This is a genomic window from Pseudomonas sp. FG98 (assembly GCF_057808595.1).
In genome coordinates, this window is sequence record NZ_JBMDIJ010000014.1 from 53,542 (window position 1) to 107,203 (window position 53,662).

The 53,662-nt window shown below is 64.6% G+C and carries 37 protein-coding genes (1 of these 37 cut by a window edge); 14 read left to right on the forward strand and 23 right to left on the reverse strand.

The window, feature by feature from the left end:
* The 7 genes from ACODSK_RS12200 to ACODSK_RS12230 all read left to right on the forward strand — a co-directional run.
* Positions 1–171: the 3' portion of a phage baseplate assembly protein V gene (locus ACODSK_RS12200; RefSeq protein WP_489016283.1), read on the forward strand. The gene continues 363 nt to the left of window position 1, outside the view; the window shows 171 of its 534 coding nt (coding positions 364–534); its start codon lies beyond the left edge, outside the window; it ends in the stop codon at positions 169–171.
* Positions 172–232: 61 nt separating this feature from the next.
* On the forward strand, positions 233–610 hold the full coding sequence (locus tag ACODSK_RS12205; RefSeq protein ID WP_489016284.1) for a GPW/gp25 family protein: 378 nt from the start codon (positions 233–235) through the stop codon (positions 608–610).
* Positions 594–1,715, forward strand: a complete 1,122-nt coding sequence (locus ACODSK_RS12210; protein WP_489016285.1) for a baseplate assembly protein — start codon at positions 594–596, stop codon at positions 1,713–1,715. Before ACODSK_RS12205 ends, ACODSK_RS12210 begins: the two co-directional genes overlap by 17 nt.
* The gene (locus ACODSK_RS12215) at positions 1,708–2,289 is read left to right on the forward strand and encodes a phage tail protein (protein WP_489016287.1); all 582 of its coding nucleotides are present in this window, start codon (positions 1,708–1,710) and stop codon (positions 2,287–2,289) included. Before ACODSK_RS12210 ends, ACODSK_RS12215 begins: the two co-directional genes overlap by 8 nt.
* On the forward strand, positions 2,289–4,295 hold the full coding sequence (locus ACODSK_RS12220) for a hypothetical protein (protein WP_489016289.1): 2,007 nt from the start codon (positions 2,289–2,291) through the stop codon (positions 4,293–4,295). The genes ACODSK_RS12215 and ACODSK_RS12220 overlap by 1 nt, the downstream gene beginning before the upstream one ends.
* A 9-nt stretch (positions 4,296–4,304) precedes the next feature.
* A complete protein-coding gene (locus ACODSK_RS12225) occupies positions 4,305–4,727 on the forward strand; it encodes a phage tail assembly chaperone (protein WP_489016291.1) in 423 nt (140 codons plus the stop codon).
* A 199-nt stretch (positions 4,728–4,926) separates the two neighbouring features.
* Positions 4,927–5,397 carry an Lrp/AsnC family transcriptional regulator gene (locus tag ACODSK_RS12230; RefSeq protein WP_489016292.1) on the forward strand — a complete coding sequence of 157 codons (471 nt, stop codon included), beginning with the start codon at positions 4,927–4,929 and terminating at the stop codon, positions 5,395–5,397.
* 195 nt (positions 5,398–5,592) lie between these two features.
* Here ACODSK_RS12230 and ACODSK_RS12235 read toward each other — a convergent pair whose 3' ends face one another.
* From ACODSK_RS12235 to ACODSK_RS12265, 7 genes are all read right to left on the reverse strand, one after another.
* Positions 5,593–6,615, reverse strand: coding sequence for an HlyD family secretion protein (locus ACODSK_RS12235; RefSeq protein ID WP_489016294.1), 1,023 nt, complete (start codon positions 6,613–6,615; stop codon positions 5,593–5,595).
* Entirely contained in the window at positions 6,612–8,690 is a 2,079-nt protein-coding gene (locus ACODSK_RS12240; protein ID WP_489016295.1) for a TolC family protein, read from the reverse strand. Before ACODSK_RS12240 ends, ACODSK_RS12235 begins: the two co-directional genes overlap by 4 nt.
* 14 nt (positions 8,691–8,704) lie before the next feature.
* A complete protein-coding gene (locus tag ACODSK_RS12245; RefSeq protein ID WP_489016297.1) occupies positions 8,705–10,033 on the reverse strand; it encodes a glycosyltransferase family 2 protein in 1,329 nt (442 codons plus the stop codon).
* Positions 10,033–11,400 carry a TackOD1 domain-containing metal-binding protein gene (locus ACODSK_RS12250; protein WP_489016299.1) on the reverse strand — a complete coding sequence of 456 codons (1,368 nt, stop codon included), beginning with the start codon at positions 11,398–11,400 and terminating at the stop codon, positions 10,033–10,035. The genes ACODSK_RS12245 and ACODSK_RS12250 overlap by 1 nt, the downstream gene beginning before the upstream one ends.
* 94 nt (positions 11,401–11,494) lie before the next feature.
* Positions 11,495–12,145, reverse strand: coding sequence for a cupin domain-containing protein (locus ACODSK_RS12255; protein ID WP_489016300.1), 651 nt, complete (start codon positions 12,143–12,145; stop codon positions 11,495–11,497).
* A gap of 318 nt (positions 12,146–12,463) precedes the next feature.
* Positions 12,464–12,946 carry a GNAT family N-acetyltransferase gene (locus tag ACODSK_RS12260; protein WP_489016302.1) on the reverse strand — a complete coding sequence of 161 codons (483 nt, stop codon included), beginning with the start codon at positions 12,944–12,946 and terminating at the stop codon, positions 12,464–12,466.
* Positions 12,947–13,133: 187 nt separating this feature from the next.
* The gene (locus ACODSK_RS12265; RefSeq protein ID WP_489016304.1) at positions 13,134–13,727 is read right to left on the reverse strand and encodes a nucleotidyltransferase family protein; all 594 of its coding nucleotides are present in this window, start codon (positions 13,725–13,727) and stop codon (positions 13,134–13,136) included.
* 288 nt (positions 13,728–14,015) lie between these two features.
* Here ACODSK_RS12265 and ACODSK_RS12270 point away from each other — a divergent pair, with 288 nt between their 5' ends.
* A complete protein-coding gene (locus ACODSK_RS12270; protein WP_489016305.1) occupies positions 14,016–14,684 on the forward strand; it encodes a class I SAM-dependent methyltransferase in 669 nt (222 codons plus the stop codon).
* A 3-nt stretch (positions 14,685–14,687) separates the two neighbouring features.
* Here ACODSK_RS12270 and ACODSK_RS12275 read toward each other — a convergent pair whose 3' ends face one another.
* The 9 genes from ACODSK_RS12275 to ACODSK_RS12315 form a co-directional block, all read right to left on the reverse strand.
* Positions 14,688–15,716, reverse strand: coding sequence for an XdhC family protein (locus ACODSK_RS12275; RefSeq protein ID WP_489016307.1), 1,029 nt, complete (start codon positions 15,714–15,716; stop codon positions 14,688–14,690).
* 169 nt (positions 15,717–15,885) lie between these two features.
* The gene (locus ACODSK_RS12280) at positions 15,886–17,196 is read right to left on the reverse strand and encodes a c-type cytochrome (RefSeq protein ID WP_489016309.1); all 1,311 of its coding nucleotides are present in this window, start codon (positions 17,194–17,196) and stop codon (positions 15,886–15,888) included.
* A gap of 10 nt (positions 17,197–17,206) precedes the next feature.
* Positions 17,207–19,438: a xanthine dehydrogenase family protein molybdopterin-binding subunit gene (locus ACODSK_RS12285; RefSeq protein WP_489016311.1), complete on the reverse strand. Its 2,232-nt coding sequence runs from the start codon at positions 19,436–19,438 to the stop codon at positions 17,207–17,209.
* Positions 19,438–19,896: a (2Fe-2S)-binding protein gene (locus ACODSK_RS12290; RefSeq protein ID WP_489016313.1), complete on the reverse strand. Its 459-nt coding sequence runs from the start codon at positions 19,894–19,896 to the stop codon at positions 19,438–19,440. The genes ACODSK_RS12285 and ACODSK_RS12290 overlap by 1 nt, the downstream gene beginning before the upstream one ends.
* Positions 19,897–20,221: 325 nt before the next feature.
* Positions 20,222–21,112 (reverse strand): LysR substrate-binding domain-containing protein, encoded by an 891-nt coding sequence (locus tag ACODSK_RS12295; protein ID WP_489016315.1) that lies wholly within the window; start codon positions 21,110–21,112, stop codon positions 20,222–20,224.
* Positions 21,112–22,020, reverse strand: coding sequence for a LysR family transcriptional regulator (locus ACODSK_RS12300; RefSeq protein ID WP_489016317.1), 909 nt, complete (start codon positions 22,018–22,020; stop codon positions 21,112–21,114). The genes ACODSK_RS12295 and ACODSK_RS12300 overlap by 1 nt, the downstream gene beginning before the upstream one ends.
* Complete coding sequence (locus tag ACODSK_RS12305) at positions 22,020–22,577, reverse strand: GNAT family N-acetyltransferase (protein ID WP_489016319.1); 558 nt, start codon at positions 22,575–22,577, stop codon at positions 22,020–22,022. Before ACODSK_RS12305 ends, ACODSK_RS12300 begins: the two co-directional genes overlap by 1 nt.
* Positions 22,578–22,808: 231 nt before the next feature.
* Entirely contained in the window at positions 22,809–23,153 is a 345-nt protein-coding gene (locus ACODSK_RS12310; RefSeq protein WP_075801701.1) for a carboxymuconolactone decarboxylase family protein, read from the reverse strand.
* A gap of 96 nt (positions 23,154–23,249) precedes the next feature.
* On the reverse strand, positions 23,250–24,650 hold the full coding sequence (locus tag ACODSK_RS12315; RefSeq protein WP_489016320.1) for an L-lactate permease: 1,401 nt from the start codon (positions 24,648–24,650) through the stop codon (positions 23,250–23,252).
* 74 nt (positions 24,651–24,724) lie between these two features.
* Between ACODSK_RS12315 and ACODSK_RS12320 the strand changes: the two genes are divergently transcribed.
* Positions 24,725–25,279, forward strand: a complete 555-nt coding sequence (locus ACODSK_RS12320; protein ID WP_489016322.1) for a helix-turn-helix domain-containing protein — start codon at positions 24,725–24,727, stop codon at positions 25,277–25,279.
* Positions 25,280–25,403: 124 nt separating this feature from the next.
* Here the strand turns inward: ACODSK_RS12320 and lpxO are convergent, their stop codons facing one another.
* Positions 25,404–26,303 (reverse strand): lipid A hydroxylase LpxO, encoded by a 900-nt coding sequence (gene lpxO / locus ACODSK_RS12325; RefSeq protein WP_489016345.1) that lies wholly within the window; start codon positions 26,301–26,303, stop codon positions 25,404–25,406.
* A gap of 158 nt (positions 26,304–26,461) precedes the next feature.
* The gene (locus ACODSK_RS12330; protein WP_489016324.1) at positions 26,462–26,986 is read right to left on the reverse strand and encodes an AidA/PixA family protein; all 525 of its coding nucleotides are present in this window, start codon (positions 26,984–26,986) and stop codon (positions 26,462–26,464) included.
* Positions 26,987–27,349: 363 nt separating this feature from the next.
* Between ACODSK_RS12330 and ACODSK_RS12335 the strand changes: the two genes are divergently transcribed.
* The 5 genes from ACODSK_RS12335 to ACODSK_RS12355 all read left to right on the forward strand — a co-directional run bounded on the left by ACODSK_RS12335 (position 27,350) and on the right by ACODSK_RS12355 (position 44,380).
* Entirely contained in the window at positions 27,350–28,909 is a 1,560-nt protein-coding gene (locus tag ACODSK_RS12335) for a sensor domain-containing diguanylate cyclase (protein ID WP_489016326.1), read from the forward strand.
* Between the two features lie 129 nt (positions 28,910–29,038).
* Positions 29,039–34,609: a Tc toxin subunit A gene (locus ACODSK_RS12340; protein WP_489016328.1), complete on the forward strand. Its 5,571-nt coding sequence runs from the start codon at positions 29,039–29,041 to the stop codon at positions 34,607–34,609.
* A 108-nt stretch (positions 34,610–34,717) separates the two neighbouring features.
* Entirely contained in the window at positions 34,718–38,173 is a 3,456-nt protein-coding gene (locus tag ACODSK_RS12345; RefSeq protein WP_489016329.1) for a Tc toxin subunit A, read from the forward strand.
* Positions 38,115–40,310: an Ig-like domain-containing protein gene (locus tag ACODSK_RS12350; RefSeq protein WP_489016331.1), complete on the forward strand. Its 2,196-nt coding sequence runs from the start codon at positions 38,115–38,117 to the stop codon at positions 40,308–40,310. The genes ACODSK_RS12345 and ACODSK_RS12350 overlap by 59 nt, the downstream gene beginning before the upstream one ends.
* Positions 40,307–44,380: a Tc toxin subunit A-related protein gene (locus tag ACODSK_RS12355; protein ID WP_489016333.1), complete on the forward strand. Its 4,074-nt coding sequence runs from the start codon at positions 40,307–40,309 to the stop codon at positions 44,378–44,380. Before ACODSK_RS12350 ends, ACODSK_RS12355 begins: the two co-directional genes overlap by 4 nt.
* 69 nt (positions 44,381–44,449) lie before the next feature.
* Here ACODSK_RS12355 and ACODSK_RS12360 read toward each other — a convergent pair whose 3' ends face one another.
* From ACODSK_RS12360 to ACODSK_RS12380, 5 genes are all read right to left on the reverse strand, one after another.
* Positions 44,450–47,257 carry an RHS repeat domain-containing protein gene (locus ACODSK_RS12360; RefSeq protein WP_489016335.1) on the reverse strand — a complete coding sequence of 936 codons (2,808 nt, stop codon included), beginning with the start codon at positions 47,255–47,257 and terminating at the stop codon, positions 44,450–44,452.
* Positions 47,244–51,569, reverse strand: coding sequence for a SpvB/TcaC N-terminal domain-containing protein (locus tag ACODSK_RS12365; RefSeq protein WP_489016337.1), 4,326 nt, complete (start codon positions 51,567–51,569; stop codon positions 47,244–47,246). The genes ACODSK_RS12360 and ACODSK_RS12365 overlap by 14 nt, the downstream gene beginning before the upstream one ends.
* A 99-nt stretch (positions 51,570–51,668) precedes the next feature.
* Complete coding sequence (locus ACODSK_RS12370; protein ID WP_489016339.1) at positions 51,669–52,520, reverse strand: CAP domain-containing protein; 852 nt, start codon at positions 52,518–52,520, stop codon at positions 51,669–51,671.
* Between the two features lie 210 nt (positions 52,521–52,730).
* Complete coding sequence (locus ACODSK_RS12375) at positions 52,731–53,333, reverse strand: cell wall hydrolase (RefSeq protein ID WP_489016341.1); 603 nt, start codon at positions 53,331–53,333, stop codon at positions 52,731–52,733.
* 35 nt (positions 53,334–53,368) lie between these two features.
* On the reverse strand, positions 53,369–53,662 hold a 294-nt coding region (locus tag ACODSK_RS12380), incomplete at its 5' end, for a hypothetical protein (RefSeq protein WP_489016343.1).

The window sequence follows — 53,662 nt, forward strand, 5'->3', positions numbered from 1 at the left end:
GCTCGCGGCGTGACGTTGGAGGCTGACCAGCCTGTTCTCGTGAAAGCCCCCTCTGCAACGCTGCAGATCCCCCAGGTCACGCTGGATGGCAACCTGCGCGTCAATGGCGATATCAATGCCACGGGCACCATCATGGATACGGGTGGAAACTCGAACCACCACTCTCATTAACAACATGCTCTTTAAACCCGATTAAAAGCCGGGGGAAACCGGACTTTCTCATTATTGGCGCATGACTACGCCAACTCCTTACACCGATATCACAGCCGCCCACTGGCAACCCGCCCTCGGTACGTCCGGTGAGGTTGTCGAGGGCCTGCGCGACATCGACCAAGCTATCCGCATCATTCTGACCACGCCCAAGGGCAGCGACGCCCATCGGCCGGAATTCGGTAGCGATCTTCACCTTTACATCGACTGGCCCACCGACCAGGTCACGCCGTATCTGGTACGTGAAACTATCGAAGCCATACGCGGTTGGGAAACCCGCGTGTCCGTCGTACGTGTGGAAGTTCAGCTCAACGGGTCGGACATCACCCTCAGGGTCGTGTGGCGTGTTGCTGATGGTGTGGCCCAGCTCACCGAGGTGCCCTATGCGCGAGCTGCCTAGGCCCGAGTTCGTCAAGATCGACCCGGCAGGTATAGAGGCCGACCTGATCGCACGCTACGAAGCGAAGTCAGGCAAAACACTGTACCCGGCCCAGATCGAGCGCCTCTTCATTGACCTAATTGCCTACACCCGGTCGCGGCTGGACATGTCGATCCAGAACGCTGGCGAGCAACTCTTGGTGCGCTTTTCCACCGGGCCGATTCTCGACTACCTGGGCGAACTGGTGGCAACGCCACGGCTGCTGGCACAGCCTGCCCGTTGCCAATTGCGCTTCACCCTGCCTTCGGTTCGCTCCGTTGCATTGCTCATCAGTGCCGGCACCCGTGTCAGTACCCAGGACGGAAAGCTGACCTTTACCACCGACCAGGACGTGCAGATCGCCGCTGGCCAGCTATCGGTCACCGTGAATGCCACCTGCTTGACGGCAGGCATACAAGGCAACGGCTGGGCGGCGGGTCAGATCAGCGTGATCAGCAACAGCTCCTTGGCGGGTCTGGTGGCCACAAACATCACCGAGTCGGCTGACGGCATCGAGGACGAAGGTGATGATCGCTACCGCGAGCGCATCATCCTGGCCCCCGAGGCGTTCAGCAACGCAGGCAGTCGGGGTGCATACCGCTACCACGCGCTTGCAGTACACCAGTCAATCATTGACGTAGTTGTACATGGCCCCGATGAAGGCCAGATAGATGGCCATGTCGCGCTCTATCCACTGACCATCACCGGCTTGCCATCCGATTCCATTCTTGACCAGGTGAAAGCGCGGCTGAGCGCGGAAAAGGTCCGCCCCCTGTGCGATACCGTGCATGTCTTGGCACCCACCGAAGTTCCTTATGCCATCAAAGCCCGGCTGACCTTCTACGCCACGGCTGAGCAGGTTGACACCTTGGCGGCGGCACAGCAGGCAGCCGAGGCCTACGCCGCTGATCGGCGATCAAAGCTTGGTCTCGACCTTGTACGGGAGCAGTTGACAGCCGCGCTGCAAGTCGCGGGGGTGTACCGAGCAGACCTGGAACTGCCTAGTGAACTGCGTGAGCTCCAAGGAAACGAGTGGGCCAATTGCACAGCGATAGAGCTAATTCCGAATGGGGTTGCCTATGGCTGAACAGCAGCTACCACCAGTTCTTGCAGGGGACGAGCGTTTTGTGATCCTGCGTGAGCTGCTAGACGAGAGCATGGCCGAACTCGATCTCAACGCCATGCTCATGTACCTCGTTGACCTCGTGAAGCCCAGGCTGCTACCGCATCTTGCCGACCAGTTTTCCATGCTCGATGAAGCCGCCTGGCTGCTCGCAGAGTCCGCAGATGCAAGACGCGAGCTGATCAAGAACGCCGCATATCTACATCGTTACAAGGGAACGCCTTGGGCGATACGCGAGGTTCTAAGGCTGCTCGGCTTCGGTGAGATCACCCTCCAGGAGGGCCTGGCGAACAACATCCATGACGGCTCGATTCGGCGCAACGGTGAGCACGTTCACGGAGACCCAAGTGCTTGGGCTCGTTACCGGGTCTTTCTCAAGCGCCCTATCACAAATGACCAGGCCACGCTGATCCGCAGACTGCTCTTGTCTGTTGCTCCGGCCCGCTGTCGTCTGGTGTCCCTCGACTACACAGCGGTCGCGATCCGGCATAACGGTGCCGCCAGGCGCGATGGCCAATACAACCATGGGAGCAACTAATGGCCGACTTACCTGAACGCGACGAATGGGCGCCCGGGATCTACCAGATCGAAACCTCCGACCCGGTACTCGGCGGCCCGGATGGGATCGACAACGAGCAAGCGAAACAGCTTGCGAACCGGACGCGGTGGCTGCGTAGCCTGCTTCAGAAGCTGATTGATGGTGCGACAGCCGTTGGCAAAGCTGTGCGTTTGGAAACGGCGCGCACATTCCGATTCAAAGGTGCTGCGAGCGGGAGCGCGGTCTTCGACGGCAGCACAGATGTAGAGATTTCGCTAACGCTAGCGGACAGCGGTGTTGCAGCAGGAGGCTACACGCGTGTCCAGGTCAACGCGAAAGGGATCGTAACCTCTGGCAGCACACCGACCACACTCGCGGGATACGGCATCACTGACGCACTAAAAGTCGGTGTACTGACGTATCAGCGGCCACTGCTTGCAGCAGCGCAGCCGGGTACCGCCGTCGGCGAAGGTGGAGCACTGGAGATCCGAGAAGCCCAGGCGGTGGCAGCATCGAACAAGAGTTTCACTTACGCACCAGCGCTATTGTTCAACTGGTTCAGCGTAATCACTGGTTCACTTGCGATGGACCAGTACGGGCAGCTCCGCTGGGGTGGGAGTTTGCTGCTTCATGACGGCAACTTTAACCCTGCCCTGAAAGCCAATCTTGCTGGACCGACGACGTTCACCGGAACAATCAGTGTTCCTGACCTTGCCGTCGGTACGTCGAACTCTCAGGTTGCGAACACGAAATTTGTGGCCCAGGCGATTGCTGCTCTGGTTGGGTCATCGCCTGCTGCTCTGGACACCCTGAACGAGCTGGCTGCAGCGCTGGGCAACGATCCGAATTTTGCTACGACAGTGACCAATGCACTGGCTGGAAAGGCTGCCAGGTCCACGACGCTCGCCGGGTACGGCATTTTAGATGCAATGCCGAAGGGGGCTGGCGGTCTGTTGGCGGCATCGGACTGGGTACGCGGGAAAATCGCTGATCTGGATTCGACGCAATTCTTCACTTTCGCAAACCTTGCGACAGACAAACCAGCTTTGATTGACTACGGCACCGGTGTTCACATCAAGTACCCCGAGAGTCAGTATGCGGTCGATTTCGCCGGCAGCATTATGAGTAACGTTTTCGGAGCCCGGTATGTGCTCGGCGACGGCAGGACAGGCGGGTGGTGTTACTTCTGGCATGACGGCAACTTTAACCCTGCCCTAAAAGCCAATCTTGCCGGACCGACGACGTTCACCGGAACAATCAGTGTTCCTGACCTTGCCGTAGGTACGTCGAACAGTCAGGTTGCGAACACGAAATTTGTGGCCCAGGCAATCGCAGCTCTGGTCGGGTCATCGCCTGCTGCTCTGGACACTCTGAACGAACTGGCCGCTGCGCTCGGCAACGACCCAAACTTCGCGACGACGATGACCAACGCGCTGGCTGCAAAGGCAGCGAAGTCCACAACCCTCGCCGGATACGGCATTGGTGACGGCGTATCGACAGCGATGCTGGCGACCGATGCCGAGTTGGATGCCGGTACTGCACCTGCAAAATGGACCAGTGTTGCTGGCGTTACAAGAATGCTCGGCCGCTGGGTGAAGTCCGCGACAGAGGCCGTTGCGGGTGTAAGTCGATACGCCTCGCTTTCCGAAGTTGTGGCCGGGACGGCCGGCGCAATTGCTGTGTGTCCTTCGTACCTGCTTTCAGGTTTTGCGTACAGCTTCACCGCCGCTGGTTACATCAGACTCCCGACGTTCCTGGGCGGTTTCATGATTCAGTGGGCTGCGAGCGATGAAGCAACGAATTCGTCGGACTATCGCTATTACCCAGTGCCGTTTACGTCGAGTGTTTTCGGAGGGTGGATTCAGCTGACCGACGCAACGCCGGGTGGATTCGGTGGTACCAGCAGCACGGTGTTCCAGCCGACCGACTTGACAAAATACATCTGGACTGCGGGCGGCACTTGGGCCGGTGGCGGGAAGGGTTTTCTGCTGGCCATTGGCCGATAAAGGGGCGCTATGAAATTCAGTTTGTTGACCAGTTGTTTTTACGACCCGCGTATTCATTCCGACATTCCCGAAGACGCGATTGACGTTACCGCCGACGAGTTTGACGCGCTTACGGCGGGCCGGAACGCCGGCAATCAGATCACCTTGGTCGAGGGTGTGTTGGTTCTCGTCGAGCCCGAGCCACTGCCAGTTGACCCGCTTGAGGTCGAGGCCCAAGAGCGCGCCTGGCGCGATGCCCAGCTCGCTAGCATCCAGTGGTTGCGCGATCGCCATCGCGACGAAGTTGAGCTGGGTATCAGCACCACCTTGGTCGCTGAGCAATTCGCAGAGTTGCTGGGTTACATGCAAGCGCTGCGTGAGTGGCCCCAATCAGGCACATTCCCACTGGTCGAGCACCGCCCAGTCGCTCCGACATGGATTCCATCTAAATAGGAAGGCAACGGCAGTTTGGCAATTCTGTTGCAGATGGTGCAATTTTATCGTGCGAGAATTATCTCGCCAAACGACCCGTATTTTTCGCGCGCGGCATCAGAATGGCCCGGACAGTGTCGCTGCGCCGCCTGAAAAGATCCGATCATGTTTTTCATGGCCGGGTTTAAACTGAAATCCTCAGTTCATCAGGTGTCACTTCATGGATCAGGCAATTCATCTGGACAATCTCGACCGCCGTATCCTCCGCGCCTTGCAGTCCGACGCGACCTTGAGCGGCACGGCCCTCGCCGAAGCCGTCGACAGCTCCCCGGCCTCGTGCTGGCGCCGGGTGCGTGCCCTGGAGGAGAAAGGGGTGCTACAAGCCACGGTGCGCCTGGTCGATCGCCGGGCGCTGAACCGCGATGTCGATGTCATGTGCTCGCTGCGCCTGAAGAGCCACGGCGAGAAGGATGCCGAGGCGTTCGAGCGGTTTGTCGCCACCCAGGACAACATCCTCGAATGCTTCACCGTGTCCGGCGAGTGGGACTACCTGCTGAGGATCGTCGCGGCGGATATCCGCGACTACGAAACCTTCCTGATGAAGACCCTGCTCAGGCACCCGGCGGTGGCGGCGGCCAGTTCGCAGTTCGCGTTGTCGCGGATCAAGTATTCGACTGTTGTGCCGGTGTGAAAGGGTATGGGGTGATTGGCTGTGGATTCAGGTGGTGCTTGATGGCCTCATCGTTGGCAAGCCAGCTGCCACAAGGATCTGAGCCGCACCGCCAACCCTGTGGGAGCGGGTTTACCCGCGATGGCGGCAATGAATTCACCGACGTCATCGCGGGTGAACCCGCTCCCACAGGGGCCGCGTCGCTCTGACACCTGCTCATATCGCCCAGCCAAAGATCCGCCAATGCTGATTGGCAAAACGCACCCGCACCGGCAGCGAGTCGATCCGCCATTCGCTGGCCAGCGGTTCGTCGAAGCGTGCCGGAACCATCAACCCACGGGTCGGGCTGCTGAACGGCTTGCGCAGGTCGCTGGGCAGGGGGTTAGCGCTTTCGGCGGGGCTGATGACCCGGGCGCCGACCCATTGGCCATTGGGCAGGCGCACATCCAGCGCCGAGCCCGGGGTCGAGTGCTCGACATCCTTGGGATCCAGGTACACCCACAGTTGCGCCGGTCCTTCACGTTCCAGGCGCATCAGCAAGGTCCCCGGACCGACATTCTCGCCCGGCGCGGCAATCACTTCGGCGACCCGGCCCGCCTCGCTGGCGTGCACGTCCATGCGTGACAGCTGTTCCTTCAGCCACTGCCCCTCGCGCTCCTGCTGGCGCTGGTAATCCTGCGTCGCGCCCGCCGTCAGGCTGCGTTCGAAGGCCAGTAATTCCGACTCGCGACTGTCCAGGGCATTCTGCGCTTCAAGCAGTTCGCCGCGTGTCGCAGCCCCTTGCCGCAGCAGTCGCCCGACCTCGCTGACATGGCCTGCCGCGCGCTGTACCAGGCTGCGTAGCACCGCGCGATTCTGCTCATTGACGCTGGCACTGGCTGCGGGTGCCGCTCCCGCCTGCAACAAGCTCAGGCGCAGGCGCCATTCGGGATTGTCCAGGTCCACCAGGGGCATGCCGGCTTGCACATGATCCCCGGCCTGGACCCGCAGCGCGCGGATTTCGCCGGGCTGCATGGCGCGTACTTCCAGGGTCGGCAGACGCACCAGCGCCGGAGCCTCGATGCGCAACAGGGCGAGTCCGTAGCGCCCGACCAGCCACAGCGCAGGCAGCAGGATCAGAAAGAGGATCAGGTACCAGCGCACCTTGAACGCCAGGCGCTTGCCCGGCGCATATAGCACCTGCATGCCGTTGTCTTCGGTGGGGCGGTGTTCCTTGGCACTGCTGAATTTGATCTTCATCGGCTTCTCGGGTACTCGGTCCAGGATTGCCAGTCGATGCCGCTGATGCCGGCCGGCAACAGCGCCTGTTTCCAGTGGGTGGTCTGCTCCTGCAATTGCCGCTGGCCTGTGTCGGCCCAGCTGATGTCCCTGGGTTGGTCGGTTTCCACGCTCTGCGCCAGGCGCAGCTTCAAGCCCGGCCAGCGTTTGGCGATCTGCAGCGCGCGGCTGGCACTGCTGCTCGGGTTGCGCGTGTAGATCATCAGGCTGATCGGGCCGATATCCATCTTCTGCACTTCGCAGGGCACGCACGGGGTGCGCCGGGCTTCTTCGAGGAACCAGCGCGGATGGCTGGACAGGTGCAGCGGCCAGGGACTGGCGGCCTTGGCCGCGCGCAAGGTGGCGAGCCAGTCATGCAGGCGCTGGTCGGGTACCGGCCAACCCAGTTGCTCGACTTCCAGGTCCAGGTGCAGGCCATCGAAGGGCAGGGCGCGCAATTGCTCGATCAGAGCAAGCAACTGCCCGCGCTCCCGAGGCCTGATCCAGGCCGGATCGCCCAGCAGCAGGTTGACCTTGAAGCCCTGGGCATGAGCGCTGCGCAACAGTTCGTCGAGTGCCGGACGGGTGCTCGCCATATTGGCGACTTGCACGGCGTCCAGGCCAAGATTCAGCTCCTGCATGCCGGCCTGTTTCAGCGCCTGCAATTCGCCGTCACGTTTGCGCGGATCGAGCAGCGCCTGGCTGTGCCAGAGATAAACGCCCTGGCGCCAGTCTGTCGCGGCGACCTCTGCCGGTGCTTCGTCGACCGCCTGCCAGCGCAGGCGCTGATCGCCAAGCAGCGCGTCGAAGTCTGCGCTGTCGTCGCCGAACAGGCGCAGCGCCGCATCCTGCAACCAGGCGGCATGCCAGGCGGCGATCTGGGCGAAGCCGGCGTTGTAGCGATCCACCTCGGCCTGCATCAGGCGCAGGCTGGCCTCGCCGGCATCCAGGCCGGTGCGCTGGCGGCGTTCGGCAACGATGCGCTCCAGCGCGGTACGCCGCTCGCTGCGCCAGACGTACTCGTTGGCGTTGCGCCGTTGTTGCTCCAGCACCTTGCCCAGCTCGCGCAGCAGCGCGCCATGTTCCTGTTCCCGCGCCTGTATCGCCGCCTGGTAGCGTGCCTCGCCTTCGCGGTTGCGCGCGGTGCCGTAGTCGAGCAGGTCGACCGGCGCACTGAAGGTCACCCCGGCGCTCAGGCCGCTGCCGTTATCGCCGGCACCGCTGCGCTGTTCCACGGTCTGGGTGACGTTGAAGTAGGCATCGATAGCGCTGTACCAGGGCCGCTGGCGGTTCTGCTCGGCCAGGCTCAGCTCGGCGTCGCGGCGGGCCATGCGCGGGTTGCTGTCCAGTTGCGTGCGCCAGGCCTCCAGCGGCCGTGGCTGGCCGGCGAGGGGCATGGCCACTGGCGTGGAGCTGTCATCCAGGGTCAAGCCGAGGCTGCGCAGGCTGGTGCGGATATCGACGAGCAGGTCGTCCTGCAATTGGCAGCGGCGGGTCACGGCGGTCCATTCGCTGCGCATCAGTTCGGCATCCGACGGCAGGATCCACTGGCCGGCCAGGCGCGTGCGCAGTTGCTCTTCGGCGTTGCGCGCTGCGCCTTGCACGTCGCGGCACAGTTGCTGCTCCTGGCTGGCACGCCACCAGTCGGCGTAGCTGCTGCGGATCGCCAGGCGCTGACGGGCGCGCTGGTAGCCCTGCTGGATCTGGCCGACGCGCACATCACGCTCGCTGGCCCGCAGTGCTTCCATGCGCCGGGCCAGGCTGCCGAGCAGCGGATAGCGCACGCCGATGGCGGCGTTGCGGCCGTAGTAGTCGTCGCGCAGGTCCTCGGTGACCAGTTCGCGGTAATGGCCGACGTTGGCGCTGCCGAACATCTCCCAGCCGCTTTCGCTGTCGCGCTGGTCGCGGGCGGCATAGCGGGCTTCCAGGGCAGCATTGCTGGCCCCGTTGCCATCGCCGGCCTGGCGCAGGGCCTGATCGAGGGTCAAGGGAGCGGCCTGGGCCAAAAGCGGCGCGCACAAGGCCAGCGGCAGCAGCCGCAGTGCTGTTTTCGTCATGGGTTGGAAATGCCTTAGAACCGGTTGGCCCGCTTGAGAACCCACCACGGCGCCATGCTCGATTCCTCGTGCCCGCGCCGCAGGGTTTCATTGAGAATGGCGACTACGCTCCAGCAGCGCAGGGCGTACATCGCCAGGGGGTAGAAGGGCAGCACCCAGGCCAGGGCCAGGTCCTCCCGCGGGCGTTCGCTGACCAGCAGCAACTGCCCCAGGTACAGCAGGCCGCTCATGGCCAGGTACAGGGTGTAGATCAGCAGCGAATAGAACAGGAAGGCGGTCGGCGGCAGGATGAACAGCGCCACCAGGCTGTAGCCGAGGATGATGAACGGCAGCACCAGCTGAAAGAACAGCCCGCTGACCAGCAGCATCAGGAAGTTCGGCCAGCCCAGCAGACGTGGGGTGAAGGCATGGCGGTGCTTGCGCAGGTAGACGAAGAACAGGTCGCCGTCCCAGCGCAGTCGCTGGTCGAGAAAACCGCGCAGGGTTGCCGGGGCATCGGTATGGCCGATGGCGCGGGGCTCGAAGGGAATGCGCAGGCCGTAGCGGCGGAAATAGCTCTTGATGCGCAGGGTCAGGTCGAGGTCTTCGGCGGTGTGGGTGTCCCAGCCGCCGATCTGTTCGAGGAAGTCGCGGCGGAATGCACCAAAGGCACCGGACACGTTGTTCACCAGGTTCCACTCGGCCAGGCCGATCTTGCACATCTGGATCGACAGCAGGTACTCCAGCGCCTGGATCCGCGCGATCCACGACTGCCGCGCATTGCGCACCCGCAGGCTGCCGGCCACTGCGGGCACCTTGGGATCGCTGAAGTGGCGGACCATGCGCAGCACCATGTCGTTGTCGAAGGAGGTGTCGCCGTCGACGTTGATCAGGATCTCGCCGCTGCTGAAGGCCAGCCCGGCATTCAATGACGACACCCGGCCGCCGCGTTGCCATTTGGCAATGGGCCGCAGCACGCGGTTGCCGGGGAGCCGCTGGCTGGCCTTGAAGCGCCGCACCACCTCGGTGGTCTCGCGGTTGGCGCTGGCGCCGTCGACGATCGGGATGATCTCGATCAGCCCCGGGTAGGTCTGCTCCGCCAGGCTGCGCAGGGTCAGTTCGACGTCCTTGCCTTCGCTATAGCAGGTGATGATGCACGACACCCGCGGGTACCAGGCGTCATGGCGCGGCAGCGCGGTGTGCTGGCGCTTGAACCAGCGCAGGGTGCCAAGCAGTACCAGCAGGTTCAACGGCACCTCCAGCAGCAGGAAGTATGGAAACACCATCAGGAACAGCCGCCAGTGACCATCCGGCCCCTGGATCTCGCCAAGCCAGGCGTCGAGGTGAGCGAGCAGGGCATCCATCAGAGCGCTCCCGCCAGGCGCGCCATCAGCAGTTCGGCGTCTTCCTTGTCGACCAGATCGGCCGGGGCCACGCAGCCGCTGGTGGTGAGCACGATGTCCTGCAGGTCCTGACCGACGAACAGTTCGCTGATCAGATTGAGACGCTCGGTCACCCGTTCCAGGCCGACCTTGTCGGTGCACATCAGCAGCAGCCACAGCTGTTCTTCGCTGGTGCGGGTGCATCGGTCGGTATCGCGGATGGCTACCTGGATGCGTTCGATCAGGGTATCGAGCAGGGCATGGCCGCGTTGCGGGCCGAGGCGTTCGAGGGCACTGCCGAGGTTTTTGAAGCGCACGCCGAGCAGGGCGAAGGTCGGCGCGCTGTGCCGGGCGAGCAGCTCCAGTTGCCAGTCGAGCAGGGTCTTGAAGGCGTTCACCCCGACCAACGACAGGCCGCCGAAATACTGGTCGAAATCCCGCTCCAGGCCCTGGCGGGCGCTGATCAGGCCGGTCTCGGAGAGCTGCAGGTCATGGATCTGCCGCACCAGCAACTCGTCCGGCGCGTGCTGCTCGCCGCAGTCCAGGCAGCGCGCCTGGATATCGCCATCGACGAAGAACGCCGAGCAGTCCTGGCAGCGGTAGTTTTCCAGTGGCCGGTCGTAATCGGTGCCGATATGGCGCAGGCGGGTCAGGCAATTGGGGCAGACCAGCACGCCGTCCTTGAGGTACTCGGCCTGGGCTCCAACGTGTCCGCAAGTAAAGCAATGCAGGGATGGTTCGCGGACGATCTGTAGCGACGAGCACTCGACGCACACATCGACGTAATTCAAATGCCCGCTGCCGCAACGGCGGCACAGGCGGATACGGTCGACCAAGGCGACCGGAGCCAACAGATTGCGTTGCGCCAGGCTCTGTACCAGAGCGTGGCCGTTGAGCTGGTCGTCGCCCAATGCATCGATCAGTGGGTAGTGGTACAGCGCCGGGGATTCCGGTTTGCGCAGGGCCTTGAGTTGACCGGGTGCACGTAGCCACAGGAAGGCCAGCAACTGCGCTTCCGGGCCTTCCGGTGCGCGACCGCGATTGAACAGGGCCAGACGCTCGCGCCATTGGTGGAAGGCTGGTATCGGGTCGGCGGGTGGGACGCCGTCGCACAGGGCCTGGGTCAGCGGGTGGTCGCCGAGGCAGTAGATCAGGCTCAGGCTGTAGGCCGGGTGACGGCGCAGTTTCAGTGCTGATTCGGCGTTCTGTTCGGGGCTGCCGGTGAGGAGCAGCACATCGAAAGCTGGCTGCTCCAGCAGGTCGTCAACGGTGGTGAAACAGCGGGTGGAAGTTGCAAGGGAGAGGTGGCCGGGGCCTATCGCGGCAATGCGGATGGTCGTGACGGTCATCAGGCTTTTCCAGGATTCAGGTCTGTTTGGTCCGAGCCTGATACCGCGAAAAAGTTCTACAAATGTTTGGCCTGTACAAGTTTCATGTACAAATTTACGGGGTGTTCATGCCCAGGTCCAAAGGGGCGTCCTTGAGCCAGAAACGAGCACCATTCCGGCCGGATCTTGCGTGGAAAAGGTGGCCTGGAGGCAGTCGCAGCCAGCTCAGTCTTTCCAGTTTCGAATCCTCGGTGCGGAGATCGCCGTCGAGCAGCAAAAGCTCAAGTCCGCGCGGGTTTTCCACGGTGAATTGCGTGTTTTTCGCCAACGTTCGCAGCCAGACGCGCTCGTGGATGTTTTCGAATAGCAGCTCGTCGGTTTGGGTTGGTAATGGACGGGCGAGATGGACGGAATCCAGGGGATGAAACTGGCGCAGGCGGACGAAGATCATGCAGCCGTCGGTCGAGCCCGGTGCGTGCTTGCTGCCGGGTGGATTGCGTACATAGCTGCCTGTCGGGTACTGGCCGTGCTCGTCCTCGAACACTCCTTCCAGCACCACGAACTCCTCCCCGGCACCGTGCAGGTGCGGGCTGAAATGGCTGCCCGGCGCATAGCGCACCAGGGTCGTGGCGCGGGCCTGTTCGCCGCCGAGACGGTACAGCGGGCGGCGCTCCACGCCGGGGAGGGGGCTGGGTAGCCAGGGTAGGGTCGCGCCGTGCATCAGGGCGGGGAGGGTCAGGTCGGCGTTGAGGTGTTCGTCCAGCATGGGCGGTTCCTGGGGGAGGGGAGCCTGCATTATCGATGCGGGCCGGGAGGTGGGGCGAACGAGGAATTCTAGTGGGGTGAGAAACGGATGCTTTGCCGGTTGCCGGGATTGCGTCGTACCTCAGGCCCCTGTGGGAGCTGGCATCGCCAGCGATAGGGTCCGAAAGAACAACCGAATCAGCAAGATCGATGTCGAGGCTGATGGCCTCATCGCCGGCAATGCCGGCTCCCACAGAGTTGAGTGCCGGTCGCATGACCTGGGTCAGTCAAAAAAACATGTGCAGATACCCATGCAGCGATGGCGCCAGCCCTGACAACATCAAACCTCCGGTAGGACTGATGAGCCCGCAGGCGCCGCAACCTCCATGGTCATGATCTGATAGTCGGACGAACCAAAGCCGTTCTTCCGATAAGCCCGGATGGCCGCCGAATTGTCTTTGTGGACATACAGCCGCAGTTCCAGCGCCCGGGCCTTCCCGGCCTGTTCCTGAACTGCACCGATCAGCAGCTTGATCAGGCCCTTGCCGCGATGGCCGGGCTCGATATACATGCTCTGGATCCACCAGTAGTAGCCTGCGTTCCAGTCGCTCCACTCCTTGACCACGGAGACATTGCCGATCACCTCGCCGGCGCACTCCAGCACCCAGTAGGTGGCAAAGCTATTGTCCTCCAGCGCGGTCAGCACCCCCTCGCGGACATTGGCACCGATCTCCGAGCCCTCGGCATCCACGGCTTCGGCAATGGTGAACTGCACCAGCTTGTCCAGATCGCTGACGGTGGCGGGGCGGACGGAGTAAGTCATCTGGGGTTTCTCTTTTGGCAGGTTGAACGACGGGCCAGTTTACCCATGCCTGTCGCTGGCTGGCTGCCCGTCAGGGTGAAAAACACGGGGAGTGGGCCGCATCGGCGGCCCTTGCAGCGATCCGTTGCCTATCCGACAACCTCGACATCACCTGCTGCCAACAGGGTTGAATTGTAAGTTTCCATGCTCAGTTCACGAGGCCGGGCGAATCCAGATCCGCTGTTACCCCGTGATCCTTGATCGCCACGACCAGGCACGCCTGCCTGTTCCCTTCGATCACCCGCTTGCCTCCCAGATCTCCTTCCAGTTCCGTCAGTGCCCCCCAGAATGTCTTGCCAAACACCACGGGATGACCCTGCCGCCCTTCGAACTCCGGCAGCACAATCCGCTCTGTCTTCGCCAATCCCTTCAACCTCACCAACGTCCCCACCTCAACCCAAGGCATATCCCCCAGCATCACCGCCAGCGCTTGAACCCCTGTTCCCGATTCCGCAATCGCCCGAACACCTGCCGCCAGACTCGCTCCCATTCCGTCATCCGCCCGCTCGGCCCGCACCACCTTCACCTGGGCAACATCGACCCCCAGAGCCACAGGATCATCTTCCGGCCGCAACACCACCCATACCTCCTCGAACGCCTCCAGCACCCGCCCGAGGGTGGTCGCCAGCAGCATCTCTCCCGAGGGCAAGCGGGCGATGCGTTTGTCGCTGCCGAAGCGGCGTCCGCGGCCGGCGGCGAGGACCAGAGCGGCGCAGGGGGTGGTTGGTTGATTGAAGGACATGGGAATACCTGTGCAATGTCTGGGGGGTATTGAAGCAGTGCGGTCTAGCCGGTGCCATGGCCAGCTACCTATGCTGGCCGGGCTGACGCTATCGCTGGCAAGCCAGCTCCCACAGGGTCTGCGTTGCTCTTGACATGTTCAGACACAAATCCCCGCGCCAGCGGGAATACTTCTTGCTGCCACTCAACAAGCGTCAAAAAACAGTGCAGGAAGCACAAGCGGCCCAAACCTGAATGCCAGAGTGCCTTGCATTACACGTCCCCCAAGCCGACCACCACAGAGAACACCATGCTGACCATCCACGACCTCAACACCTTCACCAGCAACCCTGACATGACCCAGTGCATCGACCAGGTCTGGGCATTGATCGGCCAGCATTTCGAGCAGGCCCAGGCTTGCCTGCCCCCCGAGCACGCGATGCTGCGTCGCGAGTTGTCGTTCCATGACCATGTCCGCCTGCTGGGCTACCTGTCCGCATTGATCGCCGATCTGCCGGGCGATGTAGTGGAGATCGGCGTGTGGAAGGGCAAGTCGTTGATGCTGATGAACGAGGTGTGCAACCGCGAGCGACGGGTCATCGGCATCGATCCGTTCGCCTTGCCCAATCAGTTCGAGGAGTTCAGCCATTACCACGAGCTGCTGCTGCCCAACGCCACGGTGATCCGCAGTTTCTCCGAGGTGGCGGCCGAGCGCTTCTATGACCTCGCTCCCCAGGTCGCGCTGCTGCATATCGATGGCGGCCACGCCGCGCGCAATGTGGTGCTGGACTTCCTGCTGTATTCGCCGAGCGTGGTGCCGGGCGGTTTGATCGTGTTCGACGATTACGGCGACTTCGAACATTCGCCCGAGGTCGGGCCGACCGTGGATCTGTTGCGGGCGACCGGGTTCTTCAAGGGCTTCAATGTGCTGGGGCGGGTGCATGGGTTCGAGGCGAGCTATGTCATTCAGCGTGTGTGAGGGCTAGCGTCCGGCTGCCAGCAGGCCGCGCTCGCGCGCCTGCTTGGCCCTGACCACCGACATCTCCCCCGGCAACACCACCGCATTCTTCTCCGCCAGCACTTCTGCCATCACGCTCACTGCAATCTCCGCCGGGGTTTTGCTGCCGATATAGATGCCGATCGGCCCGTGCAGCCGCTGCAATGATTGCTCCGTTTCGCCGAAATGCTCGATCAAGCGCTCGCGCCGGTGCTGGCTGTTGCGTCGCGAGCCAATCGCGCCGATGTAGAACGCCGGGCTGTGCAGCGCCTCCAGCAGCGCCAGGTCATCGAGCTTGGGGTCATGGCTGAGGGCGATGATGCAGGTGCGCTGGTCCGGGGCGAAGGCGCGGACGATGTCGTCGGGCATGCCGACCAGCTTGTCGACGCCGTCCAGCTTCCAGGCGTCCATGTATTCCGGACGCGGGTCGCAGACGCTGACGCGGAAGCCGTTGAAACTGGCCATGGTGGCGAGGTACTCGGCAAGGGCGCCGGCGCCGATCAGGAGCATGCGGTAGTCGGGGCCGAGGGTGTTGAGCATGCGCTCGCCATCGAAGCTGAATTGCTCCGGGGCGAGGGTGGGCGTCAGCGATACCCGGCCACTGGCGAGGTCGAGGCTGCGGCGCATCAGGTGGCCGGCACCGAGTTGCTGGAGCAACTGGCCGAGGCTGTCGGCGCAGGGGGCGAATTCGAGGACGATTTCCAGGGTGCCGCCGCAGGGCAGGCCGAAGCGGTGGGCTTCGTCGGCATTGATGCCGTAGCGCACGACGCGCGGCAGGCCGTCGGGCAGGCCCGGGCCTTCATAGGCGCTGGTGTAGCGGTGGATCAGGTCGTCTTCGATGCAGCCGCCGGAGACACTGCCGATGACCCGGCCGTCAGCGCGCAAGGCCATCATCGAGCCGACCGGTCGCGGCGACGAGCCCCAGGTGCGCACCACCGTGGCCAGCAGGGTACGCTGGCCAGAGACGAGCCAGTCGTGGGCGGTGCGCAGGACCAGGAGGTCGATGCTTTCCATGGTGGGTGATCCTCTGTTTGGTGGTTGGGGGAGGCTGCTGGCCTGGCACCCACAGTGTTTTGTGATGCACACGGTCCTGTGGGAGCTGGCTTGCCAGCGATGAGGCCAGGTCGAACAACCTCTTTGTTCCTGCTGGCCAAATCGCTGGCAAGCCAGCTCCCACAAAGGCTCAGCGCATGCGCAGGACTATCGGGCTGGTACTGGCCGGATCGGTCCGCTCACGCAACTGCGCGACATCCTTGACCTCGACCGCACCACCCCGATTACCCCACTCGGTCCTGATAAAGCTCAGCACCTCGGCAATCTCCCGATCCGACAGCTGCTCGCGAAACGCCGGCATGCGATAGGCATCCGGCACCCCGGCGGCCACCACCCGTTGCGCGCCATTGAGGGTGATGTTGATGCTCGATGCGTTCTCCTGGGCCATGGACGACGAGGCTCCGGCCAGCGGCGGCATCCATTCGCCCTGGCCGCGACCGTCGCTGCCGTGGCAGGAGGCGCAACGAGTGGCGTAGGTGTGCGCACCCGGTGCATCGGCGCGGGCCTGCTGGTATTGCCAGGGCGGACCGTCACGCTGCGGATCACCCGGCAGCGATTTGAGATAGCGGGCAATCGCCGCCAGGTCGTCGTCGCTCATGAACTGCGTGGAGTTGTTGAACGCCTCGGTCATCGAGCCGAACACCACCGCGTGCTGGTTGCGCCCGGTCTTGAGGAAGCGGGCGATGTCCGCTTCGTTCCAGCGCCCCAGGCCGGTGTTCGGGTCGTTGCGCAGGCTCGGGGCGTACCAGCCGTCCAGCAGGGCACCGGAGAGGAACGCGGGCTTGCTGCCATCCAGGGCCTTTTCGTTGAAGGCCAGGCCGCGCGGGGTGTGGCAGCTGCCGCAGTGGCCGGGACCTTCGACGATATAGGCGCCGCGATTCCACAGGGCATCCTTGTCGGGGTGATCGGCACGCGGGCTTGAGACACTGAACAGCCCGTTCCACAGTGCGATCGGCCAGCGTAGGTTCAGCGGCCAGGGAATCTCGCCGGGCTTGTTCGGCTCGGCCACCGGCGTCACGCCCTTGCTGAAGAAGGCGTACAGCGCGCGGATATCCTCGTCGCTGAGCTTGGCGTAGGAGGGGTAGGGCATCGCCGGGTAAAGACGCCCGCCATCCGGGCGCACGCCATGGCGCACGGCGCGGTCGAAGTCGGCCAGGCTGTAGGCGCCGATGCCGTGCTCGCGGTCCGGGGTGATGTTGGTGGCGTGGATCGCCCCCAGCGGCGTGTCCATCTTCAGCCCGCCTGCGAAGGGCTTGCCTTCCGGCAGGCTGTGGCACGCCACGCAGTCGGCGAGGCGGGCGACGTATTCGCCACGTTGCACCAGCTGCGCGTCGGTCTCGATCGCCTGCGCGGCAAAGGGCGAGGCCGGCGTGCGGGTGACGTACCAGGCAAGCACGGCGGCGCACAGCAAGACCAACAGGCCAAGTCGTTTTGCAGTCATCGGCCGCCCCTTAGCTGAAGGTGTAGCGCGACAGCGGCATGCTGCGGATGCGCTGGCCGGTGAGATGCGCCACGGCATTGGCCACCGCCGGCGCTGTGGCCGGCAGCGGCGGCTCGCCGATACCGCCCATCTTGGCGCCGCTTTCGATGATCTTCACATGCACCCTGGCCATGCTTGCCGCCGGCAGGATCGGATAGAGGTCGTAGTTGCGCGCCCGCGGCTTGCCGTCGATGAACACGGCTTCTTCCACCAGTGCCTGTGACAGCCCCAGGGCCACCGCGCCATTGACCTGGGCGTCGATGATCGCCGGGTTGACGATGCTGCCGGGGTCGATGGCCTGCCAGATATCGTGGACCTTGACCTTGCCGTTTTCGATGGAGACTTCGGCGATCACCGCTGCCTCCGAGCCGAACGGCGAGGCCATGGCCACGCCGCGGGCGCGACGGGTGCCGTCTTCGGCGATGTACGGCCCGCGCTTCCAGCCACCGGACAGATCCCCCACGGCCTTGAGCAGGGTGGTCAGGCGCGGGTTGTCGCGCAGCAGTTTCAGGCGCAGTTCGAAGGGGTCGTGCTTGCCCTGGTCGGCCAGTTCGTCGAGGAAGGCTTCGTAGAAGAAGTCGTTCAGCGAGTTGCCCACCGAGCGCCAGTAGCCGAGCATCATCGGGCCTTTCACGTAGTTCTGCGCAATGCGCCGGTTGGCGATGGCGTAGGCCTTGCCCGCCAAGCCTTCGATGGCGGTGGGGTCGACTTTCTCGGCTTGCTTGCCGGCCAGCGCTTCGCTCGGGCCTTCGGTGGCGCTGACCGCTTCCAGCGCGACGGGCAGGCCGTCCTTGTCCAGGGCGGCACGGAACTTGACCACGGCCATGGGCCTCAGCACATCGCGGACGAACTCTTCCTCACGGCTCCAGATCAGCTTGACCGGCCGCCCGACCGCCTTGGCCAGCTCGATGGCCTGGGGGTAGGGGTTGGCGCTGTCATAGAGAAAATGCCGGCCGAAGAAGCCGCCGAGCAGCGGCGAGTGCAGGGTGATCCTTTGCGGATCGAGGCCGGTGCGCTTGGCGATATCGGCGCGGAACATGTCCGGCGCCTGGTTCGGCAGCCACACCTCGAGGCTGCCATCGGCGTTGAAGCGAGCGGTGGCCGACGGCGGCTCGAGCTGGGCGTGGTTGAGGTACTGGTTGTGGTAGGTGGCTTCGACCTTGGTGGTGGCGTTGTTCCAGGCACTGGCGAAGTCGCCTTCTTTCTCGGCCTCGCGACCCGGACCGGTTTCGCCGGCCAGGCGCTCGCGGTGGGCATCGCTGGAGAAGTCCGCCGGCATGGCGCGCACTTTCGAGTCGGAACCGGCCTCCAGCCAGTCCACCTGCAGCGCTTCGGCAGCGCGTTTGGCGTGCCACCAGCGCTCGGCGACCACCGCCATGGCGCCCGGCAGGCGATGCACCGAATGCACGCCCTTCATGGCCTTGACCTGGTCTTCATTGCGCACGCTGCCCACGGTCATGCCCAGGCGCGGCGCGTGCTGCACGGCGGCGTGGAGCATGCCGTCGACCTTGATGTCGATGCTGTAGATGGCCTTGCCGGTGGACTTGTCGTAGGCATCGACCCGTTGCACCGGCTTGCCGATCCAGCGGAACTGGCTGGGGTCGCGCAGCTGCACGCGCTCTGCATCCGGCACCGGCAGGTCCATGGCCCGCTCGGCCAGTTCGCCATAGCCGATGCTGCGACCGGAAGAGGCGTGGATCACCTTGCCGGGCTCGGTGGTCAGTTCGCCGACCGGTACTTGCAGGCGCTCGCTGGCGGCCTGCAGCAACATGGCCCGGGCCAGGGCGCCGAGCTTGCGCATGGTCGGGTAGCTGGTGCGCACCGACATGCTGCCGCCTGTGATGCGCATGCCGTTGTCCATCACCACGAAGGGCGGGCCAGCCGGTGCGGCTTCGACCAGGAAGCTGGCCGGATCGACATCCAGTTCCTCGCCGACGATCTGCGCCATGGCGGTGAAGATGCCCTGGCCGCCTTCCATGAACGAGCAGAGCAGGCGCACCCGGCCGTCGGGGCGGATCTCCAGCAGGGCCGGGACCTGGATGGTCGGTGTTGCAGCGCCGTTGGCGGCTTCCACGCGGCTGATGCCCAGGGGCAGGCCGCAGCCGAGGACCAGGGCGCCGACGGCGGCCCCGGCACTGGCCAGCAAAAAGCGCCGGCGCGACAGGTTGACCGGTGCGCCGAGGGGCAGGTTTTCGCTGTTCATCAGGCGGCCCCCCCGTTGTTGGCAACGTCGTGGACCGCGGTGCGGATGGCGTTGTAGGTGCCGCAGCGGCACAGATTGACCATGGCCGCCTCGATCTCGCCGTCGTTGGGGCGCGGGTTGTGCTTGAGCAGGGCGGTGGCGGCCATGACCTGGCCGGACTGGCAGTAGCCGCATTGGGCCACCTGGTGCTTGACCCAGGCGTCGACCATGCGCTTGCCGACCTCATCGGCCTCGACCGCCTCGATGGTGGTGATCTCGCGTCCGGCCACTGCCGCTACCGGGGTGACGCACGAGCGCAGCACATTGCCGTCCACCAGCACCGAACAGGCGCCGCACTGGGCCAGGCCGCAGCCGTACTTGGTCCCGGTCAGGCCGAGATCGTCGCGCAGCACCCAGAGCAGGGGCGTGTCCGCGTCGGCGTCGACCTGGTAGGTCTGTTGGTTGATTCGCAGGTCCATGAGGGGTCACCAGTCTTCGGTCGGTTGTCTGATCGGGCTTTTTCTAGGCAGCAGTGCGCGGCGTGGCGCGCGAACCCGTCGGGAAACGCTAGCACAGGGACTGGAGGCGGATGGGTGGTCTGGATTGCTAGGTGCTAGTGGTGGGATTGATAAATCGGTTCAGGTGCAGGCTTTTGTTGTGATGCTGTTGGCCCGATCGCTGGTCTGTCAGCTAAAAGCAGAACGCGAACGCTGTGGGAGCGGGTTCACCCGCGATTGCGGTGCTGAGCCCGCCGACGTCATCGCGGGTAAACCCGCTCCCACAGGGTCGACTCAAGGCCTGGGTTCACTCGAATCTCAGCTCATCGATCACCAGCTGCATCGCCCGCGACACCTCGCGCTGGCTGGAGTAGTACAGGTGGAACCCTGGAAATTCGCGCCACCAGTCCTCCAGCACCGCCACCAGCCGGCCGCTGTCGAGGTGCGGCCGGGCCATGTCTTCCGGCACGTAGGCCAGCCCGTGTCCGTCGAGGACGGCAGTCATGATCTGGTAGATGCCGTTGAACACCAGGCGTCCGTTGACCCGCACGTTCAACTCCCGTTCGCCGCACTTCAGCTCCCAGGCATACAGGTTGCCCAGGGTCGGCAGGCGCAGGTTGATGCAGTCGTGGTTGACCAGCTCTTCCGGCGCCAGCGGCACCCCATGCGCCGCCAGGTACTGCGGGGTGGCGACGATCGCCAGGCGCATGTCCGGGCCGATGCGCACCGCCTGGATATCCTTGGCCAGGCCGTCGCCCAGGCGCACGCCGAAGTCGTAGCGGCCCTGGACGATATCGGTGAAGGCGTAGTCCGAGTGCATCTCCACCTGCAAGCGCGGATAGCGTTGCAGCAAGGGCGCCAGCCTGGGCCAGAGCAGGCTGTCGATGGCGTGGTCGCTGGCGGTAAAGCGCAGGGTGCCGCCAGGGCTGTCGCCCAGTTCGATCACCGCCTCCAGCTCGCTTTCGATCGCCGCCAGGCGCGGGCCCACCGCCTCCAGCAGGCGTTCGCCGGCTTCGGTCAGGGACACGCTGCGGGTGCTGCGGGTGAGCAGACGGATCTCCAGGCGCTTTTCCATTTCGCGGATGGTGTAGCTGAGCATCGACTGCGACATGCCCAGTTGCGCCGCCGCGCGGGTGAAGTTGCGTTCGCGGGCTACCGCCTGCAGGGCGAGCAGTTCGCCGTAGGGTTCGCGGGCCATCAGTCCTGCTCCAGGCGCAGCGCGGCGATCAGCAGGTTCATCGCGCCCGACGGCTGGCGCCGACTCGGGTAGTACAGGTGCAGGCCCGGCCAGACCGGGCAGTAGTCCTGCAGCAGGCGCACCAGGTGGCCGGAGCGCAGCCAGGGATCGGCCAGTTCCTCTGGCACATAGGCCAGGCCCAGCCCGGCGATCGCCGCGTCCAGGCAGTCGAGGATGCTGTTGAAGGTCAGTTGTCCGTCCACGCGCACGTGCAGTGGGCGACCGTCACGGGCGAATTCCCAGGGCCAGAGGTTGCCGTGGGTGGTGAAGCGGATATTGATGCAGTTGTGCTGCGCCAGGTCTTCCGGGCGGTCGAGCTGAGGGTAGCGGGCAAGGTAGGCGCGGGTGGCGACCAGGGCAAAACCCGCGTCCGCGCCGATGCGGACCGCGATCATGTCCTGGGCCAGGGCTTCGCCGAGGCGCACGCCGGCGTCGAAGCGCTCGGCGACGATGTCCACCAGGCCGTTGTTGGAGGAAATCTCGACGTTGATCCCGGGGTACTGCGGAAGGAAGCGCTTGAGCTTGCCCATCAGCACCGACTGTACGGCGTGGTTCGAGGCGGTGATGCGAATCGTCCCGGTGGGGCTGTCGCGCAGGTCGTTGAGTGCTTCCAGCTCGGCGTCGATCTGCGCCATCTGCGGAGCGACGCTGCGCAGCAGGCGCTCGCCGGCATCGGTCGGCACCACTCCCCGCGAGTTGCGCGACAGCAGGCGTACGCCCAGGCGCGCTTCGAGGTTGCGGATGGCATGGCTGACGGCGGTCTGCGACAGGCCCAGGCGCGCGGCGGCCTTGGTGAAGCTGCGTTCCTCGGCAACGGCGAAGAACAGCGGCAGGCCGGCGAAGGCGTCGCGCAGATGGCGGTGTTCCATCAGCGGCCGCGACGCCGGGAAACCACGGCTTCGATGTTCTTGCGGCCGATCAGCTTCGGTTGCTCGGGTTCGCCCAGCCACTTGTACATCACCAGGCAATCGACCAGGCCCAGGCGGCCGTGGCGGTAGGCCTTGGGCAGGCGGCCGACGGTGTCGAAACCGAGTTTGGTCCAGAGCGCGACGGCGACTTCGTTGGTGGCCACCACCGAGTTGAATTGCAGTGCCAGGAAGCCGGACGCGCGGGCCAGTTGCTGGGAGTGTTCGCACATCTGCCGGGCGATACCACGGCCGCGGGCGGCTTCGCTGACCATGTAGCCGCAATTGCCGACATGGCTGCCGGGGCCGGCGGCGTTGGCCTTGAGGAAGTAGGCGCCGAGCAGTTCGCCGTCGTCTTCGGCGACCAGGGTGTGCAGCGGTACGTCGAGCCACAGCTGGCGTGCCTGTTCCTGAGTCATGGCCGGGTCGTAGGCGTAGGTTTCCCGGGCCGCGATGATGGCCTGGAAAGTGGGCCAGAAACGGTCGAAATCGGCGGCGGTCATCGGGCGGATCTGCAGCATGCGGAGGGCCTTGGGTCGGGGAGGGCAGCGGGGCATTCTAGGGGATTTGCATTGCCTGTGCCGGACTCATCGCTGCATGGATATCTACACATTTTTTCAGACTGATCTGTCGAAGCGGGTGGCCTCATCGCCGGCAACGCCGGCTCCCACAGGTTCCGTGTCAGCCGCATGGTCCAGCCCCGACACAAAAACCTGTGGGAGCTGGCGTTGCCAGCGATGGGCCGTCGTGACTTACTCGGTCGCTTTGCCCACCGCATCCAGCGCCCGCGCCGAGTACACCAGCGCCGCTCCGGCATTCATCGCCACCGCCACGCCCAGCGCCTCGGCGATCTCCTCGCGGGTGGCGCCATGCTTCACCGCCTGTTGCGAATGCACGGCGATGCAACCATCGCAACGGGTGGTGACGGCCACGGCCAGGGAGATCAGCTCGCGGGTCTTGGCATCCAGGTGATTGGTCTTGGCCCCGGCCGCGCTGGCGGTCGCATAGCCGGCCACGGTATCCGGAGAGAGCTGCTTGAGGTCGCCGATGCCCGCCATCAACTGCTTACGGTAACCATCCCAGTCCATCATGCTCATCGTGTTTCACCTTGTTGGTTTGGATCGATCGAACAGAGAAGCTAGCCGCTGGAAGGGTACCTTGCCAATGGTCGTTGGGCCTGAGCGGGTAATGCTTTAGAACCAGTCGCCCGCCAGCACATTCAGCAGCGCCATCAGGATCGTGCTGCACAGCACCACGGCGATCGCCAGGCGCTGCACCCAGCGCCTGTGGCTGCCGTTGTCGCCGGCCAGTTGCAGGGCCATTTCGATCTTGCCCGGCGAGGCGAGAATGGAGATCGCCGCCGCGACATTGTGGGTGGCCATGAACAGCAGCAGGTTGGCCCCGAGGGACTTGCCGATCTCCGCCTGGGTGGCGGCGAACATGGCGTTGGAGCCGCTGCTCGAACCGGTGACGAAACCGCCCAGGGCGCCCACGAACGGCGCGATCGCCAGGTAGCCCGGGCCCATTTCCGCCAATAGCCGGGCCAGGTACGCCGCCGTGCCGCTGACGGCCATGAGGATGCCCATGACGATGAACAGCCCGGTCACCGGCGCCACCTGCATCCACGATTTCCACGCCCGTGCCAGTGGCTCGGCAGGCGGACGCCCGGCGCAGAACCACAGGGCGGCGAAAAACAGCCACAAGGCCGGGGAGGCGAGGTAGTGCCATTGCTCGGGTAGATCGAGAATGCGGACCAGACTGCCCGTCACCAGTACGCCGCCGAGCAGCAGGCCATAGGCCCTCAAGGCCCGCTGACCGATGGGCAGCAGCGGCTCTCTGGCGGTGCGGGCACCGCGCAGCAGGTGCAGGCAGATGATCGCCACGCTGCCCAGGGCACCGGCCGGGGCGGTGCCGAAGACCCGGTTCGCCAGACTCACCGCAATCGTCAGCAGCAACGCCGACGCGAGGGCCAGCAACAGCGCCTGCGGCCGTTCTCCCGGTGTACTGACCAACCAGGCAGCCAGCGCGCCATTGATGGCGAAAGGCAGGAAGCTCAGGGTCGCGGAGGCGATGCCCAGCTCATCGAAGCCCAATCCGGCAAGACTCGCGGCGATCATCGTGCCGGGCCCCATCGAGCCCCACGGCACGGCGCACAGCCCGAGCAGGCCGACCAGCGCTGCCAGGCGCGGGGCCAGGCCCATGAACACCAGCAGCGGAATGCCGATGGTCACGCCAATGCCGAAGCCGGTTACCGATTCGGCAAAAGGTGTAATGCCATGTACCACGAGCAGTACGGCAGCCACGCCTGTACCGGCACGCCCCTTGATCCAGTTGGCCAGGGCCGCCTGGGCGCCGGCGTGGCGCAGCACTTCCGACATCAGCAGGCCGCCGCCGACGATCAGTAGCACCTCCAGCACCAGTGGCAACCACTTCAAGGAGGCCACGCCGATTTCCGCTGTGCCCAGCGGAAAGGCAATAATGGCCGCCATCACGGCGGCCAGCACGCCAAGCAGCGCCGCGTGCAGTGAACGGATACCCAGGCCGAGGGCCAGGATCGAGGCAAGCACCGGGGATGCTGCAAGCAGGGCATTCATGGCTACAGTACTCATATTTGCTTTTGCGCAATTATATTTGCGGATAAGCAATTGGCAAGCACGAAAGGATCGGGATGAAAGACACAGACGAACGCACGGAACAGGACCTGTTCGGCCTGGCGGTACGCCAGCGCCGTCTGCAACTGGGGGTGACCCTGGATCAACTGGCGGAAAACAGCGGGGTATCGGCGGCGGCCCTGTCACGCCTGGAGCGCGGCATGCTCAGCCCGAGCCTGCGCAATGCCCTGGCGATTGCCCGGGGCCTGGGTTGCGAGTTGTCGGAACTGATCGAGCAGGCGCCTACCGAAGTCACCCGGGCCGGGGACAACCTGCGGTTCGTCGACGAAGAGACCGGCATCGTGCGCCTGGCCCTGGCGCGGCCGGGGCCGGATCTGGAGCTGCTGTCCTACAGCGTGCCGCCGGGAGCGTCATCGGCCAGGTTTTCGGCGCACAAGAGCGGCTCGCGGGAGATCTTCCACATCATCAGCGGCACGCTGGAGGTGCATGCCGGGGATCAGGTGGTGGTGTTGAACGAAGGGGATACCGCGACCGTGCGTGGCGACTGCGAGCACTGGTTCAGGAATGTGGGGGAGGGGGATGTGCGGATCTTGCTGACGATTTTCAAGTAGGCGGGATTTGTGCCGGGGCTGATGGCCTCATCGCCGGCAACGCCGGCTCCCACAGGGTTTCGGGCCAGCCACATAATCCAGGCCTGACACAGAAACCTGTGGGAGCTGGCTTGCCAGCGATAGCTCAGATATAGATGAACACCAAGGCAATCGCCGCCACCACCGCCCATTTCTCGGCGTAGTAACGCGCGCGGTTGCGCTTCTTCAGCGCCTTGCCGCGCTCGCGGATCTTGTAGATGCGGGTGAACAGCCGGTTGATCCCGCCGGTCTTGTCCCCGGCATCGTTCGGTGCGGCGGCCGCAGCCATGACATTGGCACTGAACCAGCGGTTGAACGCCGTCGCCCAGCGGTACTTCAGCGGCCGCTCGACGTCGCAGAACAGGATCACCCGGTTGTGTTCGGTCTGGTTGGCGGCGTAGTGGATGTAGGTTTCGTCGAACATCACCGCCTCGCCGTCACGCCAGTGGTAGTTCTCGCCATCGACGCAGATGTAGCAGGCTTCGTCGTTCGGCGTGTCCAGACCCAGGTGATAGCGGTAGGAACCGGCATAGGGGTCGCGGTGGCGCACCAGCTTCGAACCCGGTGGCAGGGTGGCGAACATCGCCGCCTTGACCGTGCCGATGCCTTGCAGCAGTTCGGTGGTGCGCGGGCACAGCTTCATCGCCGAAGGGTGACTTTCGCCGTACCACTTCAGGTAAAAGCGCTTCCAGCCACTCTTGAAGAACGAGTTGAAACCGACGTCGTCGTAGTTCTGCGAGCTCTTGATCTCGCCGCCATGCAGCAGTTGCAGGGCTTCTGCGCGGATCTCCTGCCAGTTGTCCTGCAGCGGCTTGAGCTCGGGGAAGGACTCGGTGGGCAGGTACGGCTTGGCCGGCAGTTTCGAGAACAGGTAAAGGAAGGCGTTGACCGGGGCCAGGAAGCTGGAGTGGTCACCCAACTGGCGGGTGAGCTTGTGCCGCACGCGGCCGCGCAGGTGCACGTAGGCGATGGAGACGACGAACAGCAGGACGATGAAGATTTTCATGGGCGGGTACTTGTCGATGTGGCGATGCGCCATGGCATAAGCCCGCCAGCATAATCAATTGGCCCGTGGGTTTGTACAAAATGTTGCGGGGGTGGGGGGAGACCTTGGTGCAATGGCCCACCCCGCTGGGGGCGCGGGGTGAGCCGTTTCAGCAGGGCTTACTGGGTGATGGTGATGAAGGGGTCCCAACTGAACGGGTTCTGGTTGAGGTTCTTGCCGGTCGAGTCGAGCAGGTAGAACTCGATCTGGTAGTTGAGCTTGCCGGGGATCGCGGCGTTGGCCTGCCAGTAGCTGACGGTGACTTCGGTGTAACCGAACTGGGTATTGCCTTGTTCCTTCATGTACGGCACGAGCATTTCAGACGGCGTCACCAGTTCGATGTTGGACAGCTTGCCGGTTTCGTTCTGGGCCGGGTTGCCCTGGTAGACGCTGCTGATCACTGCGGAGATATCGGCGTTGCGCGACAGGGTGGTGGCGCGCCAGCGGATGATGTCGTTCTTCTTGACGTCGATCCACAGCTCGTTGCCGCCGTCCTGGTAGGCCGGGCCCTGGCCTGCGGCGTTCGGGTCCACCTGACTGCGCTGGGCCAGAAGGAACACCGCGTTGCTTGTATTACCGGTTTTCAGCAGGTAATCGGCGTCGACGACCAGCAGCACGTCGATGGTATTGGTTGTTCCGGACATGCATCACGCTCCATGAGTGTTGGGTTGACAAGGCGACCTCACCCCGATGGGTGCATCCCGGCCCCCGGTCCTTGGGTGCGGTCGCGGTCTCAAGCATGGTTGATGGCCATATGCTGTCAATTTTCCCGAGGTGACGGGCGCCTGACGGTGGTGTCGTGCTGCTCGTGCATCTTGTTGAATTGTCTGACGATGGGCTGAACTCTCCCGTCAGGACAGGCTGTTATCCGACAGTATCCCTGGCTGAAGGCTCACGACATCCGACGGCAACTCCCTGGGGTTTTTGCTGTCGTAGGCCGGCTCGCGGCAACTGCCTACAGCAATTGTTCTATCGTTCTGAGGACCGTCGGACCGGACAAGGACCCAATGACTTTCAAGCACATCGACCTGCGCAAGATCATCCTGCTGTTTGCCCTGGTCACTGCCGGGGTGACCCTGGCCAACAGCTTCTATGCGGCGCGTCAGGTGCAGCACCAGGTCCTGGTGGACAATGCCCTGGAAGCCAACCGCGCCTACGCCGCCAAGGTGGCGTCGAGCATCGAGGCGTTTCTGCTTTCCGCCCAGCAGCAACTGGCCTACAGCGTCGGCCAGATGAGTCGTGATTTCGGTGATCCGCGCCTGCTGCATGCCGAGGCGAAACGCATCCAGGAGCAGGACCAGGGCTTCAACGCCATCACCGTCGTCGACGCCACCGGCCATGTGCTCGCCGCCTGGCCGCCGTCGTTGCTGCATGACGGCCAGGCCCTGACCTCCAGTGGCGCCGAGCACGCGCTCAACAGCCGAGTGCCGTTGATCAGCGATGCCTACACCTCCAGCACCGGCAACCTGGTGGTATTCATCTCCCACCCGCTGTTCGACGAGAACAAGCGCTACCTCGGCTTTGTCGGCGGCGCCGTGTACCTGCGGGAAAAGGGCATCCTGCACACCCTGATCAGCAACCATTTCTACCGCGACGGCACCCTCAGCTACGTCGTCGACAACAACCGGCGCCTGCTCTATCACCCGCAGTTCGACCGGGTCGGCAGCGTGGTGGGAGAGAACCGTGTGGTGGATCAACTGCTGGCCGGGGAGAGCGGTGCCATGCCGGTCACCAATACCCAGGGCGTGGACATGCTCGCCGGTTTCGCCAGCATTCCCCTGACCCACTGGGGCGTGGTTTCGCAAAAGCCCTACCGCGACACCGTGGCCCCCCTGGACCGGCTGATGTGGCAGATGCTCTGGGGCACCGCGCCGGTAGGCGTACTCGGCCTGATCGGGATCTGGTGGATGACCCTGCTGATCACCCGGCCGCTGCGCCAACTGGCGGACAACGCCAACGCGATGAACGCCAGCAGCTCGCCGCAGCGTATCCGCGATGTCCGCGCCTGGTACTTCGAGGCCGACCACATCAAGCGCGCGCTGCTGCGCGGGATCGATGTCATGCAGGAACGCATGGGCCGCCTCAATCTGCAGGCGCAGACCGACCCGCTGACCGGGCTGTTCAACCGCCGGGCGCTGGGCGAAGCGCTGGAGGTCATGGACGGGCGCCAGCAGGGCTTCGCGGTGATTGCCCTGGATGTCGACCACTTCAAGGCGATCAACGACGGCCATGGGCACGATGTTGGCGATGAAGTGCTGGCCCGCTTGGCCGGTGTCCTGCGCGAATGTTCGCGGCAGGGCGACCTGGCGTTTCGCTTGGGTGGCGAGGAGTTTCTCCTGCTGTTGCCGGACACCGCGCTCGGTGTGGCGGGGGAGATCGCCGAGCGCTTGCGCCGGCAGGTGGAAATGACCCGGATCGAGCCGGTGGGACGGGTCACCGTGTCCCTGGGCGTGGCCTGCCGAACTCCCGGCGCCGAGGGCGGCGACGTGCTGAAACGCGCGGATGAACTGATGTATATGGCCAAGCAAGGCGGGCGCAATCGCGTGACCACGGATGTGACGGGCTGAGACAGACGCTCTGTTCCGGGGCTTGCGCCGCTACCTGATATTTCTGTCAGTAGCGGGAAATCCAGCGACTGATTAGCTTCATCGAATCCGTGGCCGCCAAGGCTGCGCAACGCGATGGAGACCCTGCCCATGGCCCGGCGCAAGGCAGCACCGTTCAGTGATTCCCTGACCCGTATCGCCAACCGTCCGGAGCAGGCCGAGCAGTTGTTGCAGGCCGGCTTCGGCTCTGCGCTCGCCATCGCCCGCGGCAGCGTGGACAGCCTGATGAAGCTGGCGCCCGGCCTGTCCGGTGACGAGGCCCGGCGCCTGCACCAGCGCGCCAGCGCCCTCGCGGTACTGGCTGCACGGCACTACCGCGAGCAACGCCTGACTGCCAGCGCCGCTACCCGCCAACCCTGGCAGACCGGCCTGCGTGCGCTGGTCGATGGGCCGACCTTCGAAAACCAGTTCAGCCCCAGCTGGGAAGAAAACTGTCCGCCCGGTTCGATCGAGGCCACCACCTCGCCGGCGGCCTACCTGACCGCATTGTTCCAGTGGGCGACCCAGGTGATCGAGCCCATGGCCAACACCGAGGAGGATCAGCCGATCCTGCTCGCCGAACGGCGCCCCGACCTGGCGGCGCTGGTTCTCGACAACCACAGCCTGGAGCGGGTCGAACCGACCATCGGCATCGTTAACGAGATCCTCGAGAACGCGGCGCGCAAGCATCTTGACGACCATAACCTCAAGGATCGCAGCGTCGACGACGCGCTGCTGGAGACGCGCTATCCGCTGGGCCTGCCGTTCGAACGCTACATATCGCAGATCAACCGCATCCTTCAGGAAAACAGCTACGGCCTGGGCGATCTGGTGCGCCAGCTTGATCCCGAGTTCCCCTACTTCTGCCGTGGCGGCCTGCATTCGTTGCGCTCCGACGACGCTTTGCAACTGGACACGGCGCTGGGGCCGGAGCAGCGCGCCTTGCTCCTTGAGGCTGCGTACTTTCCCCGTGGCGCACGACGGGTGAGCGCTCGCTCGGTACAGACCCGGATCAGCCCGCGCACGGGGCTGCGCGAGTCGTTGCATGCCTTGCAGGCCAGCTTCTTCATGCGCCATTACGGTGTGGAGAAGGCCGAAGACCTGTTGCCGCTGAGTGCTTTCTGCTTGCGCACCGGCCTCAACCAGGATGGCATCGAGTCGCTGCTGTCGATCCAGCTCCATGCCCCGGTGGCCTCACCGAATGTGCCCGGCCTGGAAGCGCCGAGCCCGGCCCGGTTCGGCTCGGTGTATATCAACGCCGGGAGCGAGCCGACGCTTGGCGTGACCAGCAGTACTGGCGAGCACAGCTTGAGCGACTGGAGCAACGATCACTTCGATCGCATGCAGCGCATGATTCGCTTGTCACACTGGCTGGAGCTGCCGTTTGGCGAAGCCGACCAGTTGCTCGATGCGGCCCTGCAAGCGGAATACGGCAGTGGCGTGCGTGACCGGGAAATCAGCGAGAACACCTTGCGCGCCCTGGGCCTGTTCCGGCGCCTGCGCCGCGATTTCAAGGTCAGTGCCGAGGACTTTGCCGCGCTGCTGCAAGGGATTGCCTTGTATGCCCGGGGCAGCGAGATTCCCCAGTTCGACCGGGTGTTCAACGACCCGGCGCTGTTCAGCGAGCCGCTGGTGCTGGACGGCAGCCCGTTCAATATCGTGCCGAGCAACCAGACCGAGTACCACAAGGTCCAGCATCTGTGCACGGCGCTGGGCATCGACTACGAGACCTATCTGTACCTGGCCCGTTGCATCGCCCAGGCCCGGGGCGAAGAACGGATGCGGGAAAATCGCCAGGACGAAACCCTGTACTGGTCGCATGCCGTGGTATCCGCCTTCTACCGGCTGGCCCGGCTGCCGGCGTGGCTGGGCCTGAGCAGCATCGAGGCATTGGCCTTGCTGCAACTGCTCGGCGAGCGTGGCCACCAGTATGTCTCGCGGCTGGTACGCACCCGGCTGGCGATCCATCAGCACAGCGACCTGAGCGATACCCTCAGCGTGATCCAGTCGCTGGCCGATGCCGTGCAATGGTGCCGTGAGCACGAGCTGAGCGTGAGCTGGCTGTACCAGCACCTGATGCCGCTGGCGCCGGTGGCTGCGGCCAGCGACCGCGAGCTGGACCTGCTGCGCCAGATCAACGGGCGCATGCTCCCGGCGATCCTCGACGAGGCAGTGTTCCGCGAGGCCGGTATTCCCATGCAGTCCGGTGTCGACATCCCCACGCCCATCGACTGGTTGCAGCAGTTGCAGGCCTTCGTCTCGGCACAGGGGCTGATCCTCGAGCTGGAGGGTTATCCGAGCAACGACGACTACGAAGCGGCGCTGAAGCAGCGTCTGCAAGCGATAGTCAATGACCTTGAGCTGCCTGACGGCCCGCATGTGCTGGTGCGGGTGTTCCAGCTGGTGATGGACGCTCGTTCGGCGCAGCAGAGCCTGGTCTGGGAGTCGTTGGCCAGTACCTTCGGCGGCAGTGCCGAGTTGAACCAGGAGGTGCTGGCCTGGGCAGGTGGCAGCAGCTATCAGTTGCTGGGTGAGGTATTGCGCCTGTTCGATGGGCAGACCGAGCCGCAACCGATTCCCATCGGTGACGATGTGCTGGCGTTGTTCGCCCGCCTCAACCAGCGCATGGGCATCGTCGAGCAGCTCAGTCTCAGTCCGCTGGCGTTGCGCAGCTGGCGCCTGCACCCTGCCTGGTTCGAGGGACCAGGTGGTGCCGACAGTGGCGAGATCAGTTTCGCCCGTGTGCATTTGCTGGTGCAGTACCGCTACCTGCTGGCCTTTATCGGCCAGGCCGAACAGGCATTGCTGGACTACCTCAAGCTGGTCGACAACCTGCCGCCGGATCTGACCGAGCAGGACCTGCAACTGATCCGCGAGGATGCTGCGGGCAAGGTCGCAGCGTTCACCGGCTTTGGCATTCGCGACATTCTCGAGACTGCCCTGGAGATCACCGAGCACGGCTTCGTGGCCACGTTGCGCCAGCTCGATCACCTGGTGCGTGTACGTCAGGTCTGCACCACGCTGAAGCTGGGCAGCGACGCGGCGCTGGAGCTGAGCCGACTGCGCAGCGACAGCCCGCGCACGGAGTATCGCAGTGCCGCAGAAAAGGCCCTGGGCAGCCTGCAGCAGGACGTCGGCCAGGCACCGCCGATGCATGGCGAACTGGGCCAGAGCGAGGCGTCGTGGATCGTTGTCGATACCGTGACCCTGGTGGCGAAATCCGGCGGCAAGGCACGTTGCCGGTTGACCGTGAAGAACTTTCTCGGGCAGCCACTGGAGGGCATTACGGTCACCTGGGAAACCAATCTGTCGAGCATGGATCTGTCGCTGCCCTTGGTCACCGACGAGAACGGCCAGGTGGAAAACGACCTGCTCGCCGGCCAGGAGATGGGGGCTGCCCAGGTCATCGCCCGCTATGGCCTTGATCGGCAGATTCTCGCGCCGTTGATCGTGATCGACTGCGATGAAATCGAGCTGCACTTCAAGGACCCGGTTCATGCGCCGGAGGAGGCCATGGCGGGCAACCTGGAAGTGATCGAATACCGCGTCCAGGTGCTCGACAAGCTGGGCAATGCGGGGCGTGACCGGGTGGTGGAATGGAGCACCGACCTGGGAACCCTTGAACGTCCGCAGACCCGTACCGATGCCGATGGTTTTGCCAGCGCGCGGTTGCGCAGCCTGTCTTCCGGGCCAGCCCTGGTGATCGCCGGGCTGCCGGTTAACGGCGAGCAGCACAAGTACCCGGCGGTGACCTTCCTGGAGCAGGAATACTTCCAGTACGTGCGCTTCAGCGGTCCGGTGGCGGCTACCCAGGAGACCGTGGCAACGGCACGGGTGGTCAACCTCGATGGCACCCCGGAACGTCGGGTGACGGTGCTGTGGTCGGCGGACACCGGAGGCTTCGTCGAGGAGCCCGCCAAGAGCATCACAGCTGATGACGGAATTGCCGTGATCCACTACCTCAGCCCGGAGGCGGGGGAGGTCACGCTGACCGTCAATGCGATCTACAACCATCAACCCTTGTTGCCACTGTCGTCCAAGCGCACCACCATCCACGAGTTGCCGAGGCTGGTGGAAATGGAACCGGCGCAGCAGTTCTACTCCGCCTACCAGGTGCTGCCGGCCATGTTCCGGGTGCGCCTGGAGCCCGCAGCGGCGGGCTACCCGGTGACCTGGTGGGACGGTGAGGAGCTGCTGGCGACCACCTACACCAGTGCCGACGGTTCGGCCGGGTACCAGACCCGCTACACCGAGGAGCAACTCGGCGAGCACACCATCACCGTGCGCTCGGTGCGCGCGGGCGATCAGTTCGACTTCAAGGTCAACGTCGTGGTGCCACATACGCGCCTGGTTGCGCAGCCCGGACCGGACAGCCCGGGCATTGTGCTTGCCGAAGCAGAGCGCTGGGTCTTTGCCGTCGACCCCGGGCTGTCGTCCGAGCTGCAGGTCTTCGCCGAGCGTATCGATGGAGTCGGTGATGACGAGGCACGGCTGACCTTCAGCCTGGAAAACTATGCGGATCCGGTGGCGTTGGGCGTAGTGTTCGACCCACCCCTGGGTGAAACGATCTTCTGCGACATCGATGGCAAGGTCTCGCTGAAGATCGACTGCACCAATGCCGCCTTCCTGGCCAACAGCGACCCGCATAACAACCACATAAGGCTGATCGTTACGTCCAACCTCGGGGTTACGCTCGGCATCTGGGTCGGCTTGCGCTATCTGCTGGACCTGGAAAAAAGTGCGCTGCATTTCTTCCGTGCAGAGAACAAGGCCGGGCTGTCAGGTTATCTGCGCCGACATAACGGCACGGTGCCGCCGGTCTTGCGCGAGGGGCAAAAAACACTTCGGCTGACGCTGGATGGGGCGAACGATCCGCTGGATGTGCAGCTGTTTACCCATGGCGAGGACGTGCTCGGGGTCTTTGCGCCCTTGTTTACCGGTGCGACAGAGCAGCTTGGATCGAGTTGCAGTTTCACCGCGCTGGGGGATTTGGTGAAGCGCGTGCATTTCGTTGGGGCGAATGTCTTCGAGGCGGATCGGATCATCAGCGATGCCACGATGAGCCTGGTAGTGGATGAAGGTTCGGGTCTGTTCCCAAACGGCGATGGTTTCGTTGTGGATCAAGGAGGAATCACGCGCCTCACCCTACAACTGAGCGATGCCGAAGAGCCGCTCGCCGGAGTGACGCTCGCCGCTGATATGACGCTAAATGGCATCGAATGCCGCAGTAGCGGACCTACCGACGAGCAAGGGCGGACCTCCATCGAGATCGATACCCGAAGTGCCGCTGTGAAAGCGTCGCTCACCCTGCCTATGGGGCTTGCTGACTTTTACCAGGCGTCGGAGATGAGAGTCTGGGAAGTGGCTGTCACCACCATGAGCGTCAGCCTGGCGGAAGAAGACCGAGTCCAGGCACCTACCCGCTTCGTTCGCCGGGAGGGGCGGCTGTTCAGTTATTTGGAATATGGCTGGAGCATGGTCCACCGATGTGGTGAAAACGGTTATCAGGCGTCGTACCACGCGACGCCTGAGGAGTTGGCCATAGCACCTTCGGTAGTGAGACCGAGGCTGCCGGCTGTCATGAGCGTTACGTTGTTGTATGAGATCAGCGAAATCGTCTGGCTTATCGGCGAGACCCACGTCGATGTCACCGAAGATACGCCACGGGCAGATGAGTCATGAACTCGCTGCGCTACCTGTCATTTCTGCTAGTAGCGCAATCCCCCGTGACTGATTAGCGTCATCCAACAGCCGGCCCGATCGGCTCGCGCAACGATGGAGACCCTGCCCATGGCCCGGCGCAAGGCGACACCTTTCAGTGATTCCCTGACCCGTATCGCCAACCGTCCGGATCAGGCCGAGCAGTTGTTGCAGGCCGGCCTCGGCTCTGCGCTCGCCATCGCCCGCAGCAGCGTGGACAGCCTGATGAAGCTGGCGCCCGGCCTGTCCGGTGACGAGGCCCGGCGCCTGCACCAGCGCGCCAGCGCCCTCGCGGTATTGGCGGCGCGGCACTACCGCGAGCAACGCCTGATTGCCAGCGCCGCTACCCGCCAACCCTGGCAGACCGGCCTGCGCGCGCTGGTCGATGGGCCGACCTTCGAAAACCAGTTCAGCCCCAGCTGGGAAGAAAACTGTCCGCCCGCTTCGATCGAGGCCACCACCTCGCCGGCGGCCTACCTGACCGCGTTGTTCCAGTGGGCGACCCAGGTCATCGAGCCCATGGCCAATACCGAGGAGGACCAGCCGATCTTGCTCGCCGACCGGCGCCCCGACCTGGCGGCGCTGGTCCTCGACAACCACAGCCTGGAGCGGGTCGAACCGACCATCGGCATCGTCAACGAGATCCTCGAAAGCGCGGCGCGCAAGCACCTCGACGACCACAACCTCAAGGATCGCAGTGTCGACGATGCGCTGCTGGAGACGCGCTATCCGCTGGGTCTGCCGTTCGAACGCTACATGTCGCAGATCAACCGCATCCTCCAGAGCAAGGACTATGGCCTGGGCGATCTGGTGCGCCAGCTCGACCCGGAATTTCCCTATTTCTGCCGCGGCGGCCTGCATTCGCTGCGCTCCGACGACGCTTTGCAACTGGACACCGCGCTGGGGCCGGAGCAGCGCGCCTTGCTTCTCGAAGCGGCGTACTTTCCCCGTGCTGCGCGGCGGGTCAGTGCCCGCTCGGTACAGACCCGGATCAACCCGCGCACGGGGCTGCGCGAGTCGTTGCATACCTTGCAGGCTGGCTTCTTCATGCGTCACTACGGCGTGGCCAAGGCCGAGGACCTGTTGCCCCTGAGCGCCTTCTGCCTGCGCACGGGACTCGACCAGGATGGCGTCGAGTCGCTGCTGTCGATCCAGCGCCATGCTCCGGTGGCCTCGCCGAATGTACCCGGTCTGGACGCTCCGAGTCCGGCCCGGTTCGGTTCGGTGTATGTCAACGCCGGGAGCGAGCCGACCATCGGTGTTAGCAGCGTCGACAACTCGCACCGGCTGAGTGATTGGAGAAACCACCATTTCGACCGCATGCAGCGCATGATCCGCCTCGCGCGCTGGCTGGAACTGTCGTTTGGCGAAGCCGACCAGTTGCTCGATGCTGCCCTGCAAGCCGAATACGGCAGCGGCGTGCGCGACCGGGAAATCAGCGAGAACACCCTGCGCGCCCTGGGGCTGTTCCGTCGCCTGCGTCGCGACTTCAAGGTCAGCGCCGAGGACTTTGCCGCGCTGTTGCATGGCCTGGCGCTGTATGCCCGGGGCAGCGAGACTCCCCAGTTCGACCGGGTGTTCAACGACCCGGCACTGTTCAGCGAGCCGCTGGTACTGGATGGCCGTGCATTCAGCATCGCTCCCGGCACCGAGGCCGAGTATCGCAAGGTCCATCACCTGTGTGCGGCCCTGGGGATCGACTACGAAACCTATCTCTATCTCGCTCGCTATATCGCCCAGGCCTGGAGCGAGCAGGCCACGCCCGATGGCGAACAGGGCGAAACGCTGTACTGGTCCCATGCGGTGGTCTCGGCTTTCTACCGGCTGGCCCGGCTGCCGGCGTGGCTGGGCCTGAGCAGCATCGAGGCACTGGCCTTGCTGCAACTGCTCGGCGAGCGCGGGCATCAGTACGTCTCGCGCCTGGTACACACCCGGCTGGCGATCCATCAGCACAGCGAGCTGGGCGATACCCTCAGCGTGATCCAGTCGCTGGCCGATGCGGTGCAGTGGTGCCGCGAGCACGAGCTCAGCGTCAGTTGGCTGTACCAGCACCTGATGCCACTGGCGCCGGTCGCCGCAGCCAGCGACCGCGAGCTGGACCTGCTGCGCCAGATCAACGGACGCATGCTGCCGACCATCCTCAACGAGGCGGTGTTCCGCGATGCCGGCCTGCCGATGTTCTCCGGCGTCGACCAGCCCACACCCATCGAATGGCTGACGCAACTGCAGGACTTCGTCTCCGCCCAGGGGCTGATCCGCGAGCCGGACCCCTACCTCGACAACGAGGCATACGAGGCAGCGCTGCAAGTGCATCTGGTCACGGTGATGGACAACCTCGAACTGGAGAACGCTCCGCGGCTCATCCTGACGGTGTTTCGGCTGGTGATGGACGCGCGCTCGGCCCAGCACAGCCTGGTCTGGGAGTCGCTAGCCAGTACTTTCGGTGGCAGCGCCGAACTGAGTCAGGAGGTGCTGGCCTGGGCGGGTGGCAGCGGCTACCAGTTGCTCGGCGAAGTGCTGCGCTTGTTCAACGGCGAGACCGATCCCTTGTCGATCCCTGTCGGTGACGACGTGCTGGCGCTGTTCGCCCGGTTCGCCCTGCGCATGGGCATCGTCGAACAGCTCAGCCTCAGCCCACTGGTGCTGCGCACCTGGCGCCTGCACCTCGACTGGTTCGAGGGCGCAGGCACGACCGACAGCGGAGCGGTCACCTTCGCTCGCCTGCACCTGCTCACCCAGTACCGCTACCTGCAAGCGTTCACCCGGCAGGACGAGAAAGCCTTGCTGGACTACCTGAAACTGGTCAACAGCCTGCCACCGGACCTGACCGAACAGGACCTGCAACTGATCCGCGAGGATGCCGCCGGCAAGGTGGCGGCGTTCACCGGCTTCGGCATCCGCGACATCCTCGAGACCGCACTGGAAATCACCGAGCATGGCTTCGTCACCACGTTGCGCCAGCTCGATCACCTGGTTCGGGTACGTCAGGCCAGCACTCACCTGCAACTGGGCAGCGATGCGGCCCTGCAACTGGGCCGGCTGCGTGGTAACAGCCCGCGCGCGGAGTACCGCGCAGCCGCCGAGAAGGCCCTGAGCAGCCTGCTGGAGCAGGGCGAAGGGCCACGGCCGTCGACCGAGGGCGAACTGGGCCAGAGCGAAGCGTCGTGGATGGTGGTGGACAAGGAAGTGCTGGTGGCCAAGGTCGACGACAAGGCGCGCTTGCTGTTGACCGTGCGCGACTTCCTCGGTCGGCCGCTGGCAGGCATCACGGTCACCTGGCACACCGACTTTTCGACCCTGGGCGCGCCGTCATCGATCACCACCGACGAAAACGGCCAGGTGCACAACGAGCTGCTGGCCGGTGACGAAATGGGCACCGCCCAGGTCATCGCCCGCTTCGGGCTGGACCGGCAGATCCTTGCTACCCCTGGTGGTGATCGACTGCGAGGAGGCCTCTCTGAGCATCAAGGATCCGGTGTGTGCGCCCATGGAGGCGCTGGCCGGCAACCTGGCGGTGATCGAATACCGCCTGCGCCTGGAGGATGACCACGGCAACCCCGGGCGCGACCGCATGGTGCAATGGAGCACCGACCTGGGGATCTTCGAGCGCCCGCAGACCCGCACCGATGCCGACGGCTTTACCAGTGCCCGGTTGCGCAGCCTGTCTTCCGGGCAGGCCGTGGTGTTCGCCGATCTGCCGGTCAATGGCGAGCAGTATGAATACGATGCGGTGACCTTCCTCGAGCAGCCGTACTTCCAGTACGTGCGCTTCAGCGGTCCGGTGGCGGCTACCCAGGAGGTCATGGCCAGGGCACGGGTGGTCAACCTTGACGGCACCCCGGAGCGCCGCGTGACCGTACTGTGGTCGGCCGACACTGGAGGTTTCGTCGAGGAGCCCGGCAAGAGCATCACCGACGATGACGGGATCGCCGTGATCCACTACCTCAGCCCGGAGGCGGGGGAGGTCACGCTGACCGTCAATGCCATTCACAACACTCAAACCTTGCTGCCGCTGACGTCCGAGCGCACGACCATCCACGAGTTGCCGAGGCTGGTGGAGATGGAACCGGAGGAACAGTACTTCGTGGTCGACCAGCCACATGCGGCGAAATTCAACGTGCGCCTGGAGCCGGCCGCAGCGGGCTACCCGGTGACCTGGTGGGCAGGCGACGTGCTGCTGGCAACGACCTACAGCAGCGCCGACGGGGCCGCGAGCTACCAGCGGCATTTCAACCAGAGCCATCTGGGCGAGCAGGTCGTCAGCGTGCGTTCACTGCGCGAGGGCGATCAGTTCGATTTTCGGGTCAAGGTGGTCGCGCAGCATGACCGCCTGGTCGTGGAAGTGGACCCGCATGACCCCGGCATCGTTCTGGTCGAGGAGGCACGGCTGGTGTTCGCGGTCGATCCCGGGTTGTCCTCCGGGTTGCTGGTGACTGCCGAACGCGAGGATGGCAGCGGCGATGACGAGGCGCGCTTGACCTTCGACCTGGGCCAATACGCCGACCCGGCTGCCCTGGGGGTGGTGTTCGACCCGCCATTGGGTCAACCGATCAACTGCGACCCGCAAGGCCGGGCCAGGCTCAGGATCGATTGCACCAACGCAGCCTTCCTGCCGAGCAGCGATCCGCACAACAACCACATCCGTTTGCTGATCACCTCCAACCTGGGGGTGACCGTGGCTATCTGGGTCGGGCTGCGTTACCTGCTGGACCTGAAAAAAAGCGCGCTGTACCTGCTCAGGTGGAACGTCGAACCCGCCGCCGCGTTGCTCTTCTACGGCCGCCTGCAGCGTCGCAATGGCCAGGCCGCGCTGGCCCTGCGCGACAGTGCGCGCAGCCTGAGACTGACCCTGGACGGGGTGGCGCAGCCGGCTACCGCCAACCTGACCGTCGATCAGCCGGGCAGTTGCCATCTGCAGTCGGACACCTTCCTCGACAGTGCCGGCGAGGCCGGGACCCAGTGTCGTGTCGAGGCCCTGGGCGATCTGGTCAAGCGCGTGGAGTTCGTCGGTGGCAACCTCTACGACGTGCAACGATTCATCGACGCCGCCGCGCTGACCCTCAGCGCAATCGACCACCCGGGCCTGATTGAACTGGGGCAAGGGTTCGAGGCCGACCATGGCGATACCTACGGATTCACCCTGAGGCTGAGCACTACCGAAGGTCCCTTGTCCGGCGTGTTGCTGCGGCCCGCGCAGGCGCAGGTCAATGGCATGGCGTACAGCATTGGCGCTATCACTGGCGCCAACGGGCAGACGACCCTTTCCGCCGATTCCTCCGCAGCGGTGCTGGCGCAACCGCACGGGACTTCCATCGAACTGGGGCCTCTCTCCGTGGCATTGGACCTAAAAGTGAAGGAATGGGCCATGACGGAAATGTCTATCAGCATGGTCGGGCAAAACGAGGCTCGCCTCAGTGCGTCGTTCAGTCGCCGCGACGGTAAACGGTTCTTGGTCGATGGCTTCAACTGGACGGTTGGTTTCGACTCCTTGGCGGATGATTACCAGGTCACTGTCGCGCCGAAGCCGGACGGTTTCAGTATCACCGTGAATAATCTGCGGGTGTCCGTTCCAGGCAGCATGGTTTACCTCTACTACAACTCGCCTACCAGCGCTCGCGTGCGCTTCACGGGAGAGACAGCAATCTACGTTCCAGAAAGCCCGCTCGAGGGAGACGCCTCATGAACGCCATCTTCGCCAACCTCGCCGAGGACCACCGCGACGCCCTGGTCGCCTACTACCTCGGCCAGATCGTCCCGCAGCACCCGGTACCGGCCGGGCGTGGCCTGGTCACCGAGCAGGACCTGTACGAGTTCCTGCTGATCGACAACCAGGTCAGCGCCAAGGTCGATACCAGCCGCATCGCCATGGGCATGGCCAGCGTGCAGCTGTATCTCGCGCGGATCTTCACCGGTGTGGAACCAGGCTACCTGGACCTCGCCGATGGCAACGAGCAGCGACAGTGGCGGGTGGCGAAGAGCGAGTACTCGATCTGGGGCGCCAACCAGATGCTCCAGGACTACCCGGAAAACTACCTCGTTCCGGGCCTGCGCCTGAAGCAGACCGAAGCCTTCCGCGAGTTCATCGGCGATACCGAGCAGAGCCGGATTTCCCAGGATTCGGTGCAGCGCGCGCTGCAGCACTATCTGGACAAGTTCGAGCGGATCAGCAACCTGGAGGTCACCAGTGGCTATATCGATGGCATGGACTTCCGCAAGTCCGACTATTACTTCATCGGCCGGCAGAACGTCGAGCCGCGCGCATGGTTCTGGCGCAAGGCTGCGGTGTACTTCGGCGATGCCGAGGAGGGACGGGCGGAAGGCGACGATTACCTGAGCCCGACCGCCTGGGGCGAGTGGATGCCGGTGGAGGTGCCCAAGGGGCATGAAGTAGTGAACATGCGCCCGATGGTACTCGACGGGCGACTGTATGCGGTGTGGGGCGAGCACCGTCGCGAACAGCGACCCGTACCTGCCGCGCGCGCGGAGGTGCCGGGGCTGATGGAGGAGGTGTCGCGCTATGCGATCAAGCTTTCCTATCGCACGCTGGACGGGACCTGGTCGGTACCGATGACCTATGAGCTGTCGCTGGAGGAGGAGGTCAAGTACCCCCGGCTGTTCGCCTACGTCAACCACGCGGACCCTCAGGCGAAAAAGATCATCATCGGCTTTGCCGCCAACAAGGACCTGGCCATCGAGGGGCTTGCCCTGGATACGCGTTTCAACGTCCTGTATCAGGGGCTGGTGGCCAAGAAGGAGGGCGAAGGTGACACCCTGCTCGCCAGGTTGGTCAATGGCATCCGCTATTTCGTCGAGCCTGCGAATGTGTTGCAGCATCCGATGATGACGGACAAGTCCCAGAACACCCTGGTGCGTGAGGTCCCTGATGGCGAGCATGCCGTTGCCGGGCCGGTCAATGGCACGCTGCGCCTCAGTTGTGATCTCGGCGCGGGTCCGACAGGGTCGCAGCTCTGGCTGCAGGGGCGCTCCAGCCTGAGATTGGGCTATCAATACCCGAGCATTACCGAGTTCGAGATGCGCGCCTACCAAGGGGATACCGAGCTCTGGGCATTGCGCAGCAATGTCGAGCTCAATGGCTCCGTGCATAGTCCCTCGCGGATCCAGGCTCTTGGTGCCGAGCCTCTCACGGTTGTCGTCGGTTTCCCGGATCCGTTGCTCAATTCGTTCAATCAATACGAGATCGCCGTGCCGGTCGATTTGCCCAAGGCCCCGTTGCTGGTCACCAGTGGCGGTGGCCAGTACCTGGACCTGGAAAACCTCGGCTTGCAGGGCCTGCGCTATGTGCGCCTGAACACCCTGTTCGCCAAGGAGCTGGTGGCCCGGGCGATGGTGTCGGTGGATGCGCTGATCAGCTGGGACACCCAGCACATCGAGGAACCGAAGCTGCCGGGCTCCACGGACGTGCAGATCATGGACTTCCACGGCGCCAACGGTCGCTACTTCTGGGAGCTGTTCTTCCATATTCCCCATGCGCTGGCCTGGCGCCTGCACCACGAGTTCGACTTCCAGGGGGCCGAGCAGTGGCTGCACTACATCTTCAACCCGCAGGCACGGGTCAAGCCGACCAACCCGCCCAGCCCGTTCTACTGGGGCGTGCGCCCGCTGTCGGAGCCTGGGCGCGGCGAGTACGAGATCGACGGCATCGCTGACCCGGATGCCATCTGTTATTCAGAGCCCAGGCATTACCGCAAGGGCATCTTCGCCCTGTATGTGCGCAACCTGCTGGCCTACGGCGACCTGCTATACCGCCGGCTGACCCGGGATTCGCTCAACGAGGCCATGCTCAACTATGTCCGTGCCCTCAGCCTGCTCGGCCCGCGACCGGACAATCGCATGATCGGCCGCTGGCAGCCGGTGACCCTGGAGGAAGCGGCCAAGGCGGACGAAGGATTGTTCGCCGAGATCGAAACACAGTTGCCGCTGGGCCAGCCCCTGTTGCAGGCCTGCAATGGCACGCCCTGGCTGGAATTGCTGGATTCGCAGCGTTTCCGCCTGCCGGTCAATACCCATTTGCTCGATCTGTGGGACCAGTTGGAAAGCCGCGTGAGCAACCTGCGCAATAACCTGACCATCGACGGCAAGCGCCTGATGCTGCCGCTGTACGCCAAGCTGGCCGACCCCCTCGACCTGCTGCGTGCGCAGAACAGCGGCAGTGGCCTGATGCAGCGCAGCGTCGGCAGCCTGGCGCCAGTGCTGGCGTTCCGCTTCAATGCGCTGTTGCCGCGCCTGCAAGGCGCCGTGGAAACCCTCAGCCGCTTCGGCGAGCAGGTGCGCCTGTTCCGCGAAATGAAGGACCGCGCCCAGCAGGAAGAACTGCAACAGTCCCATGTCCTGGAGCTGTCGCAGTTCGCCCTCCAGTTGCAGGAAGTCGCCCTGGAGCAGGCCGATGCCACGCTGTTGGCGCTGGAGGCGAGCCGACGGGTGATCGACCAGCGGCGCGTGCACTACGAGGCGTTGGCTGATGAAAATGTGTCGGCTGCCGAGGAGCAGTCCATGGACCTGCATCGGCAGTCGTCGATCATCAGTGTCAGTAGCCAGGCGGTGGAGGCCACTGCCGGTTCGGTGAATACAGCGGCTTCGATCATCGCCACGGCATTTGGTGGCGGTCTGACCCAGGCCGGTGCCGTACTGCATTCCTCCGCACAGGTCATCAATGTCGCGGCGGGTGTCACCCGCCACCTGGGGGATCGTCTGGCAATCAGCGAACAATACCGCCGCCGCCAGCAGGAGTGGCTGCTGCAACGCGACCAGGCCGCCGCCGAGCTGGACACCATCGACGAGCAGATCGTCGCCCAGCGCAGTGCCATCGAGATGGTCAGGGTGCAGATCGCCCAGGCCGGCAAGGCCGAACAGCAGGCCCAGGATTACTACCGCTTCCTCAAGACCCGCAGCACCAATGCCGGCCTTTATCAATGGTTGCTGAGCCAGATGTCGACCTTCTACTACCAGGCCTACGACGCGGTGGTCGGCCTGTGCCTGAATGGCGAGGCCAGCTGGCAATACGAGATGGGCGACTACCAGACCCGCTTCATCCAGCCCAACGTGTGGTTCGACAACCACTTCGGCCTCACCGCCGGCGATGCCCTGCGCCTGCAACTGCTGCGCATGGAGTCGGCCTGGCTCAAGCGTTTCGAGCGTCGCCTGGAGCTGGTACGCACCGTGTCGCTTAAACAGTTGTTCAGCCAGCCTGGCAGCGATCGCAACTGGGACACCGTGCTGAACGACCTGATCGGCCAGGGCGTGGTCAATTTCGAGCTGGCGCCGAAGCTGTTCGACAGCGACTACCCGGGGCACTACCTGCGTCAACTGGTCAGTGTCTCGGTGTCGCTGCCGGCCCTGGTCGGGCCTTACCAGGATGTGCGTGCGGTACTCACCCAGGTCTCCAGCCGCACCGTGCTCAAGCCCGATCCACGGGCGATGAACGAGCTGTACAACCAGCCGGACAAGGACCCCACCAACATCCTCTACAACCCGCGGGCCAGCCAGAGCGTCTGCCTGTCCCGGGGGATCGACGACCACGGCATGTTCCAGCTCGACTTCAACGACCAGCGCTACCTGGCATTCGAGGGCACCGGGTTGATTTCGATGTGGGAGCTGAGGTTCCCGCGGCACGCCAAGGAGGAGCAGAAGGCGATGCTGGAAAGCCTCACCGACATCATCGTCCAGGTACGCTACACCGCCCTGGCCGGCGGGCCGGACTTCGTCAAGCATGTGGAGGGGTTGCTGGGGGATTGAGTGCTGCGGCAGGCGATGTATGCCTGCCCGGCCGTTTGCCTTTGAAGCGCTTTATTCCAGTACAAGTCACTAGAACGCACGCAAGCGTCCGGCGAACCTGGGGTTGGAGCGCAAGCGGGCAACATGCATCAGGGACTCGTAAGTCGCATCGTACTGGACGGAAGGGATGGCTGCGGCATTCTGTTGCTGTCCGTCCAGAACATAGAACACGCTCTGCGGATCCTTCATCGCCGAAACCTGGGTCCATACCTTTCCCGTGGCCAGCCAACTGTCGAGTCTAGCCTCCATGACATCGTCATCGAATACCGGCAGATCCTGGTAATGCTGCTCACGCAGTGCATCGACCTGCTGATAGCCGATCGCATATTCGGGGTCGCCGGGCATCCTGGGAGTAAAATTGCTCAGTTCGACATTGCCAGTCGAGTTGTGGCTTTGCGACCAGGGGTGAACGACCGGATAGGTTACCCATGGATCGACCGTCAGAGGGTCGGTGATACGAGGATCGCCCAGGATCGCGGAGCGATGCACAGGCTGTTTGACCGAGTAGATGGGCACGTTGGGCCAGTCGGCGGAGGACGCCATCAGGAACACGCTGATTATCCCGAATTCATCGCAGAATCCGGTGCTGGCTGCCAGTGAATGCTCGGCGCGGCTTCTGTGCAGGGGTTGCGAGCCTATGAGATCTCGCATGTGCGAGCCGGCAGTCGCTGCTTCATAGTCGCTGCGCTTGATGTCGCCCGCCTGGTTTGATGCGCCCAGATGCAGGTATTCCCTGACAGACCAGTTGGTGTTGTAGGCGAACTCCGCGATCGGGCCTTTTCCACGCAGCAAGGACATTCCCGATTCGCCCAGACCGTTCAGCATGCGCTCGGCCCCCGGTTCCTTGGGCTCCTTGCTGAATTTCTTGATGCTGTAGTGCTGGTCCTGTGGGTTCAGGCCAAAATGGTCGGTCAATGTCAGCGGGTTATTGCGCACGAACCGGTAACGATTGAGCCCGTCCACATCTCCCCCCGGATCCGGATTGATCCAGCGCATCAACCACGGCGCGTAGTAGCGCAGGCCGTAGTCGTACAGGCCGCTGCTGTCGCGCTCCTTGCCGGAATAGCGACGGGTCTTGTAGCTCGCCTCGATGGCAGAACCTGCCGCCCACCACGCGGTGCCACCGAAGGGGTAGTAGCCCTCGTGGCTGATGATGCGCGCGTCGCCGTCCAGCTCCAGGCCGCTGCTGTCATGCAGGTCGTCGAGGCTGTAGCGCAGTTGCGGGTTGGCGATGCCTTCGGGCTGGCCCTCGCTCCAGTGCAGGCAGCGGATCAGGCCGTGGCCGGTGTCGACGGTGATCACCGCCAGGCGTTCACCTTCGCTTTCATGCAGTTCCAGGCCGGGCAGGTAGCGGGTTTCGCTGCGGCGCTGGCGGCCTGCCACGCGGCGGCTGATGACCTTGCGCAGGCGCAGGCGGTTGCCGCCATAGCGGTAGTGCTCTTCGTCGTCGCCGTCTGTACGAGCCACCTGGCGGGTGCTGTGCAACTGGTTGCGGGCGTTCCATTGCAGGGGCTGACCGGGCGCGAGCTGGAGCAGGTTGCCGTTGCCGTCGAAGGCCTCCAGCGGATTGCCGGGGGCGGGCACGGCGCGGTTGCTGTCGGCGGCCACGTTCAGGCTTCGGGTGTAGTCCTGCTGGCCGACATGGCGCAGCGACAGCAGGTTGCCGCTGGCGTCGTAGTGGTATTGCTGGCCGTAGTTGAGCAACTGGCTGGTATCGCCGGGGAAGGGCGTCAGCTCGGGCAGTCCGGGGCCGATCATGGCGCCGACGGCTTCGCGGCCGCTGGCTTCGGTCAGGCGATAGAGCGAGTCGTAGACGAAGTTACTGACCGGGTCGATCCGCTGGTTGGCGAAGTGGCGCACGGGCTGGCTCAGGTCTTCGATGCGGGTGACGTTACCGACCGGGTCGTAGCCGTAGAGCAGGTCCTGCAACTGGCTGCGGCCCGGGCGGCTGGCTTGCATTCGTTCCAGGCGGCCGTTGGCGGGGTCGTATTGAGCGTGACGGACCACGTCATTGCCGAGGGTTTGCCGTTCCACCTGGCCGAAGGCGTTGTAGCGGGTTTCGACCAGCAGTGGGTGCTGTCTGCCGTCGTTCAGGTGCAGGGTCAGGCGGGTGAGTTCGCCGCCCAGGGTAAAGCCCGAGCATTGGCGATGACCCTGGGCGTCGGTCTGTTCCAGTACCTGGTCGAGCGGGCCGTAGCGCCAGTGGGTGCTGGCACCCGCGCCGGGTTCGAGAGCGGCATCCGGCCAGTCCGGCAGGTCGAGGGCTGCGAGGAAGTGACGGGTTTCGCCAAGTTCCTGGCCGGTCAGGCCGTAGCTGTCGATCATGCGGCTGCCGGCATCGTCATCATGGCGGACCAGGCGACCGCGGCGGTTGAGGCCCTCTTCGCGGGCGTAGCTGAACGACTCGGCCACCCGCGTCGGCTGTCCGCCAGCGGTTTCGCGGATCAGCACGGGGCGCAGCAGTTCGTCGTACTCGGTCTGCCAGTGGCTGGCGCGGCTGTCCCAGGCGTGCGTGGCCTGTCCGGCTTCGCCATGCAGGGTCAGGCGCCAGCCGGCATCGCGGCTTTCCTCGAGCAGGGTGACGCCGGACAAGGCGCTGGTGACCTGCTGGCTCGGGGCAAGGTCGGTCTCCTGTTCCAGGCGCTCGAACAGGCGCGGATCCCATTGGCCGCGCCATTGCTCGTTGGCGCTGCGCCGGGTCAAGGTGACGAGCCGCTGCATCGGCTCCTGTTCATCGGCCTTGAGGTAGGCCACCTGGCGCACGCTCATGCCCCGCGCGTTGTACACCTCGAGGTTGGGCGTATGTCGATGAACCAGGCCGGAGCTAGGCTTCGCCACCTTGCATTTCCTCCCAGGTATCGTTCTCGTCCTCGCTGATGCTGTACCACGGCAGGTAGCGCTGGCGGCGCATATAACCCTTGGCGGTAAGCACCCGCACTTCGCGGCCGAGGGGGTCGTAGAACTGCTGGTCGTTGTAGCCGAACAGGCGGAACGAAGCATCGTTGATATAGCGCCAGCGCTCGGCGAAGTAAGGCCGGTAGACCCGCACCGGCAGGCCCTTGTTGTTGAATTCGACCCGCTCGCTGACCCGCCAGCGCTCGGTGGCCTCCACCTGCACCGGCTTGCCGTCCTCCAGACGCAGTTCGCCGTTTTCGTCGACGGCATAGGCCAGGCCCGGTTCGACCTTCTGCTTGCTCTGCAACGAGCGGCCGAAGCCGTCGCTGCTGTCCAGGCTGATGCGGATCTGCAGCTCCGGGTCGCCGGGATAACGGTCGGCCAGCAGCACCCCGCTCTGTACCGGCTGGCGTGTCTCCACTGGCTGCATCCAGCTGAAAGCGTCGTAGTAGCAGGCGCTGGCGGCGTTCTGTAGTGCTGCCGAGGGATCGGCCAGGGCGTCGGCCAGGTCCTCACCGTTGCGCTGGTACTCGCTCAAGGGCGCGAAGCCTGCCGGTTCGCCGTCCTCGGTGCCGTGGAAGCTGCTGGCCAGAAGCCGGCCGAAGCCGTCGTAGAGGGCTTCCTGGATATTCTCGTTGGGGTCGGTGATGTGCACGGGTTGCAGGCAGTGGTAGTCGAAGCGGGCCAGGGTCCGGCAGCCGTCGGGCAGGGTGATGCCGGTGACCTGGCAGTGATAGGCGTCATGGCTGATTTCGGTCAGGCCATGGCTGCGGGTTTCGCGCATGGCCTGCGGGCGGTAGAAGGTGCTGGCCGGGCCGAAGGTGGTGAAGCCCTGGCGGATCGCCCACAGCTCCATGTCTGCCTGCTCCGGGAGAAACGCCGCCATGGGTTCGTAGTTGAGCTCGACCAGTTTCTCGCGCAGTTCGTCACGGCTCATGACCCGGTCGTAGGCCTGCATCGCCTGTTCGTTGAGTTCGGCACTTTCCAGGTAGCCGGGCAGGGCCTCGAAGCTGGCCTGGCCGTCGGGCAGCTCGGTGCGGGTGCTGCTGTCGGCAGCCTGGTAGCGTTGCACGCTTTGCCCGCGCAAGACTCGTTCGGCGTCTGCGCCCAGGGGACTTTCCGCACTGACAAAGTGCTCGTAGCTGATCTGCCTTGGCGGCAGCGCGCTGCGCGGCAGCACCAGGGCATTGTCGCGCTGGCGCCAGGGCAGGCCGAGGCGCCAGGCCTGGGCGCTGGTCAGGTGGATGGCCTGGCTGCGGGTTTCGTTGAGGTAATGGTTGTACTGCGCCTCGTCATGGGCGTCGCGCCACCAGGTCTGCTCATGCTCGCTGTCGAACGGCGGCGGATCACTGACATGCCGGCGCCGTGCACAGTGGATGACCACGGCATGGGTCGGCTGGGCGTACTCGTCATGGGCCAGGCTGATGCTGTGCTGGCAGCGCGGGTCGTCGGCCTGGCGTTCGTAGTCGAGGCTGATGCTCTCCAGGGGGAGCGGCAACATGCGTGCGTAGGGCTGGTGAGGATCGGCGGGGGCGAGTTCGCGCAGCAGGTAGCGATGCTGCTCCACCGCGTAGGGCACCGCCGCCTGCGGGCTGTCGTCGAGCCCGTAGCGCTCGCTACGGATCGGCGAGCCGCTGAGAGCATGGGCCATGGCCCGCAGGCGAGCCTCGTCGGGGGCTTCGACGATCTGGTCGCTGCCGCTCAGGCTGTCGAACTGGCTGAGCAGGTCGGCGCCCAGGGTGGCAGCTTCGGCGTCGTGGAAGAAATCGTCCCGTGGCGGCGCCGGGTATTGGCCGGTGTGGAACCAGGTCTTGCTCAGTAGCGGCGCGGTGAAGTGCGCGTCCTGGTCGCCACGAGCGCTTTCGCTGTCGGTCTGCAGCAGCAGGCCGAAGCCACGCAATTCGCGTTCGTGGCGGTCATAGTGGCCGCGGCGGTACTGCATGCGCTGTACCAGCAGGTTGCCGGTGATCTCGTCGAGCTGGGTCTGCCGGGTTACCACATGCAGGGTCATCGGCAACTGGCTGACCGCCGGGCGCCCGGCCTGACGCAGTTCCTGTTTCTCGTCCAGCCATTCCTGGCCGGAGCTGCGGTACTCGACGCTGCCCACCGCGCCCATGTTGTTGCTGGTGTGGTTGAGCAGGTACGGCTTGTGCGTGGTGAAGTCCATGCGCCAGTGGCGCGGGCGCATATGCGGCACGGTCAGCACCAGGCTGGCGCAACCGAGGCCCTGCAGGTCGGCGACACTGACCTGGCACAGACGGTCGTAGCGCACGCCGTGCGGCCAGGGTTGCACCACCGGCGGTTGCAGGCCGAAGCCGCTGCGGTTCATGAACAGGCGCACGCCATCGCTTTCCAGGTAGAGCAGATCGCTGGCGCCGGAACCGTCGAGGTCGGCCAGGCGGACCCGGCTGGCATCGAAGCGGGCATGCTCGAACGGCAGGCTGGCGAAGCGGAAACCCTTGCCGAAGCGCCCGTGGCCGAGGTTCGGCCAGCAGCGCACTTCGTTGTGGCGGATGCGCACCAGGTGTTGCTGGCCGCTGCCGAGGATGTCGCTGAAGGCCACCAGCTCGGCACGGTCGTCACCGAGCACCGGCAGGGCATCGTCGGGGATGCCGTGGGGCACGTCCACCGGTGCGGCGTGTCCGCGCTCGCGGCGGTTGGCGTACAGGCGCACGCTGCGCGGGCCGATCAGGGCCAGGTCGAGCAGGCCGGCACCGCTCAGGTCAGCCTGCTGGGCCAAGGGATGGAGCAGCTCTGAAGCGATCGCGGCATAGGGCACGAAGCCGGACCAGCTGCGGTCCTGGTTGAGGGTGAAAAAGCCGTTGAGCCCGGGGGCGCTGATGCTCCATTCCAGGCGTCCGTCGCCGGTCAGGTCCTGCAGTGACTGGCGCACCGGGCTGCGGCTGTCGGCCACGGGAATGCGCGGCAGCAGCGACCACTCGCCATAGGTCACCCGATCATTGTGCGGCTCATCGCTGCGCTGGCTGTCGTCGCGCAGCGGTTCGCGGTAGTACCAGCCCTGGTCGCTGCGCAGCAGTACGCCGGGCAGGCCTTCGCCGTAGAGATCGACCAACTGGTAGTCCTGGCCGTCATTGAGCCCGGCCATGGCGGGAAACTCGCTGAAGGTGCAGGACGCTTCGGGATCGTAGTCCGCGTAGGCGAAACTCATCGGCGGCAGGCTGCTCGCCTGGCCGCTGGCGGACCAGGCCTGGCTATGCACCTCGCTCAACAGGTTGTAGGACAGCGCGTGGTCGCGGTATTCCAGCAGCAGGCGGCGGACCAGCACCGGGTTGGGGCCCAGGTCCTCCTCGAAGCGGTGGAACATCAGGACCTGGCGGCACAGGCGCAGGTTGCCGAGTTCGAAGCCATAGGCGAACGAGCTGTGCGGATCGCTGCGCACCGGCCAGGGCTCGACTTCCGCGTAGCCGGGCTTTTCCGCCAGCAGGGTGGTGCGCTCGCCATAGTCCAGCAGCAGCTCGAAGTGCCATTGCACCTGATCGATGGTTTCCGGCTGCCACAGGTACAACCAGGGATGGGCACTGGCATTGCCGTAGCAGATTCGGTTCAGGTAGCACTGGGCCCGGAAGTCGCGGGGCGGATCCGGCTCCAGGCCGGCCAGGTCTTCGCCCTTGTACTGGTAGAGGATGTGCTCGCCGTGGGCGTTCATGCTTTCTTCCAGCAGCCATTCGCCGACCCGCTGCGAGTTGTCCGGGTCGGTGCTGCGCGATGACGGATTGCGCCCGTAGAAATGCAGGCTGCCGTCGCTGCCATGGACCAGCCAGAAGCCCGGATCGTCGGCATCCGCGCGCCAGTGCTCGATGCGCTGGAAGGCGCCCTCGATGCGGGGGAAATGGCGCAGGACGCGGTAGCTGCGGTCCAGGGCCAGGCCGCGGTACTCACTGATGTCGGTGAATACCGGCTTGCCGCTGCCATCGCGCTCGGGCAGCCAGACCACGCCGTCGGGGCCGAGGATCACGTCCTCGTCGGTGTAGCGCGGCACACCCTTGCTGGTGCGGCGGGCGACGCAGCCGTGGGACAACTGCCAGCCCATGCCGAACAGGCCATTGCTGACCGTGCTGCGGTAGCTCAGGGTCAGTGCAGGGGCATAGCCGCGGCCCGGGGAAACCGGCAGGGGAATATCGAAGGAGGCCGCGCCCGAGGTCCCGACTCCACCCCAGCCGCTGCCGATGCTCTGGATCGCTCCGCCGCCCTTGGGCAGGGCGGGAACTGCGACTGCGGGTGCCTGATCCTGCATGACCTGTGCTCCATGACGCTGTCCTTGGAGCAAGGGTGCCTTGTTCGCGCTGTTTCGTTAACTGGCAAAAATGCTAGGTAGCGGGGATATCCATGTCGTTCAAGGCGTACCGAACAGTGCCGTCCAATAGATCCCGGCATCGCTTTTCGGGTCGGTGGCATAGGCCGCGCCCAGTTCGCGCAGTTGCGGGTTCATCAGGTTCAGGCAATGCCCCGGGCTGGCCAGCCAGCCGTCGACTACCTTGCGCGGGCTGTCGAGCCCGGCGGCGATGTTCTCGGCAATGCGCTGGCCGCTGTAGCCGGCCAGTTCGGCGCGGTCGCCGGGCGTACGGCCTTCACGGTCGATATGGTCGAAGAAGTTCTGGTTGGCCATGGCCCGGCTCTGGCCCTGGGCGGCACCGGCCAGGGTGTCGTTCCAGCTCAGCGCGGGGGCGGCGCTCATCTGCTGCGCACCGCACAGGCGGGGCTGGGCGCGGGCAGCGTTGACCGCTTCGAGCAGGTTGCGCCCCTCGCTCTGCCAGTCGCCCAGGCGCGCGCTGAGCAGCGGACGGGCGACCACGATGCGCCATTCGCGGTCTTCGCGGCTGACGCCGATATCGACGAACTGCGGATCGAGCACCACCTGGCAGAAGCTCTCGCGGATCGCCTGCATGGCGGCTGCGGCATCACGCGGGCCGGACAGGCTTATGGCCTGGACATTGACCATCGGATAGGCGACCCGGGCCAGTTGCTGTTGCAGGTCGCCCATGCTGGTGGCCGACAGCACCAGGCGCGGGTCGCTGGCCAGCGGCGGCAGCTCCAGCGACGCCTGGTTGGCGCAGGCCTGGGACTGGTTGCGGTAGGCGTTGATCGAGTCGATCAGTTGCGTTTCTTCCGATGCCCGGGCCTGGCTGGCGAACAGCGGCCCGAGGCAGAGCAGGGCGAAGCAGAGCATGGAGGAGCGGACGCGCATTTGAATCTCCCTTGGGCGGAACCCCGTGGCTGCTGGCGGGCCTGGCGGGGTTCCTGGTACATGATGTCCGGCGGGTCCGCGCTCATGGCCCGGCCGGTGTCCCCGATGGATTGGGGAATAAACGATGAAGAATGGCGTGCATGGTAGCCAGATTGGCCTGTGCCTGTCGTCTTTGTCCGGCATCAGGCCGTTTGGGTTCCCCGCGACCTGTCAGCGCGCCGCGCCATTTTGCGGCTTGTAGAAGACAAATCGACTGGTCCGGGCGGTTTCCACGAAGCTTTTACGCCAGGCGGGAGCGGCCTGGAAGTCGTGGAAATACAGGGCGCCGTGGGTGTTGTCGGGCAGTTGCCGGTTGAGGGTCTTGCGCGCGATTTCCTTGGCCTGGAGGTAAGGTTCGTCTTCCTTGATCTGGTCGGCGCGGCCATCGCACCACCAGGAGAACTGGCAGGCGTGCTGTTCGGAGCCTTGCTTGACCACGGCGCAGACGGTATCGGGGAAGCCCTCATGGCCGAGGCGATTGAGCACCACGTTGGCCACCGCCTGCATATCGGCGGCGCTGGCGCCCTTGGCTTCCCAGTAGATGGTGCGTGACAGGCAGGTCAGGGTGTCGTCCAGGGCTGCCTCGCCGTTGGGGTCGACGGCCTTGGCTTCGGTTGGGGTCAGGGTGGTACCGGGGGTGGGCTTGGCCTGCACGGCGACCGCGTGTTCCAGGGCTTCGGCTTTCTTCTCGGCCTGGTTGGCGACGGGGTCGGCGGCATTGGCGCCGAGGCTGAGCAGGGCGGTGAGGCAGAGGATGGTCCACGAAGCGTGCATGGCCGCAACTCCAGGTTAAGTACCTGATGTATTGACTACGGCTGAAGTTCAATGATTCCGGGGTTGCCGCCGGACGGTAGCGGTTCGGTTGTTTTCGCCAGGAGGGTTTGTGTTGTGGTTGATGGCCTCATCGCTGGCAATGCCAGCTCCCACAGGTCTTTTGCCTGGCCCGGATCCAGCGGCCGACCGGGGTCCTTGTGGGAGCCGGCGTTGCCGGCGATGAGGCCGTCAGCCTCGACATCGATCTTGCTGGCCGGGTTGTTCTTGCCGGCCTCATCGCTGGCAATGCCAGCTCCCACAGGTTCTTGTGCCTGGCCTGAGTCCAGCGG

Coding starts and splice junctions, on each gene's coding strand:
- ACODSK_RS12250 (WP_489016299.1), bottom strand. CDS start 11,400: ATGACCGTCACGACCATCCGCATTGCCGCGATAGGCCCCGGCCACCTC.
- ACODSK_RS12275 (WP_489016307.1), bottom strand. CDS start 15,716: ATGGAAAGCATCGACCTCCTGGTCCTGCGCACCGCCCACGACTGGCTC.
- ACODSK_RS12290 (WP_489016313.1), bottom strand. CDS start 19,896: ATGGACCTGCGAATCAACCAACAGACCTACCAGGTCGACGCCGACGCG.
- ACODSK_RS12340 (WP_489016328.1), top strand. CDS start 29,039: ATGGCCCGGCGCAAGGCAGCACCGTTCAGTGATTCCCTGACCCGTATC.
- ACODSK_RS12245 (WP_489016297.1), bottom strand. CDS start 10,033: ATGGATGCCCTGCTCGCTCACCTCGACGCCTGGCTTGGCGAGATCCAG.
- ACODSK_RS12305 (WP_489016319.1), bottom strand. CDS start 22,577: ATGCTGCAGATCCGCCCGATGACCGCCGCCGATTTCGACCGTTTCTGG.
- ACODSK_RS12335 (WP_489016326.1), top strand. CDS start 27,350: ATGACTTTCAAGCACATCGACCTGCGCAAGATCATCCTGCTGTTTGCC.
- ACODSK_RS12370 (WP_489016339.1), bottom strand. CDS start 52,520: ATGCGCGTCCGCTCCTCCATGCTCTGCTTCGCCCTGCTCTGCCTCGGG.
- ACODSK_RS12260 (WP_489016302.1), bottom strand. CDS start 12,946: ATGACTTACTCCGTCCGCCCCGCCACCGTCAGCGATCTGGACAAGCTG.
- ACODSK_RS12270 (WP_489016305.1), top strand. CDS start 14,016: ATGCTGACCATCCACGACCTCAACACCTTCACCAGCAACCCTGACATG.
- ACODSK_RS12365 (WP_489016337.1), bottom strand. CDS start 51,569: ATGCAGGATCAGGCACCCGCAGTCGCAGTTCCCGCCCTGCCCAAGGGC.
- ACODSK_RS12255 (WP_489016300.1), bottom strand. CDS start 12,145: ATGCTGGACGAACACCTCAACGCCGACCTGACCCTCCCCGCCCTGATG.
- ACODSK_RS12265 (WP_489016304.1), bottom strand. CDS start 13,727: ATGTCCTTCAATCAACCAACCACCCCCTGCGCCGCTCTGGTCCTCGCC.
- lpxO (WP_489016345.1), bottom strand. CDS start 26,303: ATGAAAATCTTCATCGTCCTGCTGTTCGTCGTCTCCATCGCCTACGTG.
- ACODSK_RS12350 (WP_489016331.1), top strand. CDS start 38,115: ATGGAGGCGCTGGCCGGCAACCTGGCGGTGATCGAATACCGCCTGCGC.
- ACODSK_RS12330 (WP_489016324.1), bottom strand. CDS start 26,986: ATGTCCGGAACAACCAATACCATCGACGTGCTGCTGGTCGTCGACGCC.
- ACODSK_RS12285 (WP_489016311.1), bottom strand. CDS start 19,438: ATGAACAGCGAAAACCTGCCCCTCGGCGCACCGGTCAACCTGTCGCGC.
- ACODSK_RS12375 (WP_489016341.1), bottom strand. CDS start 53,333: ATGCACGCTTCGTGGACCATCCTCTGCCTCACCGCCCTGCTCAGCCTC.
- ACODSK_RS12280 (WP_489016309.1), bottom strand. CDS start 17,196: ATGACTGCAAAACGACTTGGCCTGTTGGTCTTGCTGTGCGCCGCCGTG.
- ACODSK_RS12235 (WP_489016294.1), bottom strand. CDS start 6,615: ATGAAGATCAAATTCAGCAGTGCCAAGGAACACCGCCCCACCGAAGAC.
- ACODSK_RS12355 (WP_489016333.1), top strand. CDS start 40,307: ATGAACGCCATCTTCGCCAACCTCGCCGAGGACCACCGCGACGCCCTG.
- ACODSK_RS12345 (WP_489016329.1), top strand. CDS start 34,718: ATGGCCCGGCGCAAGGCGACACCTTTCAGTGATTCCCTGACCCGTATC.
- ACODSK_RS12230 (WP_489016292.1), top strand. CDS start 4,927: ATGGATCAGGCAATTCATCTGGACAATCTCGACCGCCGTATCCTCCGC.
- ACODSK_RS12310 (WP_075801701.1), bottom strand. CDS start 23,153: ATGAGCATGATGGACTGGGATGGTTACCGTAAGCAGTTGATGGCGGGC.
- ACODSK_RS12295 (WP_489016315.1), bottom strand. CDS start 21,112: ATGGCCCGCGAACCCTACGGCGAACTGCTCGCCCTGCAGGCGGTAGCC.
- ACODSK_RS12215 (WP_489016287.1), top strand. CDS start 1,708: ATGGCTGAACAGCAGCTACCACCAGTTCTTGCAGGGGACGAGCGTTTT.
- ACODSK_RS12225 (WP_489016291.1), top strand. CDS start 4,305: ATGAAATTCAGTTTGTTGACCAGTTGTTTTTACGACCCGCGTATTCAT.
- ACODSK_RS12240 (WP_489016295.1), bottom strand. CDS start 8,690: ATGACGAAAACAGCACTGCGGCTGCTGCCGCTGGCCTTGTGCGCGCCG.
- ACODSK_RS12220 (WP_489016289.1), top strand. CDS start 2,289: ATGGCCGACTTACCTGAACGCGACGAATGGGCGCCCGGGATCTACCAG.
- ACODSK_RS12315 (WP_489016320.1), bottom strand. CDS start 24,650: ATGAATGCCCTGCTTGCAGCATCCCCGGTGCTTGCCTCGATCCTGGCC.
- ACODSK_RS12210 (WP_489016285.1), top strand. CDS start 594: ATGCGCGAGCTGCCTAGGCCCGAGTTCGTCAAGATCGACCCGGCAGGT.
- ACODSK_RS12320 (WP_489016322.1), top strand. CDS start 24,725: ATGAAAGACACAGACGAACGCACGGAACAGGACCTGTTCGGCCTGGCG.
- ACODSK_RS12300 (WP_489016317.1), bottom strand. CDS start 22,020: ATGGAACACCGCCATCTGCGCGACGCCTTCGCCGGCCTGCCGCTGTTC.
- ACODSK_RS12205 (WP_489016284.1), top strand. CDS start 233: ATGACTACGCCAACTCCTTACACCGATATCACAGCCGCCCACTGGCAA.